Raw genomic sequence first — 57,671 nt, forward strand, 5'->3', positions numbered from 1 at the left:
CGCTGCTCGCCGGTTGCGGTCCCGTCCAGTCCTCCCGGGCCCTCGTCGCGGCCGACGTGGAGATCGAGGGCGCCCGGTCCGCCGGCGCGGCCACCGCCGCCCCCTACGAGCTGACCGCCGCCGAGGCCTACCTGCACAAGGCGCGCGAGCAGTCCGGGTACGCGCAGTACGAGTCGGCCACCACCTTCGCCACCCGGGCCGCCGAGCTGGCCAGGGAGGCGCACAAGAAGGCCGCGGCCGCCACCCCGGCCCGCGCGCCCGGCGCCGAGGGCACGCCGTGAGCCGCCGCCTGGCGCTGGCGACCGCCCTGGCGGCCCTCCTGGGCTGCGCCACCGGCGGCAAGCTGGTCCGGACCGCCGAGGCGGTGCAGGGCGACCTGGAGAAGGCCCGCAAGGGCGGCGCGCTCCGCTGCGCGCCCCGGGAGCTGGCGCTGGCCGAGGCCAACCTGGACTTCGGCCGGGTCGAGATCGACGCCGGCAACGCCTCGCGCGCCGGCGCCCACCTGCGCCAGGCCGAGCAGAGCGTCAAGAAGGCGCTGGAGCTGTCGCGCGCCTGCGGCCCGGCCCAGGTCACCATCCGCGAGCCGAAGGCGCCGGCCGCGCCGGCGGTGGTGATCATCGACAAGGTGGACACCGACCGCGACGGCGTGGCCGACCTCGACGACCGCTGCCCCGAGGTGCCGGGCCTGCCGGCGCTGGGCGGCTGCCCGGACGGCGACGGCGACGGGCTGCTCGACGCCGAGGACGCCTGCCCGGCCCAGCCCGGGCCGCGCGAGGCCCAGGGCTGCCCGGTGGCCAAGGACTCCGACGGCGACCTGCTGCAGGACGACATCGACCGCTGCCCGCTCGACCCGGAGGACGGGGACGGCTTCCAGGACGAGGACGGCTGCCCCGACCCCGACAACGACGGCGACGGCATCGTGGACAAGATCGACGCCTGCCCGGCCACGCCCGGCCCCATCGAGAGCCGCGGCTGCCCGGTGCTCGACCGCGACAAGGACGGGGTGCTCGACGACGCCGACCGGTGCCCGGACGAGGTGGGCGTGGCGCCGGACGGCTGCCCGAAGAAGTACTCGCTGGTGGAGGTGAAGAAGGACCGCATCTCCATCAAGCAGCAGGTCCACTTCGCCTCCGCCAAGTGGAAGGTGCTGCCCACCTCCTTCCCGCTGCTCGACCAGGTGGCCCAGGTCCTCCGGGACTACCCGGGCATGCGGGTCTCGGTGGAGGGGCACACCGACACGGTGGGCGCCGAGGGGCTGAACGTGAAGCTGTCCCAGGCGCGCGCCGAGGCGGTGCGGGACTACCTGGTGAAGAAGGGGGCCGACCCGGCCCGCCTCGAGGCCATCGGCTTCGGGCCCGCCAGGCCCATCGCGTCCAACAAGACGGCGCCGGGCCGCGCCAAGAACCGGCGCACCGAGTTCCGCATCATCTCGATGGAGTGACCACATGCCCCGCTTCGAGGTCTTCGTCCCGGCGGCGCCGCCGAAGGTGCCCATCGACCTGACCCTGCGGATCGACGCCGAGCACTGGCTGGCGGCCCTCAAGGCCGGCCTGCAGCGCCTCGGCGACGCGCAGATGGCCAACAACGTCCTGTGCGACATCCAGGGCGACGGCTCGATCCACGTCACCGACCCGGACAGCGGGCGCGTCTTCCGCATCCTGGAGCTGCCGCAGCCGGTCATGACCGCGCCGCCGGCGCCGCCGCCCGTGGCGCCGGCCGCGGTGGCCGCCCCGGTGCCCCGGCCGCCCCCGCCGCCCTCCGCGGCGCCTCCCCCGGTGGCGCCGCCCCCGGCGGCGCCCCGGCCCGCCGCGCCGCCGCAGGCCGTCACCCCGCCGCCGCCGGTGCTGACCCGCCGCCCCTCCTCCCAGGTGGACCGGGTGGAGGTGGCCAAGGAGCCGACCGCCCCGCCGAGCAAGCCCATCGGGCGCATCACCCAGGTGCTCCGCTCCGAGGACGTGCTGGCGGAGCTCTTCATGGAGGTCTCGGAGCTGGCCGCCATCCACGACCGGAAGCAGGGGCTGACCTTCCTGCTCGACCTGGCGGTGCGCACCATCGGCTGCGAGGCCGGGTCGGTGCTGCTCACCGAGCTCGGCGCCCTCGACCTGTCCTTCGAGGTGGCGCGCGGCCCCACCGCCGACAAGCTGCTGGCCCTGGGGCTCAAGGTCCCCATGGGCGTGGGGGTGGTCGGCTTCTGCGCCCAGGAGAACGTCTGCCTGGCGGTCTCCGACGCCGAGAAGGACCCGCGCTTCTACCGGGCGGTCTCGCAGGCGGTGGGCTACCAGACGCGCTCGCTGCTGTGCGCGCCGGTGGCCCAGCGCGGCGTGGTGCTGGGGGCGCTGGAGGTCCTGAACAAGAAGGGCGACCAGCCCTTCGGCCAGAAGGACCTGGCCATCCTCTCCTACCTGGCGACCCAGGCGGCCGCGTTCCTGGAGCGGCTCAGCCCAAACCCCTTCAGGTGAGCGGCGGCGCGCCGGCCGGGCTCACTCGCCGTCGCCGGGCAGGTCGGGCTCGTCCTTCATGAGCTCGCGGAGCACCACCGTGGCGTAGGCGCCGGAGGGCAGCTCGAAGCGGGCCAGGTAGCCGTCGCCGGCCGCCTCCAGCGCCGGCTCGACGTGCAGCCGCGCCGCCCGGCGGGTCCCCTCGGCCTCGCCGCCGCCGCGGGCGAAGTCCTGCAGGGCCACCCCCTCCGCCACCAGCAGCCGGGCCTCGCGCGCCGCCGGCTCGCCGGCCGCGGCCTTCATCTTGGGCCCGAACATGGGGCCGGCCGGGCTCACCTCGAAGCGGGCCACCCGCGCCGCGTCGGCCTCCGGGTCCTCGCACAGGAAGAGCCCGCCGGTGTCGAGCTTCTTCAGGACGTCCCCGGCCAGCGCCGCCGCGAACAGGCCGTCGGACACCCGCTCGGCCAGCCAGCGGTTGAAGAGGGAGGACTGGAAGGCCGAGAGGGCCAGCCGCCGCAGGAACCGGTCCCGGCCGGCGCGGCGGGCCTCGGCGGAGGGCTCGGGGGAGAGCAGCTCGCGCCCCAGCGTGGCGGTCTGGCCGCCGGCGCCGAAGCGCTGCGGCCCGAAGTAGTTGGGCAGGCCGGTGGCGGCCAGCCGGGCGGCGCAGGCGCGGGCCAGCGCCAGGTCGCCGCCGCGCACCACCACCTGGAAGGCGTTGCCGCGGGCGTGGCCGGGCCGCAGCTTGTTCTGGTGGCGGGACACGGTGAGCACGCGGTAGCCCTCGCCGGCCAGCGCCGCCGGGTCGGGGTCGCGCGCCACCGGGAAGCTGAGCCACTGCGAGGTGACCGCGGCGCGGTCCTTGAGGCCGGCGTAGCCGGCGTCGCGCTCGGGGACGCCCAGGGCCAGGGCCAGCGCCCGCAGCACGTCGCGGGTGGTGCGGTCGCGCTTCTCGACCCGCAGGTAGAGGTGGGGACCGGCGCCGCAGGGCAGGTAGGCGGGCACCTCGTCCACCCGGAAGTCCTCCGGGGCGGCCTTGAGCCGGCCCCCCGACCCGGGCAGGCCGGCGGTGGCGAAGGGCAGGGGCCCGGTCACTCCGCGACCAGCCCCTCGAGCAGCGGCAGGCGCTGCTTCACCAGCGCCCCCAGCCGCTCGTCGGCCTCGCGGGGGATCCGCTCGCCCGCCAGGTACAGGTAGAAGAAGAGCAGCTCGCGCAGCGCGTCCATGAGCAGGCGCGGCGCCTCGAGGGCCGGGTCGGCCGGCGCCCCAGGGCCCCCCCGCAGCGCCGCCAGGTTGGCCTGCAGCAGCGCCAGATCGAGCCCGCCATCCTCCCCGGGCACCACCCGCCGGAAGAGCGGCGAGAAGGGGGTGCGCGCGTCGGTGAGGTGGGCCCGCACGGAGGCCAGGAAGGCCGGCGTGTGCTCCGGGGTCACCGCGGCCGCCACGGTGCGCAGGAGCTCGTCCATCCCCGCGGCCACGGCGGCCACCTGCCCGGCCCGGTCGCTGGCCGCCGGCGCCGGCCCGGCCACGGCCTCCAGGTAGCCGGCCTCGGCCAGGTGGTAGAGGATCTTGGTGGCGTCGAACTCGCCGAGGTGGGCGGCGGTGGCCACCTGCGCCACGGTGCGCCGCCCGTCCACCAGGGCCAGCAGCTGCTGCTCGACCGCCTTGAGGGTGACCGGCCGGCGGGGCTCGCGCCGGCGCAGGAAGGCGCCGGGCCCGGGGATGCGGGCCCGGAAGAGCGAGAGCTCGTCGATGCGCCGGATGCCGTCCATCAGCAGCGTCTGGGTGGAGACGGCCAGCGGCGCGCCCGCCCGCTCGCCCGGCGCCTCCTCCTGCAGCCAGAAGATGCCCTCCTTGGTGAGCAGGATGGCGTGGAAGACCGCCGTGACCTGCTCGTGGAAGCACTTCCACAGGTCGCTGGCGGAGAGGTGGCCCAGGTCCACCAGCGCCTTGCCCAGGGGACGCCCGGCCCGGGCGGCCTCGGCCAGCTGCGCCTCGGTGACGTGGCCGAGGGAGACGGCCACCTCGCCGATGCGCTCGCCCGGCACCGAGGAGGAGGCGCTGCGCACCTCGCCGTCCTTGAAGGCCACCGACCGCTCGGCGCCGCTGGAGGCCACGGTGAGCAGGCCGGAGAGGCGCGACTGGTGCACGAAGCCGATGAAGTCGGCGATGGGGAAGCCGGACAGGTCGCCGCTGACGGTGACCCGCTGCGCGCCGGGGGGCCCGCCGGCCACGGGCTGGCGGCGCGCCAGCAGCAGGTCGGGGGCGGTGGGCAGGAGGGCGAAGCGCCCGGCCCGGTCGGCCAGGGCGCGCCGCACCAGGTCGCCGCTGGGGGCCACCCGCCCGTGCGGGTCGATGTCCAGGTAGCCGGTCACTCCCGGGCCGCCTCCGGCTCGCAGCGCCAGCCGCCGTGCCGCCGCCACGCCTCCTCGTCCTGCAGGGTGAACTCCAGCATCCACTCGGAGAGGTCGGGCAGGGTGAGGCGGCGGCCGTCGAAGAAGAGGGTGGGGGTGCCGCGCAGGCCTGCGGCGCGCGCCTCGGCCTGCGCGGCGCGCACCCGCGGCAGGAGGCGGCCCGAGGCCAGCGCCGCGGTCAGGTCGTCGCCGTCCTGGCCGAGGTCGTTGGCCCAGCCGGCCATCACCACCGGCGAGGCGCGCGGGTTGCCGAAGATCTGGTCGTGCAGCGGCCAGAAGATGCCCTTCTCGCGGCCCCACTCGGCGGCCTGGGCGGCCTCCAGCGCGTTGGGGTGGCTCTCGATGGGGAAGGGCTTGTAGTGCAGCTTGAGCCGCCCGGGCCGGTCCTCGACGAACTTCTCGAGCTGGGGACGGAAGACCTGGCAGTAGGGGCAGGTGAAGTCGGAGAACTCCACCACCGTGACGGTGGCGTCAGGCTGGCCCAGGGGCGGGCCGTAGCCGGCCACGTCGAGCGTGGCCCGCTTCCCGGGCTCGAAGGAGGCGTAGTAGGCGGTGATGACCTTGCCGAGGTCGGCCTGGCTCACCCCGGCCCCCGCCAGGCGGACCGCCAGCCGGGCCATGCGCGGGGCGTGCGGGCAGCTGGCGTGGCTGCGCAGGTCCTCCGCCACGGTGTGCGGGCAGCCGCAGGAGCAGTAGGCCTCCCTGGCCCAGGCGGCGACCACGGCCCGCTGCGCCGGGGCGAGCGAGTCGAGGGGGATGCCGGGGAGGAGCCCCTCGGGCGTGGTGGGCGCGGGCCCGGCCAGCGCCGCCGCCTCGGCCGCCGCCGGGGCAGGCGGCGGGGGGGCGGGGGCGAAGGCGGCGGGTGGGGTGGCGCAGGCCGCGAGGGCCAGCGCGAGGGCGGGCGCGAGGGCGGGCGCGAGGGCGGGGCGGCGGGTGCAGGCTGGGCTGGGTCTCATCGGGAGGGCGTCCGTGCGAAGGGGGAAGGATGGTAGCACGCGACCTGTGGAGGGGGACCCGGGGGACCGGTACCGGAGCTCGAAGCTGAACCCGACCCCGGGCGGCCCCCTCACCCCGGCCCTCTCCCCCAGCAAGCTGGGGGAGAGGGTGAGCAACAAGCTCGCCCCCGACCCCGACCCCGACCGCGGGTTCAGCTCTCCCTCTCCCCTCCGGGGAGAGGGCCGGGGTGAGGGGCACCGCGACGACCTCGACCTCGACCTCGACGTTGCGCTCTCCCTCTCCCCTCCGGGGTGAGGGGCACCGCGACGACCCCGACCCCGACCGCGGGTTCAGCTCTCCCTCTCCCCTCCGGGGAGAGGGCCGGGGTGAGGGGCACCGCGACGACCCCGACCCCTCACCCCCCCACCTTTGCTCCCCGCCCCCCCGCCGTGCTTCTCTCCGCCCCGAACCCCCGATGCCCCCTCCTTCCACGCCGCGCCCCCTCGGCTCCGCCGACCACCTCCGGGTGGCGCTGGTCTATCCGAACGTCGAGCGGCTCGGCATGGCCAACCTCGGGGTGCACGCGGTCTACCGGCTCCTCAACGCCGCCCCGGGCACCTCCTGCGAGCGGGTCTTCCTGCCCGAGGACGGCAAGGCCCCGCGGTCGGTGGAGACCGGCGCGCCGCTGGCCGCCTTCGACGTGGTGGCCTTCTCCATCCCCTTCGAGGAGGACTACGGCCACCTGGTGGCGCTGCTCGACGGGGCCGGGCTGCCGCTGCGCGCCGCCGATCGCGGCGAGGGGCACCCGCTGGTGGTGGCGGGCGGCATCTCCATGCAGATCAACCCGGAGCCGGTGGCGCCCTTCCTCGACGCGGTGCTGATCGGCGAGGCCGAGGAGCTGATCGCGCCCTTCCTGGCCTGCCTGCGGGCCGCCGCCGGGGGCCCGCGCGCGGCGCTGCTCGACGCCCTGGCCCGGCTGCCGGGCGGCTACGTGCCGTCGCGCTACCGGGTGGACTACGCCGACACCCGCGCCCCGCAGGGCGGCTGGGTCACCCGCTTCGAGCCGCTGGGCGGCGCCCCGGCGCGGGTGGCGCGCCGCTACGTGGCCGACCTCTCCACGGTGGCCACCTCCCGCGCGCTCGACACGCCCGACGCCCACTTCGGCGACCTGTACCTCACCGAGCTGGCGCGCGGCTGCCTGTGGGGCTGCCGCTTCTGCGCCGCCGGGTTCGTGCAGCGCCCCTACCGCGAGGTGGACCTGGCCACCCTGACCGCCGAGGCGGAGAAGGGGCTGGCGCGGGGGCAGCGGCTCGGCCTGGTGGGCCCGGACATCAGCGACCACTCGGGCCTGGACCAGCTCACCTGCTTCATCACCGCCCAGGGCGGCGCCTTCAGCCCCTCCAGCCTGCGGGTGGACGCCATCACGCCGGCGCTGGCCGGGCGGATGGCGGCCGGCGGGGAGCGCTCCATCACGCTGGCGCCGGAGGCCGGCACCCCCCGGCTGCGCCAGGTCATCAACAAGGACTTCTCCGACGACCGGGTGGTGCAGGCGGCGGCCGACGCGCTGGGGCAGGGGCTGCAGCACGTCAAGCTCTACTTCATGTGCGGCCTGCCCACCGAGACCGAGGCCGACATCGAGGGCATGGCCCGCCTCACCCTGCGCGTGCGCGACGAGGTGCTGGCCCCCAAGGCCAAGGCCACCGGCCGCATGGGCCGCCTGACGCTCTCGGTGAACCCCTTCGTTCCCAAGCCCTGGACGCCGTTCCAGTGGCTGGGCATGGAGGCGGAGGGCCGACTCAAGGAGAAGCGGCGCCACCTGGAGCGGATCGTCAAGCCGCGCGGGGTGGAGGTGGACTTCTACAGCCCGCGCGAGGCCGGGCTGCAGGCGGTGCTGGCCCGCGGCGACCGCCGGGCCGCCGACCTGCTCGAGCTGGCCCACCGCGAGACCGGCGGCGACCTCAGGCGCGCCCTGCCGCGCTGGCCGCACGATCCGGCCTTCTTCGCCCACCGCCGCGCCCCGCTCGAGGAGGTGCTGCCCTGGGACTTCCTCGACCACGGCCTGGAGAAGCGGTTCCTGGCGCGCGAGCTGGCCCGCGGCCTGGAGGCCAAGGTGACGCCGGCCTGCGCGGTCGAGACCTGCCGGGCCTGCGGGCTCAGCTGCGCCGACCACCCGGAGCTGCGGACGCCGGCCAGCGGGTGAGCCCGCCGGGCCGGCCCTCGCGAGCGGCCAGCCCCCAGACACGACGACGCCCGGCCGGCCTGGGGAGGCCGCGCCGGGCGCCTGGTGCGCTGGCGGACGCCGGGGTGGGCCGCTGCCCCACCCGGCGCCGCGCTCGCGCTACGGGGTGACCGACTGCCCGCAGACCGGGATGTCGATCGACCGCTCGGTGGAGATGCTGCTGATGGTGTTGGTGGTCCTGAGCGTCGCCGTCATCCAGAGGCACAGCCCGCCGTCCGGGGCGGAGCCGCCGGTGACCGAGACGCTGCCGAACGACCCGTACTGGAAGCCGGTGGCGTCGGACCGGCGGACGCACTGGTTCCAGTTGCAGCTGCTGGCGCAGGTGCCCGGGTTCTGCCCGTCGCAGTAGAGCTGGCGGAACAGCATGCCCAGGTCGTCGGTGGTGGTGGGGGCGTTCTCCAGGGTGAACGTCAGCTTGGCCCCGCCCGGCTTGGAGACCCCGTAGGTGGTCTTGTAGTTCGGGAGGTTGAAGTTGAGGTCGGTCATGTAGACCCCCAGGCCCTGGCTGGTGGCCGGGGTGCCGGGCGGCGGCGTGGTGGTGGAGGCCAGCACGAAGAAGCTGGCCGGGTCGGACGGGGCCGGCGTGAACGGGAACGGGAAGGCGTTGAAGAAGCGCGAGGCGGCCCACTGGGGGCCGGCGCCGCGCGCCTCCACGTAGCCGGTGTAGAGCAGCCGGGTCTCCGCCCAGATGGTGGTGGACCTGTCCCAGGTGGCGTTCGGGCCGTTCCAGACGCCGTTGTTGTTGGCGTCGAAGTAGGGCTCGTCGAACTCGCCGCCGCTGGAGGTGCTGTCGCGCACCCCGTTGTCGTTCAGGTCCACGAAGGGCTCGCCGAGGTCCACGAACCGCTCGCCCAGGGCGCAGCCGGCCGAGCCGGGCGCGTCGTAGAGGCCGTTGGCCGGGCAGCCGTTGGAGGCGTCGAAGAAGCCCTCCTCGCCCTGGGCCACCGCGATGACCGTCACCAGGCCGTCGCGCGGGTTGTGGATCAGCGTGCCGCCCGGAGGCGCGCAGCCGTCCCAGTCATGGGCGAACGAGAACTCGCCCGGCTGCGGCGCCACGTCCACCGGCAGCTTGGCGCCGCTGGCCGAGTAGATGCCGGTGGTGGTGCCCAGGCTGGCCTGCTGGGCGGGGGTCTTGGTCGGGTCGTAGGCCGGCGTGGTGGCCGAGGCGCCCATGGCGCCGGCCTCGGCGAAGAACTGCACCAGCGAGGGGACGCCCAGCTTGTTCTTGTACCGGTCGTTGACCACCACCCGGCAGGCCACCGTGGCGTCGGCGCCGAAGTAGTTGGAGTTGGTGCAGTCGGTGGCGATGAGGGCCGGGATGTTCTGCGGCGAGCAGGTGATGGTGATCTCGTTGCCGTTGGCCCTGGCGCCCACGATGGCGATGTTGCCGGCCGAGACGGTCTTCAGGCCGGTGCCGCCGGCGCTGGCCCTGGCGCTCACCGAGAGCGTGCCGGCCACCGAGCCGGAGCGCAGCAGGACCCGCACCCGGCCGGTGGCGTCGGTGACGCCGTGGGTGGTGCAGAGCACCTGGCTGCAGCTCACCGGCACGCCGGTGACCTCGATGAAGGAGCCGCCGGCCGGGGCGTGCTGGAAGTCCACCCGCAGGCCGGCCGGGTAGGGCTGCCCGGTGGCGTCGGCCAGCAGGAAGGTCAGCTCGTTGAGCTCCTGGTAGCCGGAGTCACGGGCGCCCATGACCACGAAGTCCTGGGAGGCCAGCGTGATGGAGGAGAGGGCCGGCAGCACGATGGGCAGGGTCTGCACCACCGGGCCGCTGGTGGCCGCGTAGGTGGCGGTGACCACCGCCGTCTGGGCCACCGTGGAGGGGGTGAAGGTGACCGCGGCGCGCCCGTCGGCGCCGGTGGTGACCGAGGCCGCCGAGAGGGTGCCGCCGGTGGCCGAGAGGGCCACGCTGGCGCCCACCACCGGCGTCAGGCTGGTGGTGGCGTTCTGCAGGAAGACGGTCACCGTGGTGGTCACCGGCGCGGACGGGGCCGGCGAGGGGCCGGAGCCGTCGGCCGGCAGGCGGAGCGCGCCCGCCGAGAGCGCCAGCACGAAGGAGCTGCCGTCCTTGCAGACGTAGCTCAGGGAGGCGGCGGTGGGGTGCAGGCACTTGTAGACGGTCGAGCCCGGCTGGCAGTCGCGGTCGGCGCAGTCGGCGTCGCCGCAGTCCACCCGGCCGTCGCAGTCGTTGTCGGTGCCGTCGTCGCAGGTGGTCTCGGTGGCCTGGCCGCCGGGGCAGCCGCAGCCGGTGGCCGAGACCGTCAGGCAGGTGGTGCCCACGTTCGGGCCCGAGGAGGGGAGGCAGGCCGCCCCGGCGCAGTCCGGGTCGAGGCAGTCGGCGGTGCCGTCGCAGTCGTTGTCCAGGCCGTCGGTGCAGGTGGTCTCGGCCGCCTGGCCGCCGGGGCAGACGCACTGGCCGAAGACGTCGCACTTGCCGCCGAAGGCGATGGCGGCGCTGCGGCAGGCGTTGGCCAGGGTGCCGGGGGTGGTGGGCTGGCAGCTGGGATCGGCGCAGTCCACCAGGCCGTCGCAGTCGTTGTCGAAGCCGTCGGCGCAGAGCGCCTCGCTGCCCTGCGGCACGCCGCCGTTGCCGGCGCAGGCGCAGGTGCCGCCGCCCACCGCGTTGCACACCAGGCCGTTGGGGCCGCAGGTCCGGCCGGGGGTGCTGCCGGCCGGCTGGCACTGCGTGTCGGCGCAGTCCACCTTGCCGTCGCAGTCGTTGTCGGCGTGATCGTCGCAGGCCACCTCGGTGCCGGAGGTGTCGGGGCAGCGGCACAGCAGGGCGGGCGTGCAGGTCTTGCCGGTGGCGTCGCAGGCGAGCGCCAGCGAGGCGCAGGTGGCGTCCTGGCAGTCGGCCCGGCCGTCGCAGTCGTTGTCGAAGCCGTCGGCGCACTTGGTCTCGGCGCCGGTCGCCTGGGCGTTGATGGGGTCGCCGGCCGGGGCGCAGATGGTGCAGGTGGAGACGCCGCCCACCGCCGGGGCGCAGCGGTTGCCGCGGGCGTCGCAGGTCTGGCCCAGGGCGCTGCCCACCGGCTGGCAGTTCTCGTCGAGGCAGTCGATCCGGCCGTCGCAGTCGTTGTCGCGGCCGTCGCCGCACAGGGCGCCGGTCTCGGCCACCGCGGTGCAGGCGCACACCTTCAGGGTGGGGCTGCAGAAGCCGGTGGTGAAGCCGCCGCCGCTCACCGGGAACGGGCAGGCGGCGCTGGCGCAGGTGGTGTCGGCGCAGTCGGCCAGGCCGTCGCAGTCGTTGTCGAAGCCGTCGGCGCAGAGCGCCTCGGCGGCCTGGGGCACGCCGCCGTTGCCCGAGCAGGCGCAGGCGGCGGCGGCGGTGCAGGCGCGGCCGTTCAGGCCGCAGGCCCGGCCCGGCGCGGCGCCGGCCGGCTGGCAGCTCGGGTCGGCGCAGTCCGCCAGGCCGTCGCAGTCGTTGTCCCGGTTGTCGCCGCAGCTCAGCTCCACCGGCTCGGAGGCGCCGCCGGCCCCGCAGACGCAGGTGGCCCCGCTGCAGACCTCGCCGTTGCCGCCGCAGCTGCGGGCGGCGCAGCCCGTGTCGGCGCAGTCGGCCAGGCCGTCGCAGTCGTTGTCGAAGCCGTCGCCGCAGGAGGTCTCGGCCGCCTCGGCAACGCCGCCGTTGCCCGAGCAGACCGTGCAGGTGGCCGCGCCGCTGGCCGGGCTGGTGCACCGCATGCCGAAGGCGTTGCAGGCCTGGCCGCGGCAGGTGGCGTCGGCGCAGTCCACCGCGCCGTCGCAGTCGTTGTCGGCGGCGTCGGCGCAGGTGGCCTCCACGGCCTCGGCCGCGCCGCCGTTGCCGCTGCAGCGGGTGCAGGTGAACTGGGAGGGGTCGCAGGTGAAGCCGTTGGGGGCGCAGGCGAAGGTGGAGGCGGCGCAGTCCGGGTCGGCGCAGTCGGAGACGCCGTCGCAGTCGTTGTCGCGGCCGTCGCTGCAGACCGACTCCTGGCCGGGGTACTGCACCGGGGCGCCGCCGCCGGGGGTGCAGACGGTGCAGCCGGGGGTGGGCGCCAGCGGCGAGGAGCAGGTCAGGTGCCGCAGGGCGTCGCAGCTCTGGCCGCCCGCGCCCAGGTCCTGGCAGTTGGTGTCCTCGCAGTCGATGCGGCCGTCGCAGTCGTCGTCCAGCCCGTTGCCGCACAGGGCGGCCGTCTCGGCCACCGGGGTGCAGACGCAGGCCCGGGCGGCGGTGCACTTGCCGGTGGTGCTGCCGCCGCCGATGGCCGCCGCGCCCAGGCAGGTGCGGTTGACGCAGTCGGTGTCGTTGCAGTCCGCGGTGCCGTCGCAGTCGTTGTCACGCCCGTCGCCGCAGGTGCCCTCGGCCACCTCGGCGGCGATGGCGGGCGCGCCGGGCGGGGTGCAGACCGAGCAGGTGTTGCTCACGCCGGCCAGGCTGGTGCAGGTGCGGCCGGCGGCGTTGCAGGCGCGCGCGCCGCAGTCCGGGTCGGCGCAGTCCACCAGGCCGTCGCAGTCGTTGTCCCGGGTGTCGCCGCAGGACTGCTCGACCGGCTCGGGGGTGCCGCCGTTGCCGGTGCAGGCGCACTGGGCCAGCCCGTCGCAGCGCAGCACGTTGGTGGCCGTGCCGGAGCACTGCACGCCGTAGCTGGTGCCCGGGGTGGGGCCGCAGTTGGAGTCGTTGCAGTCGGCCACGCCGTCGCAGTCGTTGTCCCGGCCGTCGCTGCAGGTGGTCTCGGCGCCCTGCTGGGGCGCGCCGCCGTTGCCGGAGCAGGTGCAGGTGCCGACCTGGGTGGCCGAGCAGGTGGAGCCGAAGGCGGTGCAGGCGCGGGTGGCGCAGTCGGTGTCGGCGCAGTCGATCTTGCCGTCGCAGTCGTTGTCCTGGCCGTCGCCGCAGGTCAGCTCGCGGGCGGCCTCCGGGCCCTGGCAGACGCACTGGTTGGTGGCGGCGCTGCAGGTCTTGAAGGTGACGGAGCAGACCGCCTGGGCCGCGGCGCAGTCGGTGTCGGCGCAGTCCCTCAGGCCGTCGCAGTCGTTGTCGTTGCCGTCGGCGCAGTCGGCCTCGGCCCCCTGGGCGGCGCCGCCGTTGCCGGTGCAGGTGGTGCAGGTCGAGACGCCGGCCACCGCCGCCGAGCAGGTGTGGCCCAGCGTGTCGCAGGCCTGGCCGCCGGCGCCGAGGTCCTGGCAGTTCGGGTCCTCGCAGTCGATGAGGCCGTCGCAGTCGTCGTCGAGGCCGTTGCCGCAGCGCGCCCCGGTCTCGGCCACGGCGGTGCAGGTGCAGGCCTGGGTGGTGGCGCTGCAGGTGCCGGTGGTGAGGCCGCCGGTGGTGGAGGGGGCGGTCAGGCAGACGTCCCCGGCGCAGTCGGGGTCGGCGCAGTCGGACACGCCGTCGCAGTCGTTGTCGAAGCCGTCGCCGCAGCTCACCTCGGCCACCTCGGGCGCGCCGCCGTTGCCCAGGCAGGTGGCGCAGGCGCCGGCCCCGCACTGCTTGCCGCCGGCGCTGCAGACCGTGCCGGTGGGGCAGGAGGCCTGCTCGGCGCAGTCGGTCTGGCCGTTGCCGTTGTTGTCGAGCTGGTCGTCGCAGATCTCGACGGGCACGAAGGTGATCGAGACCCGGGCGCTGGCCAGGGCGGCGTCGGAGACGTTGACCAGGAAGGTGCCGGCGCAGCCGGCCGTGACCCGGGAGTCGCAGGCCCGCAGGGTGGCCACCATGGGGGCGGCCTGGAAGGTGACGGAGCCCTGGCCGTTCTCGAAGGTGCCGCGCGGGCTCTGGACGACCACCGGGAACCGGGCGTCGCCGGTCACCGTGATGCTGGTGGTGGCGGTGCCGTTGGCCAGCACCGAGGGCGAGCCGGCCGTGACCGCCAGGGGAAGCCCGCCGGTGGTCCCTCCGCCGCCACCACCGCAGGCGGCCAGCAGGGACAGCGCGGCGACGGCACAGCTGATGCGGTGGTTCATGGTGTGCTCCCCCAGTCCAAGAGTCGCAGTATCGGAGGTGCCCGAATGGGGTGTCAAGGAACCAGATGACCACATGGTTGGCTCCCGGTCGGGTTGCGAGTAAACGAGGACTCAGTGAACGATCTCGACGCCATGGCCGAAGCGCTGGCGCTGGCCCGCCTGGCCGGGGCGGCCGGCGAGGTGCCGGTGGGGGCGGTGGCGGTCCACCAGGGCCAGGTGGTGGGCCGCGGCCGCAACCGGCGCGAGGCGGGCCGCGATCCCACCGCCCACGCCGAGCTCGAGGCCATCCAGGAGGCGGCGCGCACGCTGGGCCGGTGGCGCCTCACCGGGGTGACGCTCTACGTGACCCTGGAGCCCTGCGCCATGTGCGCCGGGGCCCTGGTGCTGGCCCGCATCGACCGGCTGGTCCTGGGCGCCGCCGATCCCAAGGCGGGCGCGGTGGGGTCGCTCCTGGACCTGTCGGCGGACCCCAGGCTCAACCACCGCTACCCGGTGGCGCGCGGCGTCCTCGGCGAGGCGTGCGGCGAGCTGCTGCGCGCCTTCTTCCGCGCCCGCCGCGCCCGCGGGGCCGCCGAGGGCCCGCCGGACGCGTGACTGCGCGAGATTCCCCGGGGATCCTGCTTGGCAAGACCCGGGAGGATCAGGTAAACCCCCGCGCGGAGAGCTGGCCGAGTTGGTCGAAGGCGCCTGACTCGAAATCAGGTGTACCGGTAACGGTACCGTGGGTTCGAATCCCTCGCTCTCCGCTTTCAGACCTTGGAGAGGTGTTCGAGCGGTTGAAGAAGCACGACTGGAAATCGTGTGTACCGGAAACGGTACCGTGGGTTCAAATCCCACCCTCTCCGCCAGCGTCCGGCCGCCTCTGGCCGGTGTAGAGCCGGCCCAGAATCCTCGGGCGACGTGGGACCCTTCGAACCCCGCCAGGCCCGGAAGGGAGCAACGGTAGGAGGACCTCCGTGCGCCCGGGGATTGTGGGCCGGCTCGTTTTGCTTTCGCGTGGTCTGCTGCTAAGCCATCTCCCCGGAATCCCCGATGGCCTACCTCGTCCTCGCCCGCAAGTACCGGCCCCAGCGCTTCGGCGAGATGTCCGGCCAGGCGCACGTGGTGCAGACCCTGTCCAACGCGCTGCAGCGCGGGCAGCTGGCCCACGCCTTCCTCTTCACCGGCCCCCGCGGCGTGGGCAAGACCACCGCCGCCCGCCTGGTGGCCAAGGCCGTCAACTGCGAGCGGGGGCCCACCGCCGAGCCGTGCGGCGCCTGCACCCCCTGCGTGGAGATCGCCGAGGGGCGGGCCGTGGACGTGGTGGAGATCGACGCCGCCTCCAACAACGGCGTGGACAACGTCCGCGACATCGTCGAGGCGGTGAAGTACCGGCCGGCCCGCGACCGCTTCAAGGTCTTCATCATCGACGAGGTCCACATGCTGTCGCAGGGGGCCTTCAACGCCCTCCTGAAGACGCTGGAGGAGCCCCCCGACCACGTCAAGTTCGTGCTGGCCACCACCGACGTGCACAAGGTGCCCGAGACCATCGTCTCGCGCTGCCAGCGCTTCGACTTCCGAAGGCTCACCCTGCAGCAGATCGCCGATCAGCTCGGCCACGTGGCGCACCAGGAGGGCATGACCCTCTCGCCGGCGGCCCTGGCGCTGGTGGCGCGCGCCGCCGAGGGCGGCATGCGCGACGCGCTGTCGCTGCTCGACCGGGTGCGGGCCGCCTGCGGGGACGCCCCGGCCGACGCCGACGTGGCCGAGGCGCTCGGCACGGTGGACGGCGCCGCCATCGCCCGCATGGCCGGGGCCCTGCTGGCCCGCGACGGCGCCGGCCTGCTGGCCGAGATCGCCACGCTGCACGAGCGCGGCCTGGAGATGAAGCGGGTGGCGGAGGCCCTGGCGCGCCACCTGCGCGACGTGGTGGTGGCCCGCCTGGCCCCGGCCGCGCCGCTCGACCTCTCCGACGTGGAGCTCGCCGAGGTGCGGGCCCAGGCCGGGCGCGCCGATCCGGCCCAGCTGACCCGCCTCTTCGACCTGGCGCAGCGGGCGGTGGTGGAGGCCAAGCTGGCCGACCAGCCGCGCCACGCGCTGGAGGTGGCGCTGCTCAAGGCCATCTTCCTGGCCCCCGGGGCCGAGGTGTCGGAGCTGCTGGCGCGGGTGGAGGCGCTGGCGGGCGGCACGCTGCCGCCGCCCTCGGGGGGCTCCGGCTCCGGCGGCCCTGGCGCGCGCCCCGGCCCACCACCAGCGCCAGGACCCGCACCCGCGCCCGCCGCGCCACCGCGCACCCGGACCGCGCCCGAGCCGCTCGGCATGGGCCGCGACCTGCCGCCCGTGGGCACGCCCGGCTGCGCCGCAGGCCCGGGGACCGGCGGGTGGAGCGACCTGCCCGCCGCGGCGATCCCGGTGGAGATGGCGACCGCGCCGGCCCGGGTCGAGCCTCCCTCTCCCCTCCGGGGAGAGGGCCGGGGTGAGGGGTTCCCACGTCCACCGGGTCCGCCCCCTCACCCCATCCCTCTCCCCCAGCAAGCTGGGGGAGAGGGAGCTCGAGCGGACGAGCCCCGCGCGCCTTCCCGGGTCGAGCCTCCCTCTCCCCTCCGGGGAGAGGGCCGGGGTGAGGGGACCCCCGCGACGGGCGCCCCCCTGGTCGATCCCGCCGCCTCCGTGGGCGAGCGCTGGCGCGCGGCGGTGGAGGTGGTGGAGTCCTCCATGCCGGCCGCGGCGCCGCCGCTCAAGCAGGCCACGCTGCTCTGGCTGCGCGACGGCGAGGTGGCCATCCAGCTGCCGCCCGGGCTGCTGGCCACCACCGTGGAGCGCCGGCGCGTCGAGCTCGAGGCCATCTTCGCCCGCTGCTTCGGCCGGCCCACCCGGCTCGAGCTCAAGCTGGGCGCCGCGCCCGCCCCGGGCGTGGTGCCCGGCGAGGCGGCGCCCGTCTCCATCGCCGCCGCCGAGGCGGCCGAGAAGCTGGCCCGCTCGGTCCGCGTCCGCGAGGCGGCCCGCGCCCACCCCAACATCGTGGAGGCGGCCCGCATCCTCGAGGGCCACCTCAAGATCGAGGAGCTCTAGGACCCCATGGACATCCAGTACCTGATGAAGCAGGCCAAGAAGCTCGAGAAGGCCATGGCCGACGCCCGCGAGAAGCTGGGCGAGGTGGTGGTGGACGGCGAGGCCGGCGGCGGGCTGGTCAAGGTCACCATGAACGGCCGGTGCGAGGTGGTGAAGCTCGCCATCGACCCGAAGATCGTGGACCCGGCCGACACCGCCATGCTGGAGGACCTGCTCACCGCGGCCCTGAACGCCACCGCCGAGAAGGCGCGCACCGCCGCCGACGAGCACCTGCAGAAGTCCACCGGGGGCATCCGCATCCCGGGCCTCACCGGCTGAGCGCGTGTCGGTCGCCGATCCCATCGCCCGGCTGGTCAAGGAGCTGGCCCGCCTCCCCGGCATCGGGGAGAAGACGGCGCAGCGGCTGGCCTTCCACGTCCTGGAGGCCGGCCCGGAGTACGCCCAGGCGCTGGCCGAGGCGGTGGTGGGGGTGGTGCGCGACGTGCGCTGCTGCTCCACCTGCCAGACCCTCACCGAGCAGGATCCCTGCGCCATCTGCGCCGACCCGCGGCGCGACCCCAGGCTGCTCTGCGTGGTGGAGGGCGTGCCGGACCTGATGGCCATCGAGCGCACCCGGGAGTTCCGTGGCCGCTACCACGTGCTGCACGGCGCCCTCTCCCCGCTGGACGGGGTCGGCCCCTCGGACCTCAAGATCCGCGAGCTGCTGCTGCGGCTGGAGCACGAGCCGGCCGAGGAGGTGGTGGTGGCCACCAACCCCGACGTGGAGGGGGAGGCCACCGCCCTGTACCTGCAGAAGCTGCTCAAGCCGCTCGGCCTCAAGCTGACGCGCATCGCCCAGGGCGTGCCCATGGGCGGCGACCTCGAGTACGCGGACCAGGCCACGCTGGCGCGGGCGCTGACCGGCCGCCGGGAGCTGTGAGGACATGACGACCCCCCGAGCCGCCGCCCTGGCCTGGTGCCTGCTGCTGGCCGGCTGCGCCGCCGGCGGCCGCTACCGACCCCTGGCCCCGCCGGCCGGCCCGCGCGCCTTCGGCCTGACCTTCGGCGCGCCGCGGGCCGAGGTGGCCCGGGCCCTGTCCGCCGCCGGCGTGGCCCACCGGCCCGACGCCGGTGATCCGGACGCCCTGGTGGCCGAGCCCTGCCCCGCCGCGCCGGTGGCGGGGCCCTGCCGGCTGCTGGTCGGCCCGGCCGGCCTGTACGCCGCCGAGCAGGAGGTGCCGCTGGCCGACGCCGGGGCCCTGGCCGCCGCCGTGACCCGCGGGCTGGGCGCCCCCGGCCAGGCCGCCGGCGAAGACGTGGTGGCCGCCTGGGCGCCGCCCGGCTGGACGGTGGCGGTGGCGCGGCACCCGGCCCTCTCGCCCCCGGTGGCGACGCTGCGGGCCGAGTGGGACGCCGCCACCCCGCCCACCGTGGCCGGCGTGCCGCTGGGGCGGCGCCGCGCCGACGTCGAGCTGGTCCTGCTGGCCCAGGGCGCCAGCCAGCTGCAGCGCGACGACGACGCCACCTCCTACCTGGGCTGCCCCCTGGGCGAGCCGGAGGCCATCTCCTGCACCATCACCTTCACGGCCGGGCGCGCCGCCGCGGTCACCGAGGTGCTGCCCGGACTGCCCGACGACCGGGCCGCCCTGGAGGCCTGGCAGGCGCGGGTGGACGCCCTGGCCCGGGAGTACGGGCGTCCGCCGGAGGTCCGCTGCCCCGCCGGCGGGCCGGATCGGACCGAGGGTGACTGCACCGCCACCTGGCGCTCGGAGCGGCTGGTGGTGGTGCTGGGAGCCCACCGCAGCGCCGGCGGGCAGCACCGGGGTGGGCTCAGCGTCTACCTCGGCTTCGCCTACCCACCCCTCGGCCGCGTGGTAGAAGATTGAAAGCCGAGCGTTTCCCTGGTATTCGCCCATGACTCGGGTCCACGCGGAGAGTCACGGGACATGAATTCCGGCCTGGTGCTGTATGAGGAGGAGTTCCGGCTCATCGCCGGGATCTGCGACCGGCTCACCCGGGACGCCAACGCCAAGGTCGTCTTCCTGGTGGACAAGAACGGGCAGCTCATCGCCTCCAGCGGCCAGGCGCAGCACCTGGACACCACCTCGCTGGCCTCGCTGACCGCCGGCAACGTGGCGGCCATGGGCGGCCTGGCCAAGCTGATCGGGGAGAAGGAGTTCCCCAACCAGTTCCACGAGGGGGAGAAGGAGTCCCTCCACATGAGCATCGTGGGAGGGCGGGTGGTGCTGGTGGTGATCTTCGACGCCAAGAGCTCGCTGGGGCTGGTGCGCCTGCGGGTCAAGAAGGCGGGCGAGGAGCTGGCCAGGGTGTTCGAGACCCTCGCGAAGAAGCAGGCCGCCCCCGGCGCCGCCAGCCCCTTCGCCGAGATCACCGACGACGACATCGACAATCTCTTCAGCGAGTAGACATGAGCTTCATCAACTACAGCTCGCGCGAGATCAACTGCAAGATCGTCTATTACGGTCCCGGCCTGTGCGGGAAGACGACCAACCTGCAGTACGTGTACGCGAAGACCAACCCGGACGCGAAGGGGAAGATGATCTCCCTGGCGACCGAGACCGAGCGCACGCTCTTCTTCGACTTCCTGCCGCTCTCGCTCGGCGAGATCCGCGGCTTCAAGACCCGCTTCCACCTCTACACGGTGCCGGGCCAGGTCTTCTACGACGCCTCCCGCAAGCTCATCCTGAAGGGCGTGGACGGGGTGGTCTTCGTGGCCGACTCGCAGATCGAGCGCATGGAGGCCAACCTCGAGTCGGTCGAGAACCTGCGCGTCAACCTCTCGGAGCAGGGGTACGACCTCTCCAAGATCCCGTATGTCGTGCAGTACAACAAGCGCGACCTGCCCAACATCGCCACGGTCGAGGAGCTGCGCCGGCTCCTCAACCCGAAGAACGTCCCGGAGTACCAGGCGGTTGCACCCACGGGGGTGGGGGTCTTCGACACCTTGAAGGCCGTGGCGAAGCTGGTCCTCACCGAGCTCAAGCGAGGCGGTTGACGATCACGCCGGGGGGCCGGCGCGCAGTGGCTTTCGCTACGCTACGTGCGGGGCCGATGGTATAACCGGGGCCTTGCCTTTGATTACGCGGGAGAATTCTCCCGCGAGCGAGGTCGACCGTGCTTCGAAACTGCCGCTGGATCCTTGTCGCGCTGGCCCTCGGGCCGGCGGTCGCGATGGCCCAGGCGCCCGCCAGCGCGCCGGCCGCCCCCCAGACGGCCGAGGAGCAGAACGACCTCAAGGTCAGGACCCTGGAGGAGCGCGTCTCCGACCTGAAGGAGAAGATCTTCAGGACCAAGGCCCGCCTGATGAACCTGCAGGAGATGGTCATCGGCGGCGACATCACCACCGGCGCCAAGGCGGTGCTGGTGCACCGCAACGAGATGGGCGCCTCCTTCTTCCTGGAGTCGGTGGCCTACGCCCTCGACGGCGCGCCGGTCTACTCCAAGGCGGACCTCGACGGCGACCTCTCGTCCCGCCAGGAGTTCGAGGTCTTCAACGGGCGCATCGTGCCCGGCAACCACCAGGTCTCGGTGCAGCTCACCTACCGCGGCCACGGGTTCGGCCTCTTCAGCTACCTGGAGGGCTACCGCTTCAAGGTGCAGTCCTCCTACACCTTCAACGCCGAGCCCGGGAAGGCGCTCACCGTCACCGTGGTGGGCTTCGAGAAGGGCGGCCTGACCACCGAGCTGAAGGACCGGCCGGCGGTGCGCTACGACGTGGACGTGCAGCGCGAGGACCCCACCCAGAAGGCCAGCGCGCCGGAAGGCGCCACGAAGTGACTGGCCGCTCGCCGCGCCTGCCGGCGCTGGTGGCGGTCGCGGCGCTCCTGGCGCCGTGGCCGGCCGCGGCCGGCCGCCTCGACGACGCCGAGAAGGAGGCCGCCTCCATCGAGGACCGGCTGCTCTTCGTCGAGAGGACCTACGCCCGCCCCGACGAGTCGCTGGCGGTGCGCGCCGCGCGCAAGTTCTCGGAGGGCGAGACCCAGTTCCTGCTGGGCGACTGGGTGCACGCCGCGGTGCTGCTGCTCGACGCGGTCGAGCAGCCGGAGTTCCGCGCCACCCCCGACTACCCCCTGGCGCTGGCCTACCTGGGCGACGCCTTGCGGCAGCAGGGCGCCTGCCAGAGCGCCCTCGGGCAGTACCAGGCGCTGCTGGCGCTGGGCCCCACGCCGGCCCGCGGCGCCGCCATCGCGGGCGCCCTGGCCTGCCGCGTCACCCTGCGCCGCTTCGAGGGCGTGGACGCGCTGCTCGCCGAGGCCCCCACCGTCTTCCCGCGCGGCGCGCCGCCCGAGGTGGGCTACCTGGGCGCCAAGGCGCTCTACCACCGCCCCGACCTGCGGCCGGCCGAGCGGCTGTCCCGGGCCTCCGAGGCCTTCGCGGCGGTGGCCCCGCCCTACCACCTGGCGGCCGCCTACCACCTGGGCGCGCTGCAGGTGGAGGCCGGCGACCTGCCCGCCGCCGCGGTCCACTTCACCCGCTGCGCCGCCATGGACGGCAAGGACCAGCGGCAGGTGGAGATCCGCGAGCTGTGCGCCCTGGGCCTGGGCCGGGTCGAGGCCGAGCAGGGGCGCTGGGCCGAGTCGCTCGACGCCTACCAGCTCCTGCCGCGCGAGTCGCCGCGCTTCAACGAGGCGCTGCACGAGATCGCCTGGAACTTCGTGCGGGCCAGGAGCTACGAGCAGGCGCTGCGCACCGCCAACATGATCGTGGACCTGGCGCCCGAGTCGCAGCTGGCGCCGGAGGCCACCATCCTCACCGGCCACCTCAACCTGCGGCTGGGCCACTACGCGGACGCCACCGAGGCCTTCAACCGGGTCATCAACGCCTACGCCCCGGTGCGCGACGAGATCGACGCGGTCCTCACCATGCACGAGGATCCGGTGCGCTACTTCAACGAGCTGATCGGGCGCCAGGGCAAGGCCTTCGACGTCTCCTCGGTGCTGCCGTCCATGGCCGTCAAGTGGGCCACGGCCCAGCGGGACGTGAGCGGGGCGCTCGACCTGGTGACGGCGCTGGAGGCCGGGCGGCGCGACCTGGAGGAGGCCGACGCGGTGGCGCTGCGGATCGACGCCCTGCTGGCCCGCGCCGGCGGCCTGGACGCCGCGCCGCTCCTCAAGGCCGGCTGGGCCAGCGCCGAGGCCATCCAGAACGCCGCCGCCCGCCTGGAGGGCGAGGTGGCCACCAGCGCCGTGGCGGCGGTGCACGACGCCCTGCCGTCGGCCGCCCGGGCCGAGCTGGACCGGGCCCACGCGGCCCGGCTCGAGCTGGAGCGCCGGCTGGAGCAGACCCCGCGCACCCCGGGCGAGGTGCAGGCCAGGCAGGAGCGCATGGCCCGCCGCATCGACGTGGTGGACCGGTCGGTCTTCCAGCTCGGCTACCAGGTGGAGGCGGCGGCCGCCGCCATCGCCGGCACCGAGGCCTGGCTGGAGCGGCACCGCGCCGAGATCGCCTCCGACGAGGCCGGGCGCGCCGAGTTCTCGGAGGAGCTGCGGGCGCAGCGCGCCGTGGTGGTGGCCTACCAGGCCGAGCTGCGCGGCCTGACCCGCGACATCGCCGGGGTCCGCGACGCGGCCCGCGGGGTCGAGGGGCTCTCGGGCGAGGCGGCGCTGCGGCGCGAGTACCGCGAGCTGGTGGCCCGCGAGCAGGCGCTGGTGGCCGCGGCCCGGCCCGGCCTGGGCCCCACCCAGCAGGGCGAGCTGGCCCGCGGCGAGGCCCTGCTGGAGCGGCTGGCCACCGTGGAGCCCCGCGCCCTGCAGCTCAAGGAGCAGTTCGCCGGCACCGCCCGCCGCCGCGCCGAGTCGCTGCGGGTCCGGGTGGCCGAGCAGCGCGACGCCCTGGCCGAGCAGCAGGCGGCGCTGGACGCCGCGGCCGGCGACTCCCGCGACGTCATCGGGCGCATCGCCTTCCGCTCGTTCAGCGCGGTGCGCGCCCAGTTCTACCGGCTGGTGCTGAAGGCCGACGTGGGGATCATCGACGTGGCCTGGTCGCGCAAGCGCGAGCGGCTGGAGAAGATCCAGCAGCTCTCGCAGCAGAAGGCCGGGGAGCTCGACGCGCTGGACCGCGACTACAAGCTGGTGCTCCGGGAGGTCGACTAGCCGTGCGCCGCGCCGCCCTGATCCTCGCCGCCCTCGCGCCGGCCCTCGCGCTCGCCGCGGCCCCGGCCACCGGCTACACCTCGTGCCGCCAGCGCGCCGCTGGCCCGGCCTTCGAGCCCCTGGCGTCCCGCGCGGCCGCGCCGGCCGCCCCCGACCTCGGCGGCCGCCAGGCGGTGGCCGAGCTCGAGGCGGCCATCCGCCGCTTCGACGAGGAGGGGCGCGCCTACCGCGGCGAGGTGCAGACGCTGGTGCAGAAGCAGTTCGACGAGCGGCGCCGCTTCCTGGCGGACCACTACGAGCTGGCCATCGGCAGCCTGGAGGTGCTCGAGCGCAGCGAGCGCGAGGCCGCCATCGCGCACTTCGAGGAGTTCCTGGCGCGCTACCCGGACGACCCGCAGTTCACGCCGGACGCCATGTTCCGGCTGGCCGAGCTCTACTACGAGAAGGCCAACGACGACTTCCGCCTGGCCACCGACGGCTTCCGCGAGGAGGCCCGCCGCGCCATGGCCGAGGGGCGCGAGCCGCCCCCCGAGCCCGTCAAGAGCTACGCGCCCTCCATCGCGCTGTACCAGCGGCTCCTGACCGGCTTCCCGGACTACCGCTTCACCCACGGCATCACCTACCTGCTGGCCTACTGCCTGGGCGAGATGGGGCAGGGCCAGGAGGCGCAGCTGGCCTACCAGGCCCTCATCGAGCGCTACCCGGACAGCGCCTTCGTGCCCGAGGCCTGGGTGCGCCTGGGCGACTGGCACTTCGACGAGGTGGCGGCCGACTCGCTGCAGAAGTCGGCGCAGGCCTTCTCCAGGATGTACGCCTTCCCGGACCACCCGCTCTACGCCCGCGCCATCTACAAGCTGGGGTGGACCTACTACCGGATGGACCAGTACCAGGAGGCGGTGGAGTCGTTCACCCGGCTGCTCGACCACTACGTGGCCGAGGCCAGGAAGACCGGCGAGAAGCCCTCCGGCGACGTCTGGCCGGAGGCGGTGCAGTACACCGCCATCAGCTTCGCCGACGAGAAGTGGGGCGGCGTGGAGAAGGCCCGCGCCTTCTACGCGGCGGTGGGCGGCCGCAGCTACGAGGCCGAGATCTACGCCCGCCTGGGCGACGTCTACTTCGAGGAGACCAAGTACGGCCTGGCGGTCGAGGCCTACCAGCTGGTGCTGCAGCGCGACCCGCTCTCGCCCGACGCCCCGCGGGTCCAGTCCAAGATCGTGCTGGCCTGGTCGCGCGACCGGCGCTTCGACCGCGAGGCCGACGCGCGGCAGGCGCTGGTGCGGGCCTTCGCCGAGGGCACCCCCTGGTGGGAGGCCAACAAGGGCGATCCCGACCTGGTGGCGCAGGTGCGCGAGCTCTCCGAGAAGAGCCTGCTGCGGGCCGCCGCCTTCCACCACGCCCAGGCCCAGCAGTACAAGACCGAGACCAAGCTGGAGGCCGCCGTGGCCGAGTACCGCGTGGCGGCCCAGGCCTACGGCGACTACCTGGCCCGCTTCCCGCACTCCAAGCAGGCCTACGAGCTCTCCTACAACTACGCCGACTGCCTCTACAACGCGCTCGACTTCGAGAAGGCCGCCCGCACCTACGCGGCGGTGCGCGACGACCCGGCCGACTCCCGCTACCAGGCCGAGGCGGCCCTCTCGGCCGTCATCTCCTGGGAGGGCGAGGTGACGCGGCTGGAGCGCGCCGGCCTGGTGCCGGCCCGCGCCGTCCTGCTCTCCACCGACCGCGCCGCCAAGGAGGAGGTCAAGGCCGAGCCCATCCCGGACGCCCAGCAGAGCCTGGTGCGCGAGTCGGACACCTTCCAGGCGCGCGTGCCCGGCCACGAGAAGGCCGCCACCATCGCCTACAAGGCCGGCGAGGTCTTCTACAAGCACAACGACTTCGACGAGGCGCGCTGCCGCTTCGAGGAGGTGGTGGCCCGCTACCCCGACTCCGAGGTGGCCCAGTTCTCGGCCAACCTGATCATCGAGAGCTACCTCACCATGAAGGACTGGAAGGCGGTGGAGGAGGCCTCGGCCCGCCTGCAGACCCTGGACGTGGGCAAGAACGCCGCGCTCAACGCCACCCTGCAGAAGTTCAAGCTGGGCGGCCGCTTCAACCGCGCCATGCAGCTGATGGAGGCGCAGCAGTACGAGGGCGCCGCCACCCTCTTCATCGCCCTGGTGCAGGAGGACCCGCGCCACGAGTTCGCCGACAAGGCCCTCTACAACGCCGCCAGCTGCTACGAGGGGGCGCGCCGCTTCGAGTCGGCGCTGCGCATGTACGAGCGCATCAGCGTGGAGTACCCGGCCTCCACCCTGGCCGACGAGGCGCTCTTCCGGGTGGGCTTCAACGCCGAGAACACCTACGACTTCGACAAGGCGGTGGAGCGCTACCGGCTGCTGGTGGACAAGTACCAGACCTCCAAGCACCGCAAGGACGCCCTCTACAACCAGGCGCGCGCGCTGGAGAACCTGCAGCGCTACGACGAGGCGGCCGCGGCGTTCACCCGCTACGCCAAGGCCTACCCGGACGCCGACGACGCGGCCCGCACCATGTTCCACGCGGCCATGATCTACGAGAAGACCCAGGGCTGGCGGCAGCAGGTGACGGCGCTGCAGGACTTCGACCGCCGCTTCGGCAAGACCAAGGAGCACGAGCTCATGGTCCAGTCCAAGCTCAAGGCGGCCCTGGCCCAGCGCGAGCTGAAGGACGAGAAGGCGGCCCGCGCCGGCTACGCCGCCACGGTGGCCGAGTTCGCCAGCCGGGGCCTCAAGCCCGAGACCTCGGTGCGCGCCGCCGCCGCCGCCGCCGAGGCCCGCTTCCGGCTGGCCGAGGTGGAGTTCGTGAAGTACGACGCCATCACGCTGCCGGCCACCACCGACGCCAAGAAGCTGAAGCGGGCCCTGGACGCCAAGTTCGCCGAGGCCAAGCGGGTGGCCCCGCTCTACGACGAGGTGGGCAAGTACAAGCGCCCCGACTGGATCCTGGCGGCCTTCTACCGCAAGGCCTTCCTGCTGGAGCGGCTGGCCCAGACCATCTACGACGCCCCCATCCCGCCCGAGTACAAGAAGGCCGGCATGGAGGAGTACCTGGCCGCCTACCAGGACGGCCTGGCGCAGTTCGCCCAGCCCTACGAGGACCAGGCGGTGGCGGTCTACGTGCAGGCCATCGAGGCCGCCCGCAAGCTCCACGTCAAGAACGAGTGGACCAAGAAGATCGGCGAGTCGCTGGCCCGCTTCCGCCCGCGCGAGTACCCGGTGCTCAAGGAGGCCAAGGCCCGCATGGTCACCGAGGACCTCTCGCCGGTGGCCTTCGCCGACACCGTGGACGGGCCGACCCGCCGCACGCCGCCGCCCCCGCAGGCCGAGGCCCCGTCCGAGGAGGCCCCGGCCGCCCCGCCGCCCGGGGCCGCCGCCCCGCCGGCGCCGCCGGCCGCCACCAAGCTCGGCGGAGGGACGGACAAGTGACCCCTCGCGCCACCACCCCCGCCACCCTGCTCGCGGCGCTGGTCCTCCCGGCGCTGCTGGCCGGCTGCGCCGCGGCGCAGAAGCCCGCCACCTCCGCCGCCGCCCCCGCCCCGGACACCACCCCGCAGGCCAGCGCGGTCGAGGTCCCGGCCGGCGACGCCGCCGCGCCCGACGCCGCCCCGGCGGCCCGCGCCAAGGCCACCCCCGAGGCCGCCGGGCGGGCCCGCCTGCGCTTCGAGGAGGGCGTCCGCCTCCAGGCCGCCGGCAACCTGGGCGCCGCGGTGGCCGCCTTCGAGGACGCCGCCGCTTCCGACCCGGACCTGGCCTGGGCCTCCTTCGACGCCGGGCTGCTGCGGGAGCGGCAGGGCGACGACGCCGGCGCCATCCGGGCCTACGAGCGGGCCCTGGAGGCGAGGCCCGACCTCTCGCAGGCGGCCCAGAACCTGGTGCGGGTGTGGCTGCGGCAGGGGCGGCGCGACGAGGCGGAGCGCGAGCTGCGGGCCCGCCTGGCGGTGGCCGACGGCGTGGCGCTGCGCGTCGGCCTGGCCGAGGTGCTGCTGGCGGCCGGCTCGCTCGACGCGGCCGAGGCCGAGTGCCGCGCCGCCCTCAAGGCCGACGAGAAGAACGTGCCCGCCATGGTGGTGCTGGCCACCACCTACTCGCAGAAGAAGCGCTACGAGCTGGCCCGCATGGTGCTCGAGAACGCGCGGCAGGTGGACGCCGGCGACCCGGCCGTCTGGAACCGGCTGGGCTTCGTGGAGCTGGCCCTCGGCAACCGGGTGCAGTCCATCGAGCACTTCAAGACCGCCGCCGCCCTGCGCCCCGACTACCCGGAGGCCCACGCCAACTACGGCGCCATGCTGGCCGACGCCGACGACTTCGCCGGCGCGGCCCAGGAGCTGGAGGTGGCGGTGAGGTACGCGCCGCGCGCCGCCGGCGCCTGGCTGGTGCTGGGCAACGCCTACCGCGGCCTGCTGCAGTTCGAGAAGTCCGAGCAGGCCTACCGCAAGGCCCTGGAGCTGGACCCGGCGCTCAACGACGCCACCTTCAACCTGGCCATCCTGCACCTGGACGTGGAGAAGCCCGGCCTGCCCACGCTGGCGCGGCTGGAGGCCGGCCTGGCCTGGTTCGACACCTTCGAGAAGCAGGGCGGCGTCGAGCCCCGCGTGGCCGGCTACCGCAAGGACGCGGCGCGCGAGATCGACCGGGAGAAGAAGCGGCTGGCCCGCGAGGAGAAGGACCGCGTCCGCAAGGAGGCCGAGGCCAGGCGCAAGGTGGAGGAGGAGCAGCGCCTGGCGGCCGAGGCCCGGGCGGCCGCCGAGGCCACGCTGGCCGCCGAGGCGGCCGCGGCCCAGGCGGCGGCCGACGCCGCGGCGGCGCAGGCGGCCGCCAAGGCCGCGGCCGCGCCGCCCGCGTCCCCCGGGGACGCCGGCACGCCGCCGGCGACGCCCCCCGCGGCGGCGCCTGCCGCACCGGAGCCGGCCGCGCCTGCCGCACAGGAGCCGGCCGCGCCCGAGCCCACACCTGCACCACCCGCCGGCGAGGTGGCTCCGCCGGCGCCCGCGGGCGTGGGGACCACGCCTCCCGCCGACCCGACGCCGCCGGGGCCGTCCACCGGCAAGCTGGGTGAGGAAAGGGGTGACAAATGAGGATGCTGCGCTTCCTTGTCGCCGTCTCGACCGCCGTGCTAACGATCGCACTGGCCTCCCCGGCGCTGGCCCAGGCCCCGCCGGACGCCAGGACCAAGAAGGCAGCGCCCCGCAAGATCCTCCGGCTGGAGGAGATGAAGGTCGAGGGGCGGATCCAGAAGCCCCAGGCGATGTTCCTCATGCCCCGGGCCAACCTCAACTACGGGGAGCTCGACCGATCCGAGCCGTTCCTCCCCAAGGTGATCCAGGCAGTCCAGAAGGCCCCGTTCTAGCCCTTCGGATGCAGCGAAGGAGCAGGTGAGAGCGATGGCGGCTCAGCAGCACAAGGTGCTCAGGATCGGCGTGATCCAGGGCGGCAAGATCGTCGAGGAGCGCATCATCCCTGCGCGCCAGTCGATCACGCTCGGCACCTCGGCGAAGAACACCATCGTGGTCCCGCAGTCGAACCTGCCGGCCTCGGTGACGGTCTTCGCCTGGCAGGGCGACCGGTACCACCTGTGGTTCGAGCAGGGCATGGACGGCCGCATCCAGGGGCCGCAGGGCGCCGCCGACTTCGGGGCGCTGGTGTCCCAGGGGCTGGCCAAGAAGGAGGGGCGCGGCCACTCGGTGCCGGTCGGCGAGGACCAGCGCGGCAACGTGGTCATCGGCGAGGTGAAGCTGCTCTGGCAGTTCGTCACGCCGCCGCCCGAGGCGCCCAGGCCGGTGCTGCCCCGGGAGGCCAAGGGCAACCACTTCAAGAGCATGGATCGGCTCTTCGTCACGCTGCTGGCCCTCTCCTTCCTGGTGCACGGCGGCGCCTACGTGGCCCTGGCCAACACCGAGCTGCCGCCCGAGGTGACCCTGGAGGAGATCCCGGACCGCTACGCCAAGCTGCTCATCCCGGACCGCCTCCCGGCCCCGCCGGTGGAGGCCAAGGAGGAGGCCAAGGCGGGCTCCGAGGAGAAGAAGCCGGACGAGGGCGAGGCCAAGAAGGGCGAGCCCAAGAAGGGCGACAAGACCGCCGAGACGGCCGAGCAGGCGGCGGCCCGCAAGGCGGCCCGCGCCGCGGCGGTGGCCAAGGCCGTCTCCTCCAAGGGCATGCTCAAGGTGCTGGGCGCCCTCGGCCCTGGCACCGGCAGCGGCGCGGTGGCCGACGTCTTCGGCGCCGGCGGCGGCATGACCGACGTGGCCACGGCCCTCTCCGGCGCGGGCGGCGTGGCCGTGGCCACCGACCCGGCCGCCGGCGGCGGGCGGAAGGGCGGCGGCCAGGGCGGCGCGGCCTCCATCGGCGACCTGGCCACCAGCGGCGGCGGCGCGGTGGGCTACGGCGCCAAGAGCGAGGTGCGGGTCTCCGGCTCGGTGGCCGCCGAGGAGGCCGAGGTGGACTCGGCCGACATCGACCAGGCCAAGCTGGCGGCCTTCGTGCGGGCGCGCATGGGGCTCATCAAGGCCTGCTACGAGAACGCCCTGAAGCGGAACCCCTCCCTCAAGGGCAAGATCAGCATCCGCTTCACCATCCTGGAGACCGGCGGCCTGGCCGACATCCAGGCCGCGCTCAACAGCCTCGGCTCGCCCGAGGTGGCCTCGTGCATCATGAACACCATGCGCACCTGGCGCACCCAGTTCCGGCCCTCCGGCCCGGTGACGGTGGAGTACCCCTTCGTCTTCGCCCCGGTGAACTGACGTGAAGGCCGTCCGGCTCGGCGAGCTCCAGGAGCTGATCCAGGGACCGGTCTTCTCGGCCTGGTGGACCGACTACGCCAGGGCGGTGTCCGCGTGGGAGGGGCTGTCGGCGCGCCGGCAGGAGCTCCTGTCGCAGGCCGAGCTGATGGAGCTCCGGTCCGAGCTGGCCCAGCGCACCGCCATGGACGCCTTCTCCGACGGCGGCAGCGCCGAGGAGGCGGCCGCGCGGCTGGGCACCGAGGCGCAGGTGCTGGAGAACCGCGCCCTGGCGCTGGTGGGCCACTTCGAGGAGCAGCGCAACCGGACCAGCGAGGCCTGGTACCGGCTGGGCGGGGTGGAGCGGGCGCTGGAGGAGACCAGCGACGCCGCCGCCCGCAAGCCGCTGGAGCGCCAGCTCCCGGCCCTGCAGCAGGAGTACGGCGTCGAGGTGCAGCGGCGCGACCGGGTCTGGGCCGAGGTGGAGGAGACCTGGGCCCGCAGCCTGGAGCGCTCGCTCCTCTCCAGCGAGCACGCCGCCAGGGCGCGCCGCATCCGCAAGGACGCCGAGCGGCTCTTCAAGGAGGCCGAGGAGCGCCGCCAGCGGGCCCAGCAGCTGCGCGCCGACGCCGACGCCGCGGCCCGGGACGAGGCGGGGGCCGGGCAGCGCTGCGCCCAGCTGCTCGACCGGGCCTCCCGCGAGCTGGGCTGCGTGCACGGTGACCGCTTCCTCTACTGGCGCCGGCTCGACGACAAGCGGGCGGCCTTCGCCGTGCCGCTGGCCTCCGACGCCGAGGGCCACAACCTCCCGCTGGCGCCGCTGGCCATCCACGCGGTCGGGCCGCTGCGCGGGGTGGCCTACCTGGAGCCGGCGCACGAGGGCCCCGAGACCTCGGCGGAGGAGGGGGAGCGCCGCTTCCAGGAGTTCCTGCTGGGCCCGCGCGGCGACGGCGGGCGCCCACCCGGCCACGGCGACGGTCCAGGGCAGGCATGAGCCCGGGCCGGCGCGCTCCCCGCCGGCGCCGCCGCGCGCCATCCGCCGCGCCCGCCCTCGGGCCGCCGCGCCGCCACTCCCCACGGCCAGGCGCCAGCGCGCCGGCCCAGCCGCGCCCCCCGAGCCGACGCCGCACCGCGCCGGCCACGAGGCGCTAGGGTCCCCACCATGACCGAGCTCCTCCTGGCCCTCGCCCTCGGCGCGGGCGCGCTCTCCAACTTCCCGGCCGACGCCGGCGGCGCCATCACCCACCCGGCCGTGGGCGTCCTGCTGGACGGCGCGCCGGTGGTGGTGGTGGTGGCCGGGGAGCAGCTGACCGCCTTCCGCTTCGACGGCACGCCGCCGGCCGGCCTGCCGCTCTCCCTGGGCGGCGGCGAGGTGGCGGTGGGGGCCCCGGCGGCGGCCGACATGGACGGGGATCGCCGGCCGGAGGTGGCCGTGGTGACCGCCTCGGGCAAGGTGGTGCTCTGGAGCGCGGGGGGCCGGACCGCCGGCTGGCCGGTGGCGCTGGGCGCCCGGGCCAAGGCCGGCGCGGCCTTCGCCGACGTCGACGGCGACGGCAAGCCGGAGCTGGTGGTGGGCGACGACCGCGGCCGGCTGCACGCGCTGGAGCGCAGCGGCGCCGAGGCCCACGGCTTCCCGGTGCAGCTGGGCCGGGCCGCCGTGACGGCCAGCCCGGCCAGCGCCGTCTTCGCCGGCGGCCTGTCGCTGGCGGTCGGCTGCGAGGACGGCAAGGTCCACGTGGTGAACGGGGCGGGCCGGCCCCGCCCCGGGTTCCCCCTCTCCACCGCCTTCGCGGTGACCGGCGCGCCGGCCTTCGCGGACCTGGACGACGACGGCGCGCTGGACCTGGTGGTGGCCAGCCAGGACTTCAAGCTCCACGCCGTGAGCGCCGCCGGCGCGCCGCTGCCCGGCTTCCCGGTGGCGGCCGGCTACCGGCTCTACGAGGGGCCGGCCCTGGCCGACCTCGACGGCGACCACCACCTGGACGTGGTCTTCGCCTCGGCCGATGGGCAGCTCCACGCGGTGGATCGGCTCGGCAAGCCGCTGGCGGGCTTCCCGGTCAAGGCCGGGGGGCGCACCTTCGGCGGCCCGGCGGTGGGCGACCTCGATCGCGACGGGCGCCTCGACGTGGTGGTGGCCTGCTCCGACGGCAGCGTGGCGGCGGTGAACGCCGCCGGCCGGGCGCTGCCCGGCTTCCCCGGCTCGCTGGGCGAGCCCGAGGTGACCGCCTCGCCGCTGCTGCTCGACCTGGCCGGCGACGGCTCGCTCTCCGTCTTCGTGGGCACGCCCTCCGGGCAGCTGCACGCGCTGCGCGCGGCGCGGGTGGCCTCCCCGGTGGCCGGGCCGGCCGCGGCGCCCTGGCCGGGCCCGGGCCGCGACGCCGCGCGGGCCGGCCGCTTCGGCCCCAACCCGCCCACCTACAAGGACCTGTCGGTCGCGCCGCCGGCGCCGCGCCGCTCCGACGCCCTGGTCGCCAGCTGGCGCGGCGTCTGGCTCGACGCCGCCCCCGGCGCCGGCGCGCCCGCCCCCAGGCTGAGCTGGCTGCGCGACGGCCAGGTGGTGGCGGCGCTGGACGGCAAGCGCGAGGTCCCGGCCGGCACCCTGCGGCGCGGCGAGCGCTGGCGCTTCGAGGCGTCGTCGCCGCCCGGCGCCGGCGAGGGGCTGACCGCCGCCAGCCCGGAGGTGGTGGTGCAGGACACCGCGCCCACCACGCCCGAGCTCCGGATGGAGCCGGCCGTGCCGGTCCGCGGCACGCCGGTGCGGGCGGTGCTGGTGAAGGCCTCCACCGACCTCGACGGCGACGCCCTGCGCTACGCCTACGACTGGCTGCTCGACGGGCTGGAGACCGGGGTGACCGGCGAGACCTTCCCCGGCGACCGGCTGCGCAGCGGCCTGCTCCTGACCGCCCGGGTGGTGGCCAGCGACGGCACCCTGGCGGCGCCCGCCGCCAGCGCCGACGGCCGGGTCGCCAACACCGCGCCGGGCGCGCCGGAGGTGGCCCTCGAGCCGGCCCAGCCGCGCGTCACCGACGCCGTCACGGTGCAGCTGGTGCGGCCGGCGGTGGACCCCGACGGCGACCAGCTGGCCTACCGGCAGCGCTGGCTGGTGGACGGCAAGCCGCTGGCGCTGCCGGCCTCGGCCACCGAGGCGCCGGCCGGCCTGGTGCGCAAGCACCGGCGCCTGCAGGTGGAGGTGCGGGCCTTCGACGGCGCCGCCGAGGGGCCGGCCGCGCTGGCCGAGGTCCTGGTGCTGGACACCGCGCCGGCGGCGCCGCGCGTCGAGATCCGCCCGGCCCGGCCGCGCCGGGGCGAGCCGCTGCGGGCCACGCTGGTGGCGCCCGCCGAGGACGCCGACGGCGACGCCCTGACCCACGCCTTCACCTGGACCAAGAACGGCGCGCCGCTGGTGGTGCCGGGCGACGGCCGCGAGGTGGCCGGCGCCGAGGTGGCCCGCGGCGACCGGTTCGAGGTCTCGGTCCGCGCCTCCGACGGCGAGCAGACCGGCCCGGCCGGCAGCGCGCTGGTCACGGTGGTGAACACGCCGCCCGAGCCGCCGCGGGTGGCCATCGAGCCGCGCCACCCGCGCGGCGGCGAGCCCCTCCGGCTGGTGGTGGTGCAGCCGGCGCGCGACGCCGACGGCGACGCCGTCAAGCTCAGCCTGGGGTGGACCCGCGAGGGCAAGACCACCGGGACCTCGGCGGAGGTCCTGGCGCCGGCCGGCTTCCGCAAGCACGAGCGGGTCCGCCTCATCGTCACGCCCGGCGACGGGCAGGAGGCCGGGGTGCCCGCCACCGACGAGGTGGTGGTGGAGAACGCGCCGCCCGGCGCGCCGGTGGTGGCCTTCGAGCAGGCCCGGCCGGTGGTGACCGCGCCGCTGACGGTGCTGGTGAAGACCCCGGCCGCCGACCCCGACGGCGACGCGGTGCGCTACCGCTACCGCTGGCGGCGCAACGGCGCCCTGGTCCAGCTCCTCGGCAAGGACGCCGCCCAGGACCCGGAGTGGACCGAGGCCAACCAGGCGCCCGCCGCCCTGCTGACCAAGGGCGATCGCTGGGAGGTGGAGGTGCAGGCCTTCGACGGCGAGGTCCACGGCCCGGCCGGCAGCGCCGCGGTGACGGTGGCCAACAGCCCGCCGGCGGCGCCGCGCCCGTCCTTCAGGCCCGGGCACGCCCGGCGGGTGGACGGCCTGACGGTGGAGCTGGCCCAGGCGCCGGACGCCGACGGCGACCACCTGGACCACCGCTACACCTGGACCCGCGACGGGCAGCGGGTCGAGGCGCCGCCCGGGCAGGCGCTGGTGGCGCGCGGCACGCCGCGCCGCGGCGAGCGCTGGGCGGTCGAGGTGGTGGCCTTCGACGGCGAGGCGGAGAGCCCGCCGGGCCGCGTCGAGCTGGTCGTCGCCGACACCGCCCCCGGCCCGGTGTCGATCGCCCTGTGCGACGGCCCGGTCCAGTCGGGGCTGGTGCCCGAGGTGCGGGTGGTGGCGGCGGCCAGCGACGCCGACGGCGACGGCCTGAGCTACCGCCACGCCTGGACGCTGAACGGCAAGCCGGTGGCCGGCGCCACCTCGGCGCGCTTCCCGCGCGCCCTCGGCAAGCACGACGTGGCCGAGGTCCAGGTGACGCCCTGGGACGGGGAGCTGGCCGGTCCGACCGCCACGGCCACCTGCCGGGCCCGCAACACGCCCCCCACCGCGCCGGTGGCGGTCTTCGAGCCGGCCGCGCCCACCGCGCTCACCGGCCTCTCGGTGCGCCTCACCAGGGCGGCCACCGATCACGACGGCGACCAGGTGGCCTACCGCTACCGCTGGTCGCGCGACGGGCTGCCCTTCCAGCTGGACGGGCCCTCGGCGCCGCCGCGCACGCTGCGCCACCGCGAGGCGTGGCGGGTGGAGGTGGTGCCCACCGACGGCGAGGCCGAGGGGGCGCCGGTGGTCCTCACCGCCGAGGTGGCCAACACCCCGCCGCCGGTGCCGGCCGCGGTGGTGAAGCCGCTGGTGCCCACCGTGGGCCAGCTGCTCACCTGCGAGACCACCGTGCCGGAGCGCGACGCCGACCACGAGGCCGTCACGGTGCGGTACCGCTGGCTGGTGGACGACCAGCCCCAGCCGCTGGCCGAGGGCTCGCCGGTGCTGCCGGCCCAGGTGGTGCGGCGCGGCCAGCGCTGGCGCTGTGAGGCCTGGAGCAGCGACGGCCTGGCGGAGAGCGCGCGGGCGGTGGCGGAGGTGAAGGTGCAGAACAGCCCGCCGGGCTCGCCGCTCCTGGCCATCGAGCCCGACCCGGCCCGCACCGCCGACGACCTGGCCTGCCGGGTGGCGGTGCCGGCGGTGGACCCGGACGGCGACGAGGTCGGCTACACCATCAGCTGGTGGCGCAACGAGCGGCCGCTCCTGCCCGGCGCCGACTCGAGCCGCCTGCCGGCGTCCGCCACCAGCCGGGGCGACCGGTTCCGCTGCGCCGCCACCCCGAGCGACGGGACGCTGCCGGGCCCGGCGGCCAGCGTGGAGCGGACCATCGCCAACTCACCCCCGGGCCCGGCCCGGGTGCGGGTCACCCCAGCCACCCCGCAGGCGGGCCAGCCCCTGCGCTGCGAGGTGGTCGGCAAGGCGGAGGACCCGGACAGCGACGCGGTGCGTTATCGCCACCGGTGGCAGCGGAACGGGACCGCGCAGCCCTTCTCCGAGACGACCGACGAGGTGGCCGGGCGCATGGTCAGGGCAGGCGACCGGTGGCGCTGCCTGGTTGTCCCCAGCGACGGGGACATGGACGGCCCGGACTCCGGGAGCGAGGAGGTCGAGATCCGCAACATCCCGTGAACACGCCCCAGAACGGTGTGCACAGGGTTGACCGGTCGAGGTGTTTCCTCTACGCTGACCAGGTTTTTCGCGGGCATCCAGCCCGGTGGGGTGTACCCTTGAACCGAGTCCTCTTCGCAGCCGCGCTCTGCGGTCTGTTCGTGTCTCCGGCGTTCGCGCAGAACCAGCCGGCCGTCCCGGCGCCCCGGGCCTCCGGCCTGTCGGACGCCGACAAGCTCGAGAAGTCGGCCGAGTCGCTCAACCGGATGAAGTCGGCGCTCAAGCAGGTGCTGACCCGAGTGGAGGAGGCCCGCAACGAGAAGGACGTGGTGAAGCTCAACTGCGTCAACGAGAAGCTCACCCAGATCAAGGGGCTCCTCAAGGTGGCCGAGCAGTCGGACATCGCCCTGCACGAGGCGCTGACCAGCAAGGACCCGGCGGCCGAGTCCGAGTTCGCCAAGATCGGCATCGCCCGCTCCAAGGTGGACGGGCTCCGCGGCGACGCCGAGCAGTGCATCGGCCAGCTCGCCTACATCGTCGACGAGAAGACCACCGTCGAGGTGCAGCAGCCCACCGGGCTGCCCGACCTCGAGGGCGCGCGCGCCGGCACCGGCGGTGTCCAGCCGCCGCCGCCGCCTGCGCCGCCGGTGGTCCGGCCGCGGCCGGCCAGCCAGTTCCAGTAAGGGTTCCGGAGAGGGGTCGCCTCGTCGAGGCGGCAGGCCGGTGAGACACGCGGGCTTCCCCAGGCCCGCGCGAGCGGACGAGACGTTCCTTAAGCGAAGAAGAGGTCGAGAGAGACATGCCGAGCCAGGTCACGAAGCTTGCGGTCGCTGTGCTGATGCTGGGGTCCTCCGCCCCGGCCCTGGCCGGGGCCGGCAACGGCATCCGCTTCGGCGGGAGCGAGGGGCGGCTGCACCCGTTCCTGGAGCTTGAGGTGCGCTACGACTCCAACGCCTACGCCACCGAGGCGGGCGCCACGGTCGCCGACGTGATCCTGCACGTCCGGCCTGGCCTGCAGCTCTCCATCCCGGGCGAGACCACGGCGGTGGACTTCAAGGGCGCGCTCGACTGGGCGCAGTACCTCGGCATGGACGACCCCGGGTCCAAGGACCTCTCCAACCTCTTCGCCGACGCCCAGCTCGGCATCGGCATCAACCGGAACGGCACCCTCGGGCTCGAGCTGGAGGACACCTTCCGGCGCAGCAACCGGCCCCAGGCGCTCTCCTTCGCCACCGGCACCATCTCCAACTACAACCTCCTGGCGCTGAAGGCGCCCTGGAAGCCGGGCGGCGGCGCGCTCACGCTGAACGTCAACGGCGGCTGGGCCATGGAGACCTACGAGGCCCCGCTGTCCGGCTTCGTCTGCGCCGACCCGAACGACGACCCGGCCACCTGCACGCCGGTGCCCGCCTCCGACGTCTCCAAGCTCGGCTACAACGAGCTGCGGGCCGGCGCCGGCGCGGCCTGGAAGTTCCTGCCGCGCACCTCGGCGCTCTTCGACTTCGGCTACTTCAAGCGCATGCCCAACGACACCGCGGTGGTGACCCTCGATCCGGGCGGCTACCGCGTCACGGCCGGGGTCACCGGGCTGGTCACGCCGCACCTCGGCGCCACCGTCAAGGCCGGCTACGGCAGCACCACCGGCGTGACCCCCACCCTGGGCACCTTCCTGGCCACCGTCGAGGGCGAGTGGATCCCCAGCGAGACCGCCTCGGTGAAGCTGGGCTACGGGCACGACCTGGGCGTCGACCCGGGCTTCCAGTACACCTCGAACCGGGTCTCGCTGGCCGCCCGCCAGCTGATGGCCGGCCGCTACACCCTGGCCTTCAGCGCCTCCTACGACAACCTGGCCTTCCAGGGCGGCGGCAGCACCGACATCCTGCGGGCCTCGCCCTCCCTGGGCATCGACGTGACGCGCTGGCTGAAGCTGGAGCTGGCGTACGCCTTCACCGACCGCGCCTCGAGCGGCGCGGCCGCCTCCGACTACAGCAAGCACGAGGCCTGGCTGAAGGCCACCTGCACCTACTAGCCCGGCGCCGCCGCGGGTCGGGTGGACCGGGGTCCGGCCCCGCCCCGCGCCCCGCCGCGCGGCCGCACCCGCCCCACCTCATGTCCTCCCTCCGCCGCACCGCCCTGCTGGCCGCCCTGCTCGTCGTGGCGGGCTGCGCGCCGCGCTCCCGGCCCACGCCGCCGCCGCCGCCGTCCAACGCCGCGGCGGTGGACCTGGCGGCCACCTCGCTGGGCGCCGGCGACCTCTTCGAGGTGCGGGTCTTCCAGGAGCCCGAGCTCTCCGGCGTCTACCAGGTGGGCCCGCAGGGCGACATCATCTTCCCGCTCTGCAAGCGGGTGGTGGTGGGCGGCCTGACGGCCAACGGCGCGGCCGAGAAGCTGCGCGCCTGCCTCTCCGAGGGGTTCATGCGGAACCCCCAGGTCTCGGTGCTGGTCAAGGAGTACAACTCCAAGAAGGTCTTCGTCTTCGGCGAGGTGCAGAAGCCCGGCACCTTCGCCTTCGAGGACGGGATGTCGATCATCCAGGCCCTCACCCTGGCCGGCGGCTTCACCCGCAACGCCGCGCAGAACTCCACCTCCGTGACCAGGCTGGTCAACGGCCAGGAGGTGAAGTCCAAGGTGAACGTGCAGGACATCGCCCTGGGCAAGGCGCCCAACGTGACGCTGGAGCCCGGCGACATCGTCTACGTGCCGGAGTCGATGTTCTGAGCCGCGGGGCGGCCCCGCTCCCGCGCCTGGCGGCGGCCATCACCAGCTGCCGCGCCTGCCCGAGGCTGGTGGCCTGGCGCGAGGAGGTGGCCCGCCTGAAGCGGCGCGCCTACGCCGCCGAGCCCTACTGGGGCCGGCCGGTGCCCGGCTTCGGCGATCCCGCCGCGCCGCTGCTGGTGCTGGGGCTGGCGCCCGGCGCCCACGGCGCCAACCGGACCGGCCGGGTCTTCACCGGCGACGCCTCCGGCGACTTCCTCTTCGCCGCCCTGCACCGCGCCGGCCTGGCCTCCCGCCCCGCCTCCAGGGCGCGAGACGACGGCTTCGCCCTCTCCGGCGCCTGGCTCTCCAACGCGGTCCGCTGCGTGCCCCCGGACAACCGGCCGGCGCCGGGTGAGCTGGCGCGCTGCGCCCCCTTCCTGGCGCGCGAGCTCTCGGCGGTGCGGCCGCGGGTGGTGCTGGCGCTGGGGGCGGTGGCCTGGGCGGCGGCCCAGGGCTGGCTGGAGGGCGCCGGCCACGCCCTGCCGCGGCCCCGGCCGCGCTTCGCCCACGGCGCGGAGCTCCAGCTCCCCGGGGCGCCGGCGCTGCTGGCGAGCTACCACGTGTCGCAGCAGAACACCCGCACCGGCCGGCTCACGGCGGCCATGTTCGACGCGGTGCTGGCGCGCGCGGCGGCGCTCGGCGGCGCGGCAGGCGGCGACGTGGCGGCGGGCCTGCCCGGCGGACGCTGAGCCCGGGGCGGCGGGCCACCCCTGCAGCGCCGCCGCCTGGCACACCCGCCCAGCCGCCCGTCCGGCCATCCATCTCCCGGTCTGCCCGTCCGGCCGGCAGGCCGCCTGCCCGTCCGGTCGACCAGGCTCGCCGCCGTCCGCGGCCCGGTCCCAGGGTCCGCGCCCCGGCCGCGGGCGCGCCGCGGGTGGTCGGTGGGCCGCGCGGAGGGCCCGTGATCACGGCGCGATCAGGGCGGCGCGCCGGCCAGCGGTCCTGGCCCGGCCGCTGCAACCTGGCCGTCCATGCTGGCACGCGTCCACTCCGCTGCGGTCCTCGGCGTCGAGGCCGTCCCCGTGGTGGTCGAGGTGGAGTCCGCCAACGGGATGCCCTACTTCCACCTGGTGGGGCTGGCCAACGGCGCGGTGGCCGAGGCCAAGGTGCGGGTGCAGGCGGCGGTGCGCAACTGCGGCGTGGCGCTCCCCTCCAAGCGCGTGGTGGTCAACCTGGCGCCGGCCGACCTGCGCAAGGACGGCCCCGGGCTCGACCTGCCCATCGCCGTGGCGCTGCTGGCGGCCAGCCAGGAGCTGGCGCCGGCCCGGCTGGAGGGGCTGCGCTTCCTGGGCGAGCTGTCGCTGACCGGCGAGGTGCGGCCGGTGCGCGGCGTGCTGCCGGTGGCCATGGAGGCGCGCCGCAGCGGGGCGCACGGGCTGGTGGTGCCGGAGGCCAACGCGCTGGAGGCGGCGGTGGTCGCCGGCCTGCAGGTCCACGGGGTGCGCCACCTGGCCCAGCTGGTGGCCTGGGGCAACGGCACGGCCGCGCTGCCGCGCCTGCCGCTGGCGCTGGTGCCCGACCCGGCGCCGCCCCCGCCGGATCTGTGCGACGTGGCCGGGCAGGCCCACGCCAAGCGGGCGCTGGAGGTGGCGGCCGCCGGCGGCCACAACCTGCTGCTCTTCGGTCCGCCCGGCAGCGGCAAGACCATGCTGGCGCGCCGCCTGCCCGGCCTCCTGCCGCCGCTCGACTTCCAGGAGGCCCTGGAGGCCACCGTGGTCCACAGCGTGGCCGGGTTGACGCGCCACCGCGGCCTGCTGGTGGACCGCCCCTTCCGGGCGCCGCACCACAGCATCTCCGACGCCGGCCTGGTGGGTGGCACCTCCCAGCCCAGGCCGGGCGAGGTCTCGCTGGCCCACCACGGCGTGCTCTTCCTCGACGAGCTGCCCGAGTTCCGCCGCCACGTGCTGGAGGCGCTGCGCCAGCCGGCCGAGGACGGCGAGGTGACGCTGGCGCGGGCCGGCCGCACCGTCACCTACCCGGCCCAGTTCACCCTGGTGGCGGCCATGAACCCGTGCCCCTGCGGCCACTTCGGCGACACCCAGCGCCGCTGCCGCTGCACCACCCCGGAGCTGGTGCGCTACCGGCGGCGCATCAGCGGCCCGCTGCTCGACCGCATCGACCTGCAGGTGGACGTGCCGGCGGTGCCCCCGGCCGCGCTGGGGGGCGCCGGGGAGGGCGTGGCCAGCGCGGAGGTGCGGGCCCGGGTGGCGCTGGTGCGGAGCCGCTCCGCCGAGCGGGCCCCGGCGGCCCGGGTCAACGCCCGGCTGCGCGGGGCCGCCCTGCGCGCCTGCTGCGCCCTCGAGCCCGACGGGCGGGCCGTGCTGGTGCAGGCCATGGAGCGGCTGGGGCTGTCGGCGCGGGCCCACGACAAGGTGCTGCGGGTGGCCCGCACCATCGCCGACCTGGCCGGCGCCGAGCAGGTGCGCCGCGAGCACGTGGCCGAGGCCATCCAGTACCGGGCCCTGGACCGGCCCCTGAGCTGAGGGGCGGGCCCGCGCCGCCCGGCCGGGAGAGGCGGGCGGCGCCGGCGGAGACGAGCGACCACGGCCGCCCCGGGCGGCCATCACCCCCGCCGCGTGCGGGAGAAGGAGCGAGCGGCATGAGCAAGCTGGCGGAGCGGATGAAGGCCCTGGCGCAGGCGCTGGGCAGCATCGAGAAGCAGTTCGGCAAGGGGTCGATCATGCGCCTCTCGGAGGACCAGCAGCCCGAGCCGGTGGCGGTGGTGCCCACCGGCTCGCTGGGGCTCGACCTGGCGCTGGGGGTGGGCGGGCTGCCGCGCGGCCGGGTGGTGGAGATCTTCGGCCCGGAGTCCTCCGGCAAGACCACCCTGGCCCTGCACGCCATCGCCGAGGTGCAGAAGCAGGGCGGGGTGGCGGCCTTCGTCGACGCCGAGCACGCCCTCGACGTGGGCTACGCCCGCAAGCTGGGGGTGAGCCTGGCCGACCTGCTGGTGTCGCAGCCCGACACCGGCGAGCAGGCCCTGGAGATCACCGAGCAGCTGGTCCGCTCCGGGGCGGTGGACCTGGTGGTGGTCGACTCGGTGGCGGCGCTGGTGCCCAAGGCCGAGATCGAGGGCGAGATGGGCGACGCCCACATGGGCGTGCAGGCCCGCCTCATGAGCCAGGCCCTGCGCAAGCTGACCGCGGTGGTGTCGCGCAACCAGTCGCTGGTGATCTTCATCAACCAGATCCGGATGAAGATCGGGGTGGTCTTCGGCAACCCGGAGACCACCACCGGCGGCCACGCCCTCAAGTTCTACGCCTCGGTGCGGCTCGACATCCGGCGCATCGGGGCGGTCAAGGAGGGGGAGGTGGCGGTGGGCAACCGCACCCGGGTCAAGGTGGTGAAGAACAAGGTGGCGCCGCCCTTCCGCGAGGCCGAGTTCGACATCCGCTACGGCGTGGGGGTGGACCGCTTCGCCGAGGCCATCGACCTGGCGGTGGAGCGCGGGCTCCTCGAGAAGGCCGGGGCGTACTACTCGCTCGACGGGGAGCGCATCGGCCAGGGGCGGGAGCGGACCGCCGAGTGGCTGCGGGCCAACCCGGCCGCCTTCGAGCGGCTGGCGCGCCGCCTGCTGGAGGCCGCGGCCGCCGGGGCGCCCGCCCAGGGCGCCGGGCGCGAGGCGGAGGTGAGCGCGGCCTGAGCGGCTGCGGCGGTGGGGCGGTGGGGCGGTGGGACCGCGGGGCGGGGCGGCGGCGCCGCCTAGAAGAAGGCGTAGCGCAGGGTGAAGTTGGTGACCCACCGGTCGCCGGACCGCAGGGCCGGGGTGCGCAGGCCGCCGACGTCGAAGGGGTGACCCCAGTGGAGGCGCAGCAGGATGGGGCCGAGCACCAGGTTCACCCCCAGCACGCCGGTCAGGGTGCGCGAGTCCCAGGCGCCGGGCTCGAGGCAGGCCTGCGGGGCGCGGGTGGTGGCGTAGCGGCAGGGCTCGCCGGGCAGGGAAGCGGCCGGCCGCGAGGTGGCCCGGTCGAAGACGCCGCCGAAGTCGAGGGCCGCCACCCCCTCGAGCTGGTCCAGGATGGGCAGCCGGACCAGCCAGTCGAGCGGCAGCTGCAGCTCCAGGTTGGTGACCAGGTAGTTGCGCCCCACCAGGAAGTCGGTGTCGAAGGGCAGGTAGCCGCGCAGGTTGTCGGCCGAGGAGACCCACCAGGTGCGCTGCCAGCGGCGGCCGGCCTCGTCGAGGGCGAAGGTGGTGGCGCCGGCCAGCCGCAGCATGAGGTTGGCCCGGCCGGAGAGCTGGAGCCAGCCGGCCAGCTCGGTGCGCAGCGAGCCGTGCACCGCCCGCTTGCCGGGCAGCCAGCCGCCGCCCAGCTCGAGCAGGGCCGCCTGGCCGGACAGCGGGCCGGTGAACGGGTCGTGGCGGACCGTGTCGTGGCCCAGGCGCAGCGCCGGGGCGATGGTGGGCTGCAGGCCGCCGTTGGCGGCGCGCCAGGCGGCGGTGCCGGCCGGGTCGCCGAGCAGGCCGGCGCAGGGGACCACGTCCTGGAAGCCGAAGTCGGTGGGGCAGTACCGCTCGGTGAAGCCCAGGGTGAGCTCGGCCTCGAGGCGGCGGAAGCGGTCGAAGGGGAAGGAGAGCAGCCCCACCAGCCCGAGCTCCCGCTGGATGAACTCGAGGTCGGCCACCTGCCGGTCCACCTGCGCGTTGACCAGGTGGGAGGCGCCCACCATCCAGGCGACGCGCCGGGCGCGGTTGACGTACAGGAGACGCCCCTGGGTCACCTCCCAGTCGCCCAGCACCGCCAGGTCCAGCACCAGCCCCTGGTCGCGCAGGTCGTCGGCGAAGACCAGGGCGGCCCGCCCGGCCACGCCGCCCGCCGCGCCGGCGCCGTAGACGATGCCGTTCTCCAGCCGCCAGTTGCCCGGGGCCAGGCGGCGGTAGGCCACCGGGGTGGCGGGCAGGTCCACCGCCGGGATGGGCAGCACCTCCCCGGCGGGCGGGGCCACCGGCGTGGCCGGCCCGGCCAGCAGGGCCAGGCGCGGCACCTCCAGCAGCCGGAAGACCCCCCCGTGGAAGGTGACGGCCAGCAGCCCGCGCCCGGGCGGCGCCGCGGCCGGCCAGGTGAGGGCGGTGGTGAAGTCGGTGAGCGGGCGCACCGCCCCGTCGGCCAGCTCCGCCAGGTCCACCTTGCCGTGCCCGGTGGTGCTGAAGACCAGCCGGCCGCCCGGCAGCGGGCGGGGGTGCCGGTCCTCGGCCGGCCAGGTGGTGAGCCGGGTGCGGTCGCCGCTCACCGGGTCGAGCCGGAAGAGGTTGAACCGGCCGTGGTCGGTGGCGTCGGAGGAGAGGTAGAGGCCGTCCGGGCCCCAGGCCAGGTCGCGCTCGGCGAAGAAGTCGTCGGTGAGCCGGCGGGCCGCGCCGCCGCCCACCGGCACCACGTAGACGTCCTGCTGCCCGTCGGCCGCGGTGCCCACGAAGGCCAGCGCCGAGGCGTCGGGCGAGAAGCAGGGGTCGGCGATGCGCACGAAGCCGCCGCCGCCGGGGGCCAGCACCTCGAGGCGGCGGCGGTCGCCCAGCCGCAGGCGGGGGAGCTTGCCCTGCTGCTCCCGCCGCCAGCGCTGCACGGTGAGCACGTCGCCCGCGCCGGCCTGCGCCGACCAGGCCAGCACCCCCTCGGCGATGGCCGCCACCCCGTAGTCCAGCGGGTGGAGCGATTCGCTGCCCGGCGTGTCGTCGCTCACCACCGTGGCGGCCGCCGCCACGTTGCGCAGGTCGGCCAGGTAGAGGCGGGCCCGACCCTTCTCGCGGTCCAGGCCGCGCACCAGCAGCGCCTGGCCGTCCGGGCTGGCCACCAGCGCCTCCGGCTCGGCCGGCAGCCCGCGCACCTGGCGCACCTGCGCCAGGTCCTGGCGGACGGCCCCGTAGGCCGGGAAGTAGCGCCGCTTCAGCCAGGCCCGCCAGCGGGCGTCCACCTGCTCGATGGGCTCGCCGAGCACCCGCCGCGCCAGCGCGTCGAACCCCTTGCCGTCGGCGCCCAGCACCTGGCCGGGGAGCAGGTCGGCGTGCTCCATGAGCGCCTGGATCTTCTCGCGGCCGTAGGCCTCGGCCACGAAGGCCACGCGCGCCTGCCCCAGCTTGTAGGTGGGGAGGTAGCCGCGCAGCCGGTCCTCGGCGAAGGCCACCACCTGGTGGCGCCGCGCCGGGTCCGGGTTCCAGACCAGGTCGCGCAGGTACCCGTCGGTCTCGTCGTCGAGCCCGCCCCGGGTGTAGTACTCGGCGATGCCCTCGATGAACCAGAGCGGCAGGCGCTGGATGGCGGAGGTGGTGGGATCGCCGCCGGCGGCGTCGAGCAGCTTCTGGATGGTGAACTGGTGCACCATCTCGTGGGTGGCCACCTCCAGGAAGCGGGCGTGGTCGCCGAAGTAGGGCACCGACATCTTGAGGTCGCGGGGCGAGGTGACGCCCAGCACCGACTCCGAGACCTCGAAGACGTTGCTGGTCTGGAACTCGCGCTGGGTGCCGTAGAGGATGAAGGGGATGCGCCGGCTCGGGCTGTAGGCGAACTCGGCCACCAGGCGGGCGTAGGCGCTCCGGATGGCCGGCAGGGCCCGCCGCGCCTGCGCCGCGGCCGAGCGGTAGTGGTAGAGGCGCAGGCCGCCCCTGCCGCCGTCGGGCGCGGGCAGGTCGACGTACTGCCACTCGAAGTCGTACCAGGCCACCTGGTTCTGGCCGGGCCGCTGCGGCAGGACCAGGGTCTGCTGGAAGGGCGAGGCCTGGCCGTGGCCAGCGCCGGTCCCGGCGGGGCGGTCCCCTGCGCCAGGCCCCGCGCCGGGCCCGGCCTGGAGCAGGGCCGCCAGCTCCTGCGCGGCGTCGGGATGGCCGGCCACGGGGGCTGCCGCGGCCGGCGGGGCGGCGCTGGTGGCGAGGAGGAGGGCGAGGGCGAGCCGTCGCATGGTGGCCTCTGGCGCCTGGGCGGAGCGGCGGCGCGGGCTGGTGGAGGATAGCGCGGGCGCGCCGTCCGGGCTCACCCGTGGGCCACCGGCCAGGCCCGCCCGGCCAGGAGCAGGGTGAAGCGGCCGGACCCGGCCGGGTCCTCGTCGAGCGCGGCACCGAGCGCCAGCTGGCCGGCGCGGGTGAAGCGGGCGGGGCGCCCGTCCGGGAGGCGGCAGCGCAGCACGCCGTCGGGGCCGAGCCGCAGGGTGGACGGATCCAGCGCCGCCTCGGCGCCGCCGGCCAGGAGGAGCGCCACCTCCGCCGGCGGCTGGCCGGCGAGCCGCACGCCGCGCACCAGCCACGGGGTCTCGTCCACCGCCACGAAGGCGGTCTCGCGCCCCACCCGGACCTGCCAGCGGCCGTCCGGCGCCTGGGCCAAGGACCCCCAGAGCACCTCCAGGGTCCGGGCGTGGGTGATGGGCTCGCCCCGGTGGAGGAAGACCCCCTCGGCGTCCACCGAGAGGCCGCTCGACTCGCGGAGGAGGTCGAGGGGGGAGGGGGGGAGCGCGGGCACGGGGAGATGGTAGCGGGGGCCGGGGAGTGGGGAGGGGAAATCGAGGCGGGGGGCCAGGGTCGGGGTTGCGGTCGGGGTCGGGGTCGAGGTCGGGGTCGCGGTCGGGGTCGGGGTCGGGGTCGGGGTTGCGGTCGAGGTCGCGGTCGGGGTCGGGGTCGGGGTCGGGGTTGCGGTCGAGGTCGCGGTCGGGGTCGGGGTGGGGGTCGGGGTTGCGGTCGAGGTCGCGGTCGGGGTCGAGGTCGGGGTCGGGGTTGCGGTCGAGGTCGGGGTCGAGGCCGGGGCCGGGGCCGGGGCCGGGGCCGGGGCCGGGGCCGGGGCCGGGGCCGGGGCCGGGGCCGGGGTCGAGGTCGGGGCTGGGTTGGGTTGGGTTGGGTGGGTTGGGTTGGGTTGGGTTGGGTTTTGCGCGGGGTCGCGTTGGTCTGCTCCCCCTCTCCCCCACACCGTGGGGGAGAGGGCCGGGGTGAGGGGGCCGGGATGGGCGAGAGCCCCGGGGTGAGAGCCCCGGCGTGATGGGGCCGCCCGTGGCCGCCCCGGTTGCGGTCCGCCCCCTCCCGGCAGTACACCCGCCCGCGTGAACTCCCCACTCGTCGAGCCGGTGGTCCGCATCCGCTGCACCGTGGAGCAGGAGGCCCGCACGCGGTCTGCGCTGGGGGCGCGCGGGTTCGCGCCCGAGCGGTCGCTCACCTGGCTGGTGGTGCGCGACGCGGATCCGGACGCGGTCAACGAGGCGCTGGCGGCCGGCGGCGCGGCCACCCGGGTGGCGGTCCGCGAGCGGCTGGGGGCGCTGCTGGGCTGGGTGCTCGACCACGGCGGGCGCGTCGAGGGGCGCGAGGCGGCGCTCGAGCGGCTGGTCTCGAGGGTGGTCGAGGAGGGTGGCCTGACGGCCCGCTACGCGGCGCGCGACGCCGCGGCGCTGGGGGTGGCGGCGGCCGCCTGGCACGAGCGGCTCATGACCACCGGGGCGGCCCTGCTCCCCTGGCGCGACTTCGTGGCCGCCTGCTGCACCGAGCGCCCGGCGGCCTCGCTCAGCTGAGCGCCCGGCGCAGGAGGTCGAGCGCCTCGTAGGCCGCCAGGTGGCGCACCCGCCCGCGGTCGCCGCGGTAGAGCCGGGCCACTGCCTGCGTGCCCTGCGGGCCGGCCAGCGCCAGGTGCACGGTGCCCACCGGCTTCTCCGGCGTGCCGCCGGTGGGCCCGGCGATGCCGGTGATGCCCACGCCCCAGGTGGCCGCCGCGGCGCGCCGCACCCCCTCGGCCAGGGCGCGCGCCACGGGCTCCGAGACGGCGCCGTGGGCCAGGAGCAGCGCCTCGTCCACGCCCACCACCGCCGTCTTCATCCGGTCGGCGTAGGCCACCACGCCCAGGTCCAGCACCTGCGAGGCGCCCGGCACGCGGGTCAGGAGCTCGGCCACCATCCCGCCGGTGCAGCTCTCGGCCAGGGCCACCTTCTCGCCGCGGGCCGCCAGGCGCCCCACCACCAGCGCCGCCAGCTCCTCCTTGCCGGTGCCCCACACGGCGTCGCCGAAGAGGGCCCGCACCGCGGCCTCGATGGCGGCGGCGCGCGCCTCGGCGCCGGGGCCGGTGGCGCTCCACTTCAGGTGGACCTCGGGGAAGTGGGCCCGGTAGCCGAAGCGGACGCCGCGGTTGTCGGGGTCGTCCATCACCGGTCGCATCACCTGGTCGGCGTGGCTCTCGGGCACGCCGAAGAGCTTGAGGACCCGCGCCGACGGCGCCCCCTCGAGGCGGGCCGCCAGCCGCGGCAGCACCACCTCCTCGCACAGCCCCTTGAACTCCGCCGGCACGCCGGCCAGGCAGGTGAGGGTGGCGCGCCCCACCGTCACGCTGAAGCCCGGGGCCGTGCCGAAGCGGTTGGGGTGGACCTCGGCGCCGCGCGGGAAGCGGGCCTGCTTGGCGTTGTTGGGCGTCATGGCGCGGCCCAGCGAGGCGAAGCGGGCCTCGATGGCGCGCAGCGAGGGCTCGTGCTGCTCGAGCGGCACGCCGAGGACCCCGGCCACCACCTCGGCGGTCAGGTCGTCCTCGGTGGGCCCCATGCCGCCGGACATCACCACCGCGTCGGCGCGGCCGCAGCACTCGCGCACCGCGGCGGCCAGGTCCTGGCGGTCGTCGCCCACCAGCGTCTTGCGGCGCACCATCAGCCCCAGGTCCCAGAGCCGGTCCATCAGCCAGGTGGAGTTGGTGTCCACCACCTGGCCGGTCAGCAGCTCGTCGCCGGTGGAGAGCAGCTCGACCGTCAGCCCCATGTCGTCACCCAGGGCGCCCAGCGCGCCAGCAGCCAGAGCGCGCCGCCGGCCCACAGGCCGGCCGCCACGTCGTCCATCACCACGCCGAAGCCGCTCTTGACCCGGTCGAACGCCGAGGCCGGCCAGGGCTTGGTGACGTCGAAGAGCCGGAAGAGCAGGAAGCCGGCCAGGGCGGCCGGCCAGGAGAAGGGGACGAAGGCCATGGTGACCAGGTAGCCCACCACCTCGTCGATGACGATGCCGGAGGCGTCCACCACGCCCCAGTGGTGGCCGGCGCGCCCGGCGGCGTGCACCGCCAGGGCGAAGAAGGCCGGCAGGAAGGTCCAGGCGGGCAGCGGCGGCAGCAGGCTCACCAGCCAGGCCAGCGGCACGGCGCCCAGGGTCCCCACCGTGCCGGGCGCCACCGGGCTGAAGCCACACGGGCCCCAGGCGGCCAGCAGGGTCCAGGCGTCGGGTGGGCCGGCAGGGGCGGGGCCACGCTTGCCGGCGCGCCCGGCGTAGCGCCGGGAGAGCGAGGAGAGGGAGGGGAGCACGCCCTAGATGTACTCGTCCCGCTCGTCCTTGTCCGTGCCCTCGTCCTCCTCGTCGGAGGGCTCGAGGGCCTCGTCGGCCTCGAGCTCGGCGCGCACCGCCGGCGGCAGCTTGGCCAGGTTGGGGATGCGGCGGGCGTGGAAGAAGAGCGACTCGGCCAGGCCCATGGCGATGTAGGCGGCCATGTAGACCGCCAGCACGAAGGAGGCGCGGGTGACCCAGCCCACCACCAGGCCGGTCACCGCCAGGAAGCCGAAGACCAGCAGGCTCCGGGGCGAGACCCGGGCGTCCTTGAAGGTCCGGTACTTCACCGTGGAGACCATCAGGAAGGAGAGCAGGATGACCACCGCCGCCACCGGCAGCCGGTCGGCCGCGCTGGTGGCCTCGCCGAACTGCTTGTAGTGGGCGATGACGATGGCCACGATGGTGCCGGCGGCCAGCGGGATGGGCAGCCCCACGAAGAAGGCCGAGGAGCCCTTGTCGCCGCGCGCCGCCAGCACGTTGAAGCGCGCCAGGCGCAGCGCGCCGCAGGCGGCGAAGGCGAAGGAGACGAAGAGCCCGAAGAAGCCCAGCGGGGCCAGCGCCCACTTGTAGACCAGCAGGGCCGGGGCGGCGCCGAAGGACATCACGTCGGCCAGGCTGTCGAGCTGGACCCCGAAGTCGCTCTGGGTCTTGGTCATGCGCGCCACGCGCCCGTCGAAGGCGTCGAAGAACATGGCGAAGAAGATGGCCAGGGCGGCCTGGTAGAGCTGCACCGGGGACGCCTCGCCCGAGCACAGGACGAGGGCGTAGAACCCGAGGAAGATCGAGCCGACCGTGAACAGGTTGGGGAGGACGAACATCGCCTTCCGCAGGTTGATCTGCATGGCGAGACGGGCTCCTCGAGGCGAGGGCAGCGCGCCTCCCCCGAGGGTCGCGCCGACAAGGGGCCACGCTCTCACGGAGGCCGAGCCTTGTCGAGGGCCGGCATCCCGGGCGGGTCTCCCGATCAGGGGACCGCGGCGCAGGGCTGCCGCGCCTGCGGATCGTGGAGGAGGCGGACCCGGGCCCCGGAGGCGCAGTCGGCCCAGATGGCGGGCTGCACCCAGAAGCGGGCGCCGAAGGCCGACACCTGCGAGCCCTGCATCACCACCAGCCCCGGCCCGTGGCCGGTGGTGAGGGTGGCGGAGAGCTCGGCGCTGGAGTGGTCGGTGAAGATGAGGCCACCCACCTCGCCGCCGCCGGCGTCCACGCCGTCGAGCACCACCGAGGCCCGCGAGGCCTCCAGCGCCGCGCCGCCGCAGGCCACCAGCTCGCTGGACGAGAGCCGCAGCGTGCCGCGGCGCACCTGCAGGCAGGCGCCGCCCAGCCCGCGCCTGGCCCGCGGCCCGGCCACGGTGAGGTCGCGGCCGATCACCTCGCCGCCCGACACCGCCAGGCCGGTGGGGCCCGGGTCGCGCACGATCAGCTCGGCCAGCCGCGCCGCGCCGCCCGCCACGGTGATGGCTGCCTCGCGCGAGGGGCCGGTCACGGTGGCGCGCGCCACCACCAGCGTCCCGCCCAGCAGCGCCAGCCCGGCCGCGCCGCCCGTGGCGGTGAGGCCCGTCAGCGCCACCTCGCCGCGCGACTGGAGCAGGCCGTACTCCCCCTCGAGGAGGACGCCCAGGCCCTCGACCCGCCCGCTCTCCACGAACAGGCCGGCCGAGCCGCCGGACAGCGCCACGTCCTCGAGCCGGACCGCGCCGCCCAGCACCTTGAGCCCCGAGCGCCCGGGCCCGGCCACCAGGGTGAGGCCGGAGAGCGAGAGCGCGCCGACCGCCACCGCGCCGTCCTCGCCCGGCAGCGCCTCCACCACGGTGAGGCCGGCGCCCGCGCCACGCACCACCAGGCCGGCACCCGGGCGGCCGAGCCCGCCGCGGTGGACGCCCGGCCCCAGCCGGAGCACGTCGCCCGGCCCCAGCCGCTCCAGCGCCTCGCCCAGCGAGGCCCCGGCCGGCACCACCACCTCGGCGCCGAGCAGGAGCGAGAGGGCCAGGGCGAGCGGCGGGCTCACGGACACCCCGCCGGCCTCACCGCGGCCCCCCGCTCGCCGCCGGGGTCGCCAGCATCGAGCCTCCGCCCAGCCACTCCAGGGGGTCGCTGACCCGCCCGCCGCGCCAGACCTCGAAGTGCAGGTGCGGCCCGGTGGAGACGCCGGTCGAGCCCACCGCGCCGAGCGCCTGGCCGGCCGCCAGCTGATCGCCGGGCGAGCAGAGCACCGCCGAGAGGTGGCCGTAGCGCGTGGTCACGTCGCCCGGGTGGCGCACCTCCACCAGCAGGCCGTAGCCGGCGGCCCAGCCGGCGCGCACCACGTAGCCCTGGGTGGCCGCGCCCACCAGGCGGCCGCGCTCGGTGGCCAGGTCGATGCCGGCGTGCCAGTGCCGCTCGCCGGTGAACGGGTGGAGCCGCTGGCCGTAGACGCTGGAGAGGCCGGCCCCCTCCAGGGGCCAGCGCAGCCTGCCGGGCGGCCGCGCCACGAACATGGACTGGCCCAGGGCGCGCGCCGCCAGGATGCGGACCCCGAGCCGCGAGGCCCGCCGGCGCACCTGGAGGTCGAGGCCCTCCGGCGCCTGGCCGTAGCGGCGCTGGTCGAAGTCGAGCTCGGCCTCCACCGTGACCTGGGCGCGGACCAGCTCCAGCAGCGGCGTCTGCGGCAGCGGGCGGAGCAGGTAGGCGTCGAGCTCGGTGAGGAGGGCGCTCCAGGCGGCCTGCTCCTCGGGTGGGAAGCCGCGCCCCGGCCGCGCGGCCAGGCGGCGGCCGCGGGCCTCGGCGGCGAAGCGGAGCAGCAGCGGGTCGATGGCCGGCCCCTCCGGCGGCTCGGAGGGCACCGACTCCGGCGCGGGCACCGCCACCGGCGGGACCACCACGAAGCCTGTGTCGAGCGGCGAGGTGTCGCCGGGGGACGTGTCGGAGGACCTGGTGTGGGCCCCGCTGGCCCGGGGCAGCGCGTCCGGCCTGGCGTGCGGCGGCGGAGGGAGGGGCGCGCCGTCGAGCAGGCCGGCCTCGGCGAAGGTCATCCGCGGCGGCGGAGGCGCGGTGGCGCAGCCGGCGCCGACGGTGAGCAGGAGCGCCAGCGCAGGGCAGGCCGGCGAGGGGATCGAGGCGGCGCCGCGGGCGAGCGCGCCCCGGCGGCGTCGCGGCTCGGCGCTGGCGGTGGCGGTGGCGGTGGCGGTGGCGGTGGCGGGCGGACCGGACACGACCGCGATGGTCGCACGCCGCCTCGTCAGCCGGCCAGCGCGCGACCCAGTCGGCGCAACGATTCCGTCACCTCGGCGCGTCCGACATGTAGGTGTGTGATGAAGCGCACCAGGTCCGGCCGCGAGCCCTCCGGCAGGCAGAGCACGCCGGCGGCGGCGAAGCGGCGCGAGAGGTCGGCGGCGCTCTGCCCCTCGAAGATGGCGAACACCAGGTTGGTGTCCACCGGGTGGAGCAGCCGCGCGCCGGGCAGGTTGGCGATGCCCTCGCCGAGCGCGCGGGCGTTCTCGTGGTCCTCGGGCAGCCGGGCGCGGTGGTGCTCGAGCGCGTGCAGCCCGGCGGCCGCCAGCACGCCCGCCTGGCGCATGCCGCCGCCCAGCCGCTTGCGGAGCCGGCGCGCCTCCGCCACCAGGTCCTTCGGCCCCGAGATGACCGAGCCCACCGGGGCGCCCAGCCCCTTGGAGAGGCAGGTGGAGACCAGCGTGGCCGGCTCGGCGTATGCCGCCGGGGAGAGGCCCGAGGCGGCGCAGGCGTTCCAGAGCCGCGCGCCGTCCATGTAGAGGTGCAGCCCGTGGGCCCGGGCCAGCGCGCCCAGCGCCTGCAGCTGCGCCAGCGGGTAGACGGCGCCGCCGCCGCGGTTGTGGGTGTTCTCCACCTCGATGACGCGGGTGCGCGGGTAGTGATCCGCCACCGGCCGGATGGCCGCCTCCACGGCGGCCGGGTCGAGCAGGCCGCGCGGGGCGGTGAGGGCGCGGGGCTGCACCCCCCAGAGCGCCGCCAGCGCGCCGCCCTCGAAGGAGATGCAGTGGGCCGCCGAGTCGCAGATGACCTCGTCGCCAGGACGGGTGAGCGCGCCCAGCGAGAGCTGGTTGGCCATGGTGCCCGAGGGGACGAAGAGGGCCGCCTCCTTGCCGAGCAGCGCGGCGACGGTCTCCTGCAGCCGGTTGACCGTGGGGTCCTCGCCGAAGACGTCGTCGCCCACCTCGGCGCGGGCCATGGCGGCGCGCATGGCGTCGGTGGGCTGGGTGACGGTGTCGGAGCGGAGGTCGATGGGGGTCATGGAGGGGGCTCGGGGGGGGGGCGGGGTCGGATGGGGGCGCGGGCGGGGGCGCGGTCGAGGTCGAGGTCGGGGTCGGGGTCGGGATCGGGATCGGGATCGGGGTCGAGGTCGAGGTCGGGATCGAGGTCGAGGTCGAGGTCGGGGCCGGGGTCGGGGTCGGGGTCGCAGTCGCGGTCGCGGTCGCGGTCGCGGTCGCGGCGGCGCCGGATGGTACCATTCGGCGCCATGGCGGCGAGGCGTGCGCGGCGGGTGACCGAGGCGGAGCGGGAGCGGGCGGTGGCCATCCTCGACCGGCTCGGCGAGGCCATGCCGGACGCCCGCATCGAGCTCCACTTCGGCGACGAGCTGCAGCTGCTGGTGTCGGTGATCCTCTCGGCCCAGTCCACCGACGCCGGCGTGAACCGGGCCACGCCAGGGCTGTTCCGCGCCTTCCCCGACGCCGCCGCCTACGCCGCCGCCGCGCCCGAAGCGCTCTGGCCCCACATCCGCACGCTGGGGCTGTTCCGCAACAAGGCCAAGGCCATCGTGGCGGCCGCGCAGGCGCTGGAGCGCCACCACGGCGGGAAGGTGCCGCGGACCCGCGCTGGGCTGGAGGCGCTGCCCGGGGTGGGCGCCAAGACCGCCGGGGTGGTGCTGGTGCACCTGGGCTGCGAGCCCGCCTTCCCGGTGGACACGCACGTGGGGCGGCTGGCGCGCCGGATGGGGTTCACGCGGCAGGAGGACCCCGACCGCGTGGAGCAGGACCTGCGGGCGCTGGTGCCGGTGGAGCGCTGGGCCCACGGGCACCAGCTGCTGGTGTGGCACGGGCGCCGCTGCTGCGCGGCGCGCGCGCCGGCCTGCCAGCGCTGCCCGGTGGAGGGGCTCTGCCCGAGGCGTGGGGTGGGGAAGGGGTGAGGGCGGGGTGGGATCGCGACCCTGACCCCGGGCAGCCCCCTCACCCCGGCCCTCTCCCCCACGGCGTGGGGGAGAGGGAGAGCAGACCAAGCTGACCGCGACCGCGACCGCGACCGCGAACCCGAGGTTGTGTACTCCCTCTCCCCTCCGGGGAGAGGGCCGGGGTGAGGGGCTCCATGACGACCCCGACCTCGACCAAAGGAGCACTCGATCACAGGGCCGACACGCGCGAAACCCCTGTCCCTATTTGGTTTCACGCACCTCGAATGTCAGACCCACATGCGACTCTGAGTGCATGGCTTCCCAATTCCTCCGCCTCGTCCTCCCCTCCGACGCCCGCGCGCCGGGGGTGTTCGCCGCGCCCTCGGTCCCGGTCGCCTGCGAGGCCTCCGCCGCCTGGCTCGCGGCCCGCCCGCCGCAGCGGCAGCCGCAGCCACCCGCCACCCTCACCGACGCCCGCGCCCTGCGCGACGCCCTGGCCGGCCTCCTCTCTCGCGAGCGCGCCGCCGCCGCCGACTTCCTCCTGACCCTGGCCGACTTCGACCAGCGGCGCGGCTGGGAGGTGCTCGGCCACGCGAGCCTGTTCGCCTTCCTCACCCGCGAGCTTCACCTCTCCAAGGGCGCCGCCTTCCTCCGCTTCACGGCGGCCCGACTCCTCCCGCGCTTCCCGGCCGTCGAGGCGCCGCTGCGCGACGGCCGGCTTTGCCTCTCCACCATGGGCGAGCTGGCCCGGCTGCTGACGCCGGAGAACCAGGCCGAGCTGCTGCCCAGGTTCTTCGGCCTGTCCACCCGGGAGGCCAAGGAGGTGGCAGCGGCCATCTCGCCCAGGCAGGACCCGCCGCGCCGGGAGGTGGTGACGGGCCTCCCGGCGACGCGGCTCGACGCCAGAGACGTCTCGTCCGGTGCACCCACTGGGGGCGATCTGATTCGGACGTCCGAACTCCTGCTGGCCGGCGCTGCGCGGCAGCCCTTCCCGCTCTCGAGCGAAGAGCAGGCCGCAGCACCCGCCCGGGGCGAATTGGTTCGGACGTGGTCCAGACCGGCTACATCGGTAACGGGCTGACCGGAGACATGGGTAACAGTCTCGGCCATGCCCTGGGCCCAGGCTGACCAGATGAGCGAGCGACTCCGATTCGTGTTGGCGCAGCGGAAGAACAGGTCGACCTTCAGCAGCCTCTGTGCGGCGTTCGGCGTGGCGCCAAAGACCGGGTACAAGTGGCTGCATCAGTTCGAGGCCTCGGGGGCCGCCGGACTCGTGGACCGTCCCGCCGGCCCAAGTCGAATAGCCGGGCCATCCCCGAGGCCGTGCGCGATCGCCTGGTCGAGCTGCGTCGCGTCCACCCGACCTGGGGCCCGAAGCTCGTCGCGTGGCTCGAGGCGAACACGCTCGGCCTCGATGTGCCGGCCCCAGCACGGTCGGCGAACTGCTGAAGCAGCGCGGGCTCGTGATGGAGCGCAAGCGAATACGCCACAGAGCCTAGGAGCCACTTCGCACGCTGACAAGCCCAAGCAGTCTGGGCGATGGACTCAGGGCTGGTTCCGCCTGGGCGATGGCGTTCGATGCGACCGCTGACCATCACCGACGGATTCAGTCGGTACCTCCTTTGCTGCAATGCCGGGAAGGCACGGGCGACGAGGTCGCCAGAGACGTCTGGGCGCGCTGGTGAGGACGTTCCGCGAGTTCGGCATGCCAGCGGCCATTCGCGTCGACAACGGCCAGCCCTGGGCTGCCCCAAGGGCACGCTGGGCATCACAAAGCTCGCCGTGAAGATCTTGAAGGCCGGCTGGCGCTGGAGCGTATCCGGCAAGCCCCAGCAGAACGGCCGTCACGAGCGCTTCCACCTGACGCTCAAGCAGGAGACCGTTCAGCCTCCGGCCGAGGACATGCAGGCGCAGCAAGACCGCTTCGACCTCTTCCAGCGCGAATACAACGACGAGCGCCCGCACGAAGCGTTGCGGCAGCGACCGCCCAGCAAGATCTACACCCGTTCAAAGCGAGCCTGCCCGAGTCGCCTCGCCGTGCGGAGTACCGGCTGGTACTCCACCGTCACGCTCAAGATAGGAGGCAACGCACCTCCTCGGGACGACCTACTTCATCAGCACTGCCGAGGACGAACGGGTCGGCATCGTCGAGGTCGAAGACGGCTGCTTCGGCTCTACTTCTTCAGTCGGCTCCTTGGCCGGATCCACACCGCACACCCTGAACTGGGCTTCATCGCCGCCTGAGCACCGTTACCGATGTCTCCGGTCTGGGCGTTACCTGTGTTTCCGGTTGCACAACGTCCGAACTCGCGCTGGCGGTGGCAGTGCCGCATCCCCTTCCTGCCGGCGACGCGGACTGCTGCAGCGGCCCCGCTCGGGTCGATCTGGTTCGGACGTCCGAACCACCTCGAGCCTCGGCGAGGCCTCCGATGGACGAGGTCGAGCCCCTCTCCGCCGACCTGCGCCGCCTCCACCTCACCGTCTCGCGCCGCCTCCTCGACAAGGTCGCCGCCGCCAGGGACGGCCTCGCCCACGCGCTCCCCGGGGCCACCACCGCGCAGGTGCTGGAGGTCGCGCTCGACCTCTTGTTGCAGAAGCAGGCGAGGAGGAGGGCCCTACCCGCCGGCAAACCCGCCGGCGCTCGCGCCGGCGCGCAGGTGGCCAGCATTGCTGAGCAGCCGGCCTGCCTGGACAAGCCGACCGTCCCAGCGGGTTCAGCCTCCGCCCCGAGCGACGATGACGCCAAGGATTCCGGCGCCGCCAAGCCCGCCGTTCACCCCAGGTCCGCCGCTCTGCCCAAGACCGCCGCTCACCCCAGGTCCGCCGCTCACCACGAGGCCGCCGCACACCCCAAGTCCGCTGCACAGCCCAAGTCCGCTGCACAGCCCAAGTCCGCTGCACACCCCAAGTCCGCTGCACAGCCCAAGTCCGCCGCACACCCCAAGCCCGCCGCTCACCACGAGGCCGACGGTCACGCCAATCCCGCCGACACCGCCTCCCCGAATGCCCTGACAGGCGAGCAACCAGCCGCCGCCCCCGCACCCCACCCCCGCTTCATCCCCGCCGCTGTCCGCCGCGAGGTCTGGCTGCGCGACGGCCAGCGCTGCCAGTTCCCGCTCGACCTCGGCGGCCCCTGCGGCGCCACCCACCGGCTCGAGCTCGACCACCTCGTCCCGCTCGCCATGGGTGGCCCAACCACCGCGGCCAACCTCCGGGTGGTCTGCGCCCGCCACAACCGGTACGCCGCCCGGCTCGCGCTCGGCGAGGCCGCCGCCGCCCAGCGGCGCAACAGCGGGTGACCGCGGGAGGCGGCCGTTCTCACCTGCCGGCCCACCTCGCAGCGCCAAACATCGCGGTGGCCCGTGGCACGGCCCACAGCGGGCGCGGACCCTCCGCGTTGCTCCTTCAGGGACGCGCGTGCTAGACCGCACTCGCCGGAGCCGTCCGGGCAAACGCGTCGGACTTCGTGTCCGCCGAGGAAAGTCCGGGCACCACAGGGCAGGGTGCCGGTCAACGACCGGCCGGGGCGACCCGCGGGAAAGTGCCACAGAGAACAGACCGCCGAACGGCGCCGCGAGGCGCGCGTGGCAAGGGTGAAACGGTGCGGTAAGAGCGCACCGCACTCCTGGTAACAGGAGTGGCAAGGCAAACCCCACCTGGTGCAAGAGCAAATAGGGAGGCGTCTCCGCCGAAGCTGGCGGGGTGTCGGGCGGCTCGCCCTAGCCTCCGGGTACGGCTCGCTGAAGGCGCGCGGCAACGCGCGTTCGAGAGGAATGTTTGCCACCGCGAAGCCGTGAGGCGACGCGGGACAGAACCCGGCTTACAGGACGGCTCCGGCTTTTGCACTGATGTGTCGGCTCCTTTGACCCCAGGGATGCTGGGGTCCTGGCCAAGGCCTGGCCAAGGGGCTCGGGAACGAGCCTG

44 protein-coding genes, 2 tRNA genes and 2 other RNA genes (1 of these 48 running past the window's edge) are annotated in these 57,671 nt (G+C 75.4%); 35 read left to right on the forward strand and 13 right to left on the reverse strand.

What is annotated here, in order from left to right; genetic code table 11:
• The 3 genes in view from IPO09_16970 to IPO09_16980 are tightly spaced (at most 4 nt apart) and all read left to right on the forward strand, a layout consistent with a single transcriptional unit that may run on beyond the window.
• Positions 1–281: the 3' portion of a DUF4398 domain-containing protein gene (locus tag IPO09_16970; protein MBK9519003.1), read on the forward strand. The gene continues 31 nt to the left of window position 1, outside the view; the window shows 281 of its 312 coding nt (coding positions 32–312); its start codon lies off the left edge, out of view; it ends in the stop codon at positions 279–281.
• Positions 278–1,441 carry an OmpA family protein gene (locus IPO09_16975; protein MBK9519004.1) on the forward strand — a complete coding sequence of 388 codons (1,164 nt, stop codon included), beginning with the start codon at positions 278–280 and terminating at the stop codon, positions 1,439–1,441. Before IPO09_16970 ends, IPO09_16975 begins: the two co-directional genes overlap by 4 nt.
• 4 nt (positions 1,442–1,445) lie before the next feature.
• The gene (locus IPO09_16980) at positions 1,446–2,459 is read left to right on the forward strand and encodes a GAF domain-containing protein (protein ID MBK9519005.1); all 1,014 of its coding nucleotides are present in this window, start codon (positions 1,446–1,448) and stop codon (positions 2,457–2,459) included.
• A gap of 21 nt (positions 2,460–2,480) precedes the next feature.
• Here IPO09_16980 and IPO09_16985 read toward each other — a convergent pair whose 3' ends face one another.
• Genes IPO09_16985 through IPO09_16995 form a run of 3 tightly spaced genes read right to left on the reverse strand, consistent with a single transcriptional unit; the run spans position 2,481 to position 5,805 of the window.
• On the reverse strand, positions 2,481–3,518 hold the full coding sequence (locus tag IPO09_16985) for a tRNA pseudouridine(13) synthase TruD (protein MBK9519006.1): 1,038 nt from the start codon (positions 3,516–3,518) through the stop codon (positions 2,481–2,483).
• A gap of 8 nt (positions 3,519–3,526) precedes the next feature.
• Positions 3,527–4,840, reverse strand: a complete 1,314-nt coding sequence (locus IPO09_16990; GenBank protein MBK9519007.1) for a DUF4388 domain-containing protein — start codon at positions 4,838–4,840, stop codon at positions 3,527–3,529.
• A complete protein-coding gene (locus tag IPO09_16995; protein MBK9519008.1) occupies positions 4,807–5,805 on the reverse strand; it encodes a thioredoxin domain-containing protein in 999 nt (332 codons plus the stop codon). The genes IPO09_16990 and IPO09_16995 overlap by 34 nt, the downstream gene beginning before the upstream one ends.
• A gap of 455 nt (positions 5,806–6,260) precedes the next feature.
• On the opposite strand from IPO09_16995, the gene IPO09_17000 reads away from it, so the two are divergent.
• Positions 6,261–7,985, forward strand: coding sequence for a radical SAM protein (locus IPO09_17000; GenBank protein MBK9519009.1), 1,725 nt, complete (start codon positions 6,261–6,263; stop codon positions 7,983–7,985).
• Positions 7,986–8,123: 138 nt separating this feature from the next.
• Here IPO09_17000 and IPO09_17005 read toward each other — a convergent pair whose 3' ends face one another.
• Complete coding sequence (locus IPO09_17005) at positions 8,124–13,940, reverse strand: Ig-like domain-containing protein (protein MBK9519010.1); 5,817 nt, start codon at positions 13,938–13,940, stop codon at positions 8,124–8,126.
• A 132-nt stretch (positions 13,941–14,072) separates the two neighbouring features.
• Here IPO09_17005 and IPO09_17010 point away from each other — a divergent pair, with 132 nt between their 5' ends.
• The 24 genes from IPO09_17010 (at position 14,073) to recA (ending at position 42,010) form a co-directional block, all read left to right on the forward strand.
• On the forward strand, positions 14,073–14,534 hold the full coding sequence (locus tag IPO09_17010) for a nucleoside deaminase (GenBank protein MBK9519011.1): 462 nt from the start codon (positions 14,073–14,075) through the stop codon (positions 14,532–14,534).
• A 64-nt stretch (positions 14,535–14,598) separates the two neighbouring features.
• A tRNA-Ser gene (locus IPO09_17015) sits at positions 14,599–14,686 on the forward strand.
• Between the two features lie 12 nt (positions 14,687–14,698).
• Positions 14,699–14,788: transfer RNA gene (locus IPO09_17020), tRNA-Ser, on the forward strand.
• A 35-nt stretch (positions 14,789–14,823) separates the two neighbouring features.
• Positions 14,824–14,917: signal recognition particle sRNA small type (gene ffs, locus IPO09_17025), an RNA gene on the forward strand.
• A 55-nt stretch (positions 14,918–14,972) separates the two neighbouring features.
• Positions 14,973–16,991, forward strand: coding sequence for a DNA polymerase III subunit gamma/tau (gene dnaX, locus IPO09_17030; protein ID MBK9519012.1), 2,019 nt, complete (start codon positions 14,973–14,975; stop codon positions 16,989–16,991).
• A 6-nt stretch (positions 16,992–16,997) separates the two neighbouring features.
• Positions 16,998–17,309, forward strand: a complete 312-nt coding sequence (locus IPO09_17035) for a YbaB/EbfC family nucleoid-associated protein (GenBank protein ID MBK9519013.1) — start codon at positions 16,998–17,000, stop codon at positions 17,307–17,309.
• 4 nt (positions 17,310–17,313) lie between these two features.
• Positions 17,314–17,910 carry a recombination protein RecR gene (gene recR / locus IPO09_17040; protein MBK9519014.1) on the forward strand — a complete coding sequence of 199 codons (597 nt, stop codon included), beginning with the start codon at positions 17,314–17,316 and terminating at the stop codon, positions 17,908–17,910.
• Positions 17,911–17,914: 4 nt separating this feature from the next.
• Positions 17,915–18,856: a hypothetical protein gene (locus IPO09_17045; protein MBK9519015.1), complete on the forward strand. Its 942-nt coding sequence runs from the start codon at positions 17,915–17,917 to the stop codon at positions 18,854–18,856.
• A gap of 60 nt (positions 18,857–18,916) precedes the next feature.
• The gene (locus IPO09_17050; GenBank protein MBK9519016.1) at positions 18,917–19,396 is read left to right on the forward strand and encodes a roadblock/LC7 domain-containing protein; all 480 of its coding nucleotides are present in this window, start codon (positions 18,917–18,919) and stop codon (positions 19,394–19,396) included.
• 2 nt (positions 19,397–19,398) lie between these two features.
• The gene (locus IPO09_17055; protein MBK9519017.1) at positions 19,399–19,986 is read left to right on the forward strand and encodes a gliding-motility protein MglA; all 588 of its coding nucleotides are present in this window, start codon (positions 19,399–19,401) and stop codon (positions 19,984–19,986) included.
• A gap of 176 nt (positions 19,987–20,162) precedes the next feature.
• Positions 20,163–20,768, forward strand: coding sequence for a dihydrolipoamide acetyltransferase (locus tag IPO09_17060; GenBank protein MBK9519018.1), 606 nt, complete (start codon positions 20,163–20,165; stop codon positions 20,766–20,768).
• Positions 20,765–23,083, forward strand: coding sequence for a hypothetical protein (locus tag IPO09_17065; GenBank protein MBK9519019.1), 2,319 nt, complete (start codon positions 20,765–20,767; stop codon positions 23,081–23,083). The genes IPO09_17060 and IPO09_17065 overlap by 4 nt, the downstream gene beginning before the upstream one ends.
• Before the next feature lie 2 nt (positions 23,084–23,085).
• A complete protein-coding gene (locus tag IPO09_17070; protein ID MBK9519020.1) occupies positions 23,086–26,532 on the forward strand; it encodes a tetratricopeptide repeat protein in 3,447 nt (1,148 codons plus the stop codon).
• A complete protein-coding gene (locus IPO09_17075; GenBank protein ID MBK9519021.1) occupies positions 26,529–28,181 on the forward strand; it encodes a tetratricopeptide repeat protein in 1,653 nt (550 codons plus the stop codon). Before IPO09_17070 ends, IPO09_17075 begins: the two co-directional genes overlap by 4 nt.
• Positions 28,182–28,183: 2 nt before the next feature.
• Complete coding sequence (locus IPO09_17080) at positions 28,184–28,453, forward strand: hypothetical protein (protein MBK9519022.1); 270 nt, start codon at positions 28,184–28,186, stop codon at positions 28,451–28,453.
• 34 nt (positions 28,454–28,487) lie between these two features.
• Positions 28,488–29,843: an AgmX/PglI C-terminal domain-containing protein gene (locus IPO09_17085; protein ID MBK9519023.1), complete on the forward strand. Its 1,356-nt coding sequence runs from the start codon at positions 28,488–28,490 to the stop codon at positions 29,841–29,843.
• 1 nt (position 29,844) lies between these two features.
• Positions 29,845–30,813 (forward strand): hypothetical protein, encoded by a 969-nt coding sequence (locus IPO09_17090; GenBank protein MBK9519024.1) that lies wholly within the window; start codon positions 29,845–29,847, stop codon positions 30,811–30,813.
• Positions 30,814–30,981: 168 nt separating this feature from the next.
• Positions 30,982–35,631 (forward strand): VCBS repeat-containing protein, encoded by a 4,650-nt coding sequence (locus tag IPO09_17095; GenBank protein MBK9519025.1) that lies wholly within the window; start codon positions 30,982–30,984, stop codon positions 35,629–35,631.
• A 140-nt stretch (positions 35,632–35,771) separates the two neighbouring features.
• Entirely contained in the window at positions 35,772–36,293 is a 522-nt protein-coding gene (locus IPO09_17100; protein ID MBK9519026.1) for a hypothetical protein, read from the forward strand.
• Positions 36,294–36,448: 155 nt separating this feature from the next.
• Positions 36,449–37,639, forward strand: a complete 1,191-nt coding sequence (locus IPO09_17105) for an outer membrane beta-barrel protein (GenBank protein ID MBK9519027.1) — start codon at positions 36,449–36,451, stop codon at positions 37,637–37,639.
• Between the two features lie 80 nt (positions 37,640–37,719).
• Complete coding sequence (locus tag IPO09_17110; GenBank protein MBK9519028.1) at positions 37,720–38,328, forward strand: polysaccharide biosynthesis/export family protein; 609 nt, start codon at positions 37,720–37,722, stop codon at positions 38,326–38,328.
• Positions 38,325–39,056: a uracil-DNA glycosylase gene (locus tag IPO09_17115; GenBank protein MBK9519029.1), complete on the forward strand. Its 732-nt coding sequence runs from the start codon at positions 38,325–38,327 to the stop codon at positions 39,054–39,056. The genes IPO09_17110 and IPO09_17115 overlap by 4 nt, the downstream gene beginning before the upstream one ends.
• 282 nt (positions 39,057–39,338) lie before the next feature.
• Positions 39,339–40,850, forward strand: a complete 1,512-nt coding sequence (locus IPO09_17120) for a YifB family Mg chelatase-like AAA ATPase (GenBank protein ID MBK9519030.1) — start codon at positions 39,339–39,341, stop codon at positions 40,848–40,850.
• 116 nt (positions 40,851–40,966) lie between these two features.
• Positions 40,967–42,010: a recombinase RecA gene (gene recA / locus IPO09_17125; GenBank protein ID MBK9519031.1), complete on the forward strand. Its 1,044-nt coding sequence runs from the start codon at positions 40,967–40,969 to the stop codon at positions 42,008–42,010.
• 59 nt (positions 42,011–42,069) lie between these two features.
• Here recA and IPO09_17130 read toward each other — a convergent pair whose 3' ends face one another.
• Positions 42,070–45,255, reverse strand: a complete 3,186-nt coding sequence (locus tag IPO09_17130; GenBank protein MBK9519032.1) for a hypothetical protein — start codon at positions 45,253–45,255, stop codon at positions 42,070–42,072.
• A 71-nt stretch (positions 45,256–45,326) separates the two neighbouring features.
• Complete coding sequence (locus tag IPO09_17135) at positions 45,327–45,809, reverse strand: hypothetical protein (protein MBK9519033.1); 483 nt, start codon at positions 45,807–45,809, stop codon at positions 45,327–45,329.
• A gap of 571 nt (positions 45,810–46,380) precedes the next feature.
• Here IPO09_17135 and IPO09_17140 point away from each other — a divergent pair.
• Entirely contained in the window at positions 46,381–46,842 is a 462-nt protein-coding gene (locus tag IPO09_17140; GenBank protein MBK9519034.1) for a hypothetical protein, read from the forward strand.
• On the opposite strand, the gene IPO09_17145 is transcribed toward IPO09_17140, so the two are convergent.
• The 7 genes from IPO09_17145 to IPO09_17175 form a co-directional block, all read right to left on the reverse strand.
• Complete coding sequence (locus tag IPO09_17145) at positions 46,835–48,061, reverse strand: competence/damage-inducible protein A (protein MBK9519035.1); 1,227 nt, start codon at positions 48,059–48,061, stop codon at positions 46,835–46,837. The genes IPO09_17140 and IPO09_17145 overlap by 8 nt on opposite strands.
• Positions 48,058–48,600: a phosphatidylglycerophosphatase A gene (locus IPO09_17150; GenBank protein ID MBK9519036.1), complete on the reverse strand. Its 543-nt coding sequence runs from the start codon at positions 48,598–48,600 to the stop codon at positions 48,058–48,060. Before IPO09_17150 ends, IPO09_17145 begins: the two co-directional genes overlap by 4 nt.
• 3 nt (positions 48,601–48,603) lie before the next feature.
• The gene (pssA, locus tag IPO09_17155) at positions 48,604–49,464 is read right to left on the reverse strand and encodes a CDP-diacylglycerol--serine O-phosphatidyltransferase (protein ID MBK9519037.1); all 861 of its coding nucleotides are present in this window, start codon (positions 49,462–49,464) and stop codon (positions 48,604–48,606) included.
• A 122-nt stretch (positions 49,465–49,586) separates the two neighbouring features.
• Positions 49,587–50,630, reverse strand: coding sequence for a hypothetical protein (locus tag IPO09_17160; GenBank protein ID MBK9519038.1), 1,044 nt, complete (start codon positions 50,628–50,630; stop codon positions 49,587–49,589).
• A 16-nt stretch (positions 50,631–50,646) separates the two neighbouring features.
• Positions 50,647–51,813: a M23 family metallopeptidase gene (locus IPO09_17165; GenBank protein ID MBK9519039.1), complete on the reverse strand. Its 1,167-nt coding sequence runs from the start codon at positions 51,811–51,813 to the stop codon at positions 50,647–50,649.
• Between the two features lie 26 nt (positions 51,814–51,839).
• Positions 51,840–52,871 (reverse strand): aminotransferase class I/II-fold pyridoxal phosphate-dependent enzyme, encoded by a 1,032-nt coding sequence (locus IPO09_17170; protein MBK9519040.1) that lies wholly within the window; start codon positions 52,869–52,871, stop codon positions 51,840–51,842.
• Positions 52,868–53,098 carry a hypothetical protein gene (locus tag IPO09_17175; protein ID MBK9519041.1) on the reverse strand — a complete coding sequence of 77 codons (231 nt, stop codon included), beginning with the start codon at positions 53,096–53,098 and terminating at the stop codon, positions 52,868–52,870. The genes IPO09_17170 and IPO09_17175 overlap by 4 nt, the downstream gene beginning before the upstream one ends.
• A gap of 79 nt (positions 53,099–53,177) precedes the next feature.
• Between IPO09_17175 and IPO09_17180 the strand changes: the two genes are divergently transcribed.
• The 6 genes from IPO09_17180 (at position 53,178) to rnpB (ending at position 57,586) form a co-directional block, all read left to right on the forward strand.
• A complete protein-coding gene (locus IPO09_17180; protein MBK9519042.1) occupies positions 53,178–53,765 on the forward strand; it encodes an endonuclease III in 588 nt (195 codons plus the stop codon).
• A 295-nt stretch (positions 53,766–54,060) separates the two neighbouring features.
• Positions 54,061–54,828, forward strand: a complete 768-nt coding sequence (locus tag IPO09_17185; GenBank protein MBK9519043.1) for a hypothetical protein — start codon at positions 54,061–54,063, stop codon at positions 54,826–54,828.
• A 51-nt stretch (positions 54,829–54,879) separates the two neighbouring features.
• Complete coding sequence (locus IPO09_17190) at positions 54,880–55,338, forward strand: helix-turn-helix domain-containing protein (GenBank protein ID MBK9519044.1); 459 nt, start codon at positions 54,880–54,882, stop codon at positions 55,336–55,338.
• Positions 55,339–55,529: 191 nt separating this feature from the next.
• Positions 55,530–55,991 carry a transposase gene (locus IPO09_17195; GenBank protein ID MBK9519045.1) on the forward strand — a complete coding sequence of 154 codons (462 nt, stop codon included), beginning with the start codon at positions 55,530–55,532 and terminating at the stop codon, positions 55,989–55,991.
• A 185-nt stretch (positions 55,992–56,176) separates the two neighbouring features.
• Positions 56,177–57,046: a hypothetical protein gene (locus IPO09_17200; GenBank protein MBK9519046.1), complete on the forward strand. Its 870-nt coding sequence runs from the start codon at positions 56,177–56,179 to the stop codon at positions 57,044–57,046.
• Between the two features lie 137 nt (positions 57,047–57,183).
• Positions 57,184–57,586: RNase P RNA component class A (rnpB, locus tag IPO09_17205), an RNA gene on the forward strand.
• The last annotated feature ends 85 nt before the right edge of the window (positions 57,587–57,671 follow it).

This window comes from Anaeromyxobacter sp. (assembly GCA_016718565.1).
Lineage (GTDB): Bacteria > Myxococcota > Myxococcia > Myxococcales > Anaeromyxobacteraceae > JADKCZ01.

What these genes read in the sequence shown, in the direction of transcription:
- IPO09_16980 (MBK9519005.1), top strand. Translation starts at nt 1,446, where the DNA reads ATGCCCCGCTTCGAGGTCTTCGTCCCGGCGGCGCCGCCGAAGGTGCCC.
- IPO09_16995 (MBK9519008.1), bottom strand. Translation starts at nt 5,805, where the DNA reads ATGAGACCCAGCCCAGCCTGCACCCGCCGCCCCGCCCTCGCGCCCGCC.
- IPO09_17000 (MBK9519009.1), top strand. Translation starts at nt 6,261, where the DNA reads ATGCCCCCTCCTTCCACGCCGCGCCCCCTCGGCTCCGCCGACCACCTC.
- IPO09_17005 (MBK9519010.1), bottom strand. Translation starts at nt 13,940, where the DNA reads ATGAACCACCGCATCAGCTGTGCCGTCGCCGCGCTGTCCCTGCTGGCC.
- IPO09_17010 (MBK9519011.1), top strand. Translation starts at nt 14,073, where the DNA reads ATGGCCGAAGCGCTGGCGCTGGCCCGCCTGGCCGGGGCGGCCGGCGAG.
- dnaX (MBK9519012.1), top strand. Translation starts at nt 14,973, where the DNA reads ATGGCCTACCTCGTCCTCGCCCGCAAGTACCGGCCCCAGCGCTTCGGC.
- IPO09_17035 (MBK9519013.1), top strand. Translation starts at nt 16,998, where the DNA reads ATGGACATCCAGTACCTGATGAAGCAGGCCAAGAAGCTCGAGAAGGCC.
- IPO09_17045 (MBK9519015.1), top strand. Translation starts at nt 17,915, where the DNA reads ATGACGACCCCCCGAGCCGCCGCCCTGGCCTGGTGCCTGCTGCTGGCC.
- IPO09_17050 (MBK9519016.1), top strand. Translation starts at nt 18,917, where the DNA reads ATGAATTCCGGCCTGGTGCTGTATGAGGAGGAGTTCCGGCTCATCGCC.
- IPO09_17055 (MBK9519017.1), top strand. Translation starts at nt 19,399, where the DNA reads ATGAGCTTCATCAACTACAGCTCGCGCGAGATCAACTGCAAGATCGTC.
- IPO09_17060 (MBK9519018.1), top strand. Translation starts at nt 20,163, where the DNA reads ATGGCCCAGGCGCCCGCCAGCGCGCCGGCCGCCCCCCAGACGGCCGAG.
- IPO09_17080 (MBK9519022.1), top strand. Translation starts at nt 28,184, where the DNA reads ATGCTGCGCTTCCTTGTCGCCGTCTCGACCGCCGTGCTAACGATCGCA.
- IPO09_17085 (MBK9519023.1), top strand. Translation starts at nt 28,488, where the DNA reads ATGGCGGCTCAGCAGCACAAGGTGCTCAGGATCGGCGTGATCCAGGGC.
- IPO09_17095 (MBK9519025.1), top strand. Translation starts at nt 30,982, where the DNA reads ATGACCGAGCTCCTCCTGGCCCTCGCCCTCGGCGCGGGCGCGCTCTCC.
- IPO09_17105 (MBK9519027.1), top strand. Translation starts at nt 36,449, where the DNA reads ATGCTGGGGTCCTCCGCCCCGGCCCTGGCCGGGGCCGGCAACGGCATC.
- IPO09_17110 (MBK9519028.1), top strand. Translation starts at nt 37,720, where the DNA reads ATGTCCTCCCTCCGCCGCACCGCCCTGCTGGCCGCCCTGCTCGTCGTG.
- IPO09_17120 (MBK9519030.1), top strand. Translation starts at nt 39,339, where the DNA reads ATGCTGGCACGCGTCCACTCCGCTGCGGTCCTCGGCGTCGAGGCCGTC.
- recA (MBK9519031.1), top strand. Translation starts at nt 40,967, where the DNA reads ATGAGCAAGCTGGCGGAGCGGATGAAGGCCCTGGCGCAGGCGCTGGGC.
- IPO09_17130 (MBK9519032.1), bottom strand. Translation starts at nt 45,255, where the DNA reads ATGCGACGGCTCGCCCTCGCCCTCCTCCTCGCCACCAGCGCCGCCCCG.
- pssA (MBK9519037.1), bottom strand. Translation starts at nt 49,464, where the DNA reads ATGCAGATCAACCTGCGGAAGGCGATGTTCGTCCTCCCCAACCTGTTC.
- IPO09_17170 (MBK9519040.1), bottom strand. Translation starts at nt 52,871, where the DNA reads ATGACCCCCATCGACCTCCGCTCCGACACCGTCACCCAGCCCACCGAC.
- IPO09_17175 (MBK9519041.1), bottom strand. Translation starts at nt 53,098, where the DNA reads ATGGCGCCGAATGGTACCATCCGGCGCCGCCGCGACCGCGACCGCGAC.
- IPO09_17180 (MBK9519042.1), top strand. Translation starts at nt 53,178, where the DNA reads ATGCCGGACGCCCGCATCGAGCTCCACTTCGGCGACGAGCTGCAGCTG.
- IPO09_17185 (MBK9519043.1), top strand. Translation starts at nt 54,061, where the DNA reads ATGGCTTCCCAATTCCTCCGCCTCGTCCTCCCCTCCGACGCCCGCGCG.
- IPO09_17190 (MBK9519044.1), top strand. Translation starts at nt 54,880, where the DNA reads ATGAGCGAGCGACTCCGATTCGTGTTGGCGCAGCGGAAGAACAGGTCG.
- IPO09_17200 (MBK9519046.1), top strand. Translation starts at nt 56,177, where the DNA reads ATGGACGAGGTCGAGCCCCTCTCCGCCGACCTGCGCCGCCTCCACCTC.